At 73.1% G+C, this 56750-nt stretch carries 49 protein-coding genes, 1 tRNA gene and 2 pseudogenes (1 of these 52 running past the window's edge); 17 read left to right on the top strand and 35 right to left on the bottom strand.

Translation table 11 applies throughout. From position 1 onward, the window contains the following. The 3 genes from ACFVXJ_RS26920 to rsmI form a co-directional block, all read right to left on the bottom strand. A protein-coding gene (locus ACFVXJ_RS26920) for a TatD family hydrolase (RefSeq protein ID WP_389665492.1) crosses the window boundary here: on the bottom strand, positions 1–580 show its 5' portion. Its footprint begins 296 nt before the window's first position; the window shows 580 of its 876 coding nt (coding positions 1–580); it begins with the start codon at positions 578–580; its stop codon lies off the left edge, out of view. Positions 581–663: 83 nt separating this feature from the next. Continuing rightward, a complete protein-coding gene (locus ACFVXJ_RS26915) occupies positions 664–1050 on the bottom strand; it encodes a hypothetical protein (protein WP_389665573.1) in 387 nt (128 codons plus the stop codon). A gap of 273 nt (positions 1051–1323) precedes the next feature. After that, positions 1324–2220 carry a 16S rRNA (cytidine(1402)-2'-O)-methyltransferase gene (rsmI, locus tag ACFVXJ_RS26910; protein ID WP_389665490.1) on the bottom strand — a complete coding sequence of 299 codons (897 nt, stop codon included), beginning with the start codon at positions 2218–2220 and terminating at the stop codon, positions 1324–1326. 78 nt (positions 2221–2298) lie between these two features. On the opposite strand from rsmI, the gene ACFVXJ_RS26905 reads away from it, so the two are divergent. Continuing rightward, positions 2299–4065, top strand: coding sequence for a dolichyl-phosphate-mannose--protein mannosyltransferase (locus tag ACFVXJ_RS26905; RefSeq protein ID WP_389665488.1), 1767 nt, complete (start codon positions 2299–2301; stop codon positions 4063–4065). Between the two features lie 144 nt (positions 4066–4209). Continuing rightward, the gene (locus ACFVXJ_RS26900) at positions 4210–5841 is read left to right on the top strand and encodes a penicillin-binding transpeptidase domain-containing protein (RefSeq protein WP_389665486.1); all 1632 of its coding nucleotides are present in this window, start codon (positions 4210–4212) and stop codon (positions 5839–5841) included. Positions 5842–5914: 73 nt separating this feature from the next. Here the strand turns inward: ACFVXJ_RS26900 and ACFVXJ_RS26895 are convergent, their stop codons facing one another. From ACFVXJ_RS26895 to ACFVXJ_RS26880, 4 genes are read right to left on the bottom strand one after another with little or no spacing between them, the layout of a single operon-like run. Beyond that, complete coding sequence (locus tag ACFVXJ_RS26895) at positions 5915–7084, bottom strand: serine hydrolase domain-containing protein (RefSeq protein WP_389665485.1); 1170 nt, start codon at positions 7082–7084, stop codon at positions 5915–5917. A gap of 28 nt (positions 7085–7112) precedes the next feature. Then, complete coding sequence (locus tag ACFVXJ_RS26890) at positions 7113–7904, bottom strand: energy-coupling factor ABC transporter ATP-binding protein (RefSeq protein ID WP_389665483.1); 792 nt, start codon at positions 7902–7904, stop codon at positions 7113–7115. 2 nt (positions 7905–7906) lie between these two features. Beyond that, complete coding sequence (gene cbiQ, locus ACFVXJ_RS26885) at positions 7907–8668, bottom strand: cobalt ECF transporter T component CbiQ (RefSeq protein WP_389665482.1); 762 nt, start codon at positions 8666–8668, stop codon at positions 7907–7909. A gap of 1 nt (position 8669) precedes the next feature. Further along, positions 8670–9767: an energy-coupling factor ABC transporter permease gene (locus tag ACFVXJ_RS26880; protein ID WP_389665480.1), complete on the bottom strand. Its 1098-nt coding sequence runs from the start codon at positions 9765–9767 to the stop codon at positions 8670–8672. Positions 9768–9948: 181 nt separating this feature from the next. Here ACFVXJ_RS26880 and ACFVXJ_RS26875 point away from each other — a divergent pair, with 181 nt between their 5' ends. Next, the gene (locus ACFVXJ_RS26875) at positions 9949–10335 is read left to right on the top strand and encodes an SsgA family sporulation/cell division regulator (RefSeq protein WP_389665478.1); all 387 of its coding nucleotides are present in this window, start codon (positions 9949–9951) and stop codon (positions 10333–10335) included. A gap of 164 nt (positions 10336–10499) precedes the next feature. On the opposite strand, the gene ACFVXJ_RS26870 is transcribed toward ACFVXJ_RS26875, so the two are convergent. After that, complete coding sequence (locus ACFVXJ_RS26870; RefSeq protein WP_389665476.1) at positions 10500–12692, bottom strand: MMPL family transporter; 2193 nt, start codon at positions 12690–12692, stop codon at positions 10500–10502. A 138-nt stretch (positions 12693–12830) separates the two neighbouring features. Next, the gene (locus tag ACFVXJ_RS26865; RefSeq protein WP_389665475.1) at positions 12831–13421 is read right to left on the bottom strand and encodes a TetR/AcrR family transcriptional regulator; all 591 of its coding nucleotides are present in this window, start codon (positions 13419–13421) and stop codon (positions 12831–12833) included. 151 nt (positions 13422–13572) lie between these two features. On the opposite strand from ACFVXJ_RS26865, the gene ACFVXJ_RS26860 reads away from it, so the two are divergent. Next, positions 13573–16866 carry a S41 family peptidase gene (locus ACFVXJ_RS26860; RefSeq protein WP_389665473.1) on the top strand — a complete coding sequence of 1098 codons (3294 nt, stop codon included), beginning with the start codon at positions 13573–13575 and terminating at the stop codon, positions 16864–16866. An 81-nt stretch (positions 16867–16947) separates the two neighbouring features. Here ACFVXJ_RS26860 and ACFVXJ_RS26855 read toward each other — a convergent pair whose 3' ends face one another. The 4 genes from ACFVXJ_RS26855 to ACFVXJ_RS26840 all read right to left on the bottom strand — a co-directional run bounded on the left by ACFVXJ_RS26855 (position 16948) and on the right by ACFVXJ_RS26840 (position 20634). Beyond that, a complete protein-coding gene (locus tag ACFVXJ_RS26855; protein WP_389665471.1) occupies positions 16948–17130 on the bottom strand; it encodes a hypothetical protein in 183 nt (60 codons plus the stop codon). Positions 17131–17207: 77 nt separating this feature from the next. After that, the gene (locus ACFVXJ_RS26850) at positions 17208–18101 is read right to left on the bottom strand and encodes an SDR family oxidoreductase (protein WP_389665469.1); all 894 of its coding nucleotides are present in this window, start codon (positions 18099–18101) and stop codon (positions 17208–17210) included. Then, complete coding sequence (locus ACFVXJ_RS26845) at positions 18098–19069, bottom strand: alpha/beta fold hydrolase (RefSeq protein WP_389665467.1); 972 nt, start codon at positions 19067–19069, stop codon at positions 18098–18100. The genes ACFVXJ_RS26850 and ACFVXJ_RS26845 overlap by 4 nt, the downstream gene beginning before the upstream one ends. After that, positions 19066–20634: a flavin-containing monooxygenase gene (locus ACFVXJ_RS26840; protein WP_389665571.1), complete on the bottom strand. Its 1569-nt coding sequence runs from the start codon at positions 20632–20634 to the stop codon at positions 19066–19068. The genes ACFVXJ_RS26845 and ACFVXJ_RS26840 overlap by 4 nt, the downstream gene beginning before the upstream one ends. Before the next feature lie 161 nt (positions 20635–20795). Between ACFVXJ_RS26840 and ACFVXJ_RS26835 the strand changes: the two genes are divergently transcribed. Continuing rightward, the gene (locus ACFVXJ_RS26835; protein WP_389665465.1) at positions 20796–21485 is read left to right on the top strand and encodes a MerR family transcriptional regulator; all 690 of its coding nucleotides are present in this window, start codon (positions 20796–20798) and stop codon (positions 21483–21485) included. Here ACFVXJ_RS26835 and ACFVXJ_RS26830 read toward each other — a convergent pair. Next, positions 21452–22270: an exodeoxyribonuclease III gene (locus ACFVXJ_RS26830; protein ID WP_389665463.1), complete on the bottom strand. Its 819-nt coding sequence runs from the start codon at positions 22268–22270 to the stop codon at positions 21452–21454. The genes ACFVXJ_RS26835 and ACFVXJ_RS26830 overlap by 34 nt on opposite strands. A gap of 38 nt (positions 22271–22308) precedes the next feature. On the opposite strand from ACFVXJ_RS26830, the gene ACFVXJ_RS26825 reads away from it, so the two are divergent. Further along, entirely contained in the window at positions 22309–22803 is a 495-nt protein-coding gene (locus tag ACFVXJ_RS26825) for a GNAT family N-acetyltransferase (RefSeq protein ID WP_389665462.1), read from the top strand. Positions 22804–22991: 188 nt separating this feature from the next. Here ACFVXJ_RS26825 and ACFVXJ_RS26820 read toward each other — a convergent pair. The 7 genes from ACFVXJ_RS26820 to galU all read right to left on the bottom strand — a co-directional run bounded on the left by ACFVXJ_RS26820 (position 22992) and on the right by galU (position 28371). After that, a tRNA-Ala gene (locus ACFVXJ_RS26820) sits at positions 22992–23065 on the bottom strand. Between the two features lie 78 nt (positions 23066–23143). Further along, positions 23144–24169, bottom strand: coding sequence for a hypothetical protein (locus ACFVXJ_RS26815; RefSeq protein WP_389665460.1), 1026 nt, complete (start codon positions 24167–24169; stop codon positions 23144–23146). Between the two features lie 151 nt (positions 24170–24320). Beyond that, positions 24321–24929, bottom strand: a complete 609-nt coding sequence (locus ACFVXJ_RS26810; RefSeq protein ID WP_389665459.1) for a GNAT family N-acetyltransferase — start codon at positions 24927–24929, stop codon at positions 24321–24323. Positions 24930–24946: 17 nt separating this feature from the next. Continuing rightward, a complete protein-coding gene (locus ACFVXJ_RS26805) occupies positions 24947–25492 on the bottom strand; it encodes a molybdenum cofactor biosynthesis protein B (protein ID WP_389665569.1) in 546 nt (181 codons plus the stop codon). A 47-nt stretch (positions 25493–25539) separates the two neighbouring features. Continuing rightward, entirely contained in the window at positions 25540–26052 is a 513-nt protein-coding gene (gene moaC / locus ACFVXJ_RS26800) for a cyclic pyranopterin monophosphate synthase MoaC (protein ID WP_389665457.1), read from the bottom strand. 74 nt (positions 26053–26126) lie between these two features. Then, on the bottom strand, positions 26127–27464 hold the full coding sequence (gene glp, locus ACFVXJ_RS26795; RefSeq protein ID WP_389665455.1) for a gephyrin-like molybdotransferase Glp: 1338 nt from the start codon (positions 27462–27464) through the stop codon (positions 26127–26129). 4 nt (positions 27465–27468) lie between these two features. Further along, positions 27469–28371 carry a UTP--glucose-1-phosphate uridylyltransferase GalU gene (gene galU, locus ACFVXJ_RS26790; protein ID WP_389665453.1) on the bottom strand — a complete coding sequence of 301 codons (903 nt, stop codon included), beginning with the start codon at positions 28369–28371 and terminating at the stop codon, positions 27469–27471. Positions 28372–28466: 95 nt separating this feature from the next. Here galU and ACFVXJ_RS26785 point away from each other — a divergent pair, with 95 nt between their 5' ends. Then, positions 28467–29099 carry a 5-formyltetrahydrofolate cyclo-ligase gene (locus ACFVXJ_RS26785; protein ID WP_389665452.1) on the top strand — a complete coding sequence of 211 codons (633 nt, stop codon included), beginning with the start codon at positions 28467–28469 and terminating at the stop codon, positions 29097–29099. A gap of 18 nt (positions 29100–29117) precedes the next feature. Here ACFVXJ_RS26785 and ACFVXJ_RS26780 read toward each other — a convergent pair whose 3' ends face one another. After that, positions 29118–31991: a penicillin acylase family protein gene (locus ACFVXJ_RS26780; RefSeq protein WP_389665450.1), complete on the bottom strand. Its 2874-nt coding sequence runs from the start codon at positions 31989–31991 to the stop codon at positions 29118–29120. 186 nt (positions 31992–32177) lie between these two features. Between ACFVXJ_RS26780 and ACFVXJ_RS26775 the strand changes: the two genes are divergently transcribed. The 4 genes from ACFVXJ_RS26775 to ACFVXJ_RS26760 all read left to right on the top strand — a co-directional run bounded on the left by ACFVXJ_RS26775 (position 32178) and on the right by ACFVXJ_RS26760 (position 36818). Next, positions 32178–33731 carry a potassium/proton antiporter gene (locus ACFVXJ_RS26775; RefSeq protein ID WP_389665567.1) on the top strand — a complete coding sequence of 518 codons (1554 nt, stop codon included), beginning with the start codon at positions 32178–32180 and terminating at the stop codon, positions 33729–33731. Positions 33732–34141: 410 nt separating this feature from the next. Further along, positions 34142–35491 carry an MFS transporter gene (locus tag ACFVXJ_RS26770; protein WP_389665448.1) on the top strand — a complete coding sequence of 450 codons (1350 nt, stop codon included), beginning with the start codon at positions 34142–34144 and terminating at the stop codon, positions 35489–35491. A 108-nt stretch (positions 35492–35599) separates the two neighbouring features. Further along, positions 35600–35908 carry an FmdB family zinc ribbon protein gene (locus ACFVXJ_RS26765; protein WP_389665446.1) on the top strand — a complete coding sequence of 103 codons (309 nt, stop codon included), beginning with the start codon at positions 35600–35602 and terminating at the stop codon, positions 35906–35908. A gap of 76 nt (positions 35909–35984) precedes the next feature. Next, entirely contained in the window at positions 35985–36818 is an 834-nt protein-coding gene (locus ACFVXJ_RS26760) for an S-methyl-5'-thioadenosine phosphorylase (RefSeq protein ID WP_389665444.1), read from the top strand. Between the two features lie 127 nt (positions 36819–36945). Here the strand turns inward: ACFVXJ_RS26760 and ACFVXJ_RS26755 are convergent, their stop codons facing one another. Then, on the bottom strand, positions 36946–37281 hold the full coding sequence (locus tag ACFVXJ_RS26755) for a hypothetical protein (protein WP_389665442.1): 336 nt from the start codon (positions 37279–37281) through the stop codon (positions 36946–36948). Between ACFVXJ_RS26755 and ACFVXJ_RS26750 the strand changes: the two genes are divergently transcribed. Then, positions 37274–37519, top strand: coding sequence for a hypothetical protein (locus tag ACFVXJ_RS26750; RefSeq protein WP_389665441.1), 246 nt, complete (start codon positions 37274–37276; stop codon positions 37517–37519). The genes ACFVXJ_RS26755 and ACFVXJ_RS26750 overlap by 8 nt on opposite strands. A gap of 123 nt (positions 37520–37642) precedes the next feature. Beyond that, the gene (gene mscL / locus ACFVXJ_RS26745) at positions 37643–38188 is read left to right on the top strand and encodes a large conductance mechanosensitive channel protein MscL (RefSeq protein WP_389665439.1); all 546 of its coding nucleotides are present in this window, start codon (positions 37643–37645) and stop codon (positions 38186–38188) included. 10 nt (positions 38189–38198) lie between these two features. Here the strand turns inward: mscL and ACFVXJ_RS26740 are convergent. After that, positions 38199–38399, bottom strand: a pseudogene (locus tag ACFVXJ_RS26740) (hypothetical protein); the annotation flags it as partial. A gap of 308 nt (positions 38400–38707) precedes the next feature. Between ACFVXJ_RS26740 and ACFVXJ_RS26735 the strand changes: the two are divergent. After that, positions 38708–39862, top strand: a complete 1155-nt coding sequence (locus tag ACFVXJ_RS26735) for a low temperature requirement protein A (protein ID WP_389665437.1) — start codon at positions 38708–38710, stop codon at positions 39860–39862. Positions 39863–39922: 60 nt separating this feature from the next. Then, entirely contained in the window at positions 39923–41176 is a 1254-nt protein-coding gene (locus ACFVXJ_RS26730) for a cytochrome P450 (protein ID WP_389665436.1), read from the top strand. A gap of 135 nt (positions 41177–41311) precedes the next feature. Here the strand turns inward: ACFVXJ_RS26730 and ACFVXJ_RS26725 are convergent, their stop codons facing one another. Both ACFVXJ_RS26725 and ACFVXJ_RS26720 read right to left on the bottom strand, forming a co-directional pair. Further along, on the bottom strand, positions 41312–41806 hold the full coding sequence (locus ACFVXJ_RS26725; RefSeq protein ID WP_389665434.1) for a DUF5949 family protein: 495 nt from the start codon (positions 41804–41806) through the stop codon (positions 41312–41314). A 68-nt stretch (positions 41807–41874) separates the two neighbouring features. Next, a complete protein-coding gene (locus tag ACFVXJ_RS26720; protein ID WP_389665432.1) occupies positions 41875–42489 on the bottom strand; it encodes a hypothetical protein in 615 nt (204 codons plus the stop codon). Between the two features lie 185 nt (positions 42490–42674). On the opposite strand from ACFVXJ_RS26720, the gene ACFVXJ_RS26715 reads away from it, so the two are divergent. Further along, a complete protein-coding gene (locus ACFVXJ_RS26715) occupies positions 42675–43103 on the top strand; it encodes a DUF6299 family protein (protein ID WP_389665430.1) in 429 nt (142 codons plus the stop codon). A gap of 137 nt (positions 43104–43240) precedes the next feature. On the opposite strand, the gene ACFVXJ_RS26710 is transcribed toward ACFVXJ_RS26715, so the two are convergent. The 4 genes from ACFVXJ_RS26710 to ACFVXJ_RS26695 form a co-directional block, all read right to left on the bottom strand. Then, entirely contained in the window at positions 43241–43408 is a 168-nt protein-coding gene (locus tag ACFVXJ_RS26710) for a hypothetical protein (RefSeq protein WP_361313133.1), read from the bottom strand. Between the two features lie 97 nt (positions 43409–43505). Then, the gene (locus ACFVXJ_RS26705; RefSeq protein WP_389665428.1) at positions 43506–45605 is read right to left on the bottom strand and encodes a SpoIIE family protein phosphatase; all 2100 of its coding nucleotides are present in this window, start codon (positions 45603–45605) and stop codon (positions 43506–43508) included. Between the two features lie 332 nt (positions 45606–45937). Beyond that, positions 45938–47215 (bottom strand): NAD(P)-binding domain-containing protein, encoded by a 1278-nt coding sequence (locus ACFVXJ_RS26700; protein WP_389665427.1) that lies wholly within the window; start codon positions 47213–47215, stop codon positions 45938–45940. A 130-nt stretch (positions 47216–47345) separates the two neighbouring features. Next, complete coding sequence (locus tag ACFVXJ_RS26695) at positions 47346–48638, bottom strand: ATP-grasp domain-containing protein (RefSeq protein WP_389665425.1); 1293 nt, start codon at positions 48636–48638, stop codon at positions 47346–47348. Between the two features lie 293 nt (positions 48639–48931). Here ACFVXJ_RS26695 and ACFVXJ_RS26690 point away from each other — a divergent pair, with 293 nt between their 5' ends. Beyond that, the gene (locus ACFVXJ_RS26690; protein WP_389665423.1) at positions 48932–50551 is read left to right on the top strand and encodes a glycoside hydrolase family 26 protein; all 1620 of its coding nucleotides are present in this window, start codon (positions 48932–48934) and stop codon (positions 50549–50551) included. A 59-nt stretch (positions 50552–50610) separates the two neighbouring features. On the opposite strand, the gene ACFVXJ_RS26685 is transcribed toward ACFVXJ_RS26690, so the two are convergent. From ACFVXJ_RS26685 to murJ, 5 genes and pseudogenes are all read right to left on the bottom strand, one after another. Further along, positions 50611–51753, bottom strand: a complete 1143-nt coding sequence (locus ACFVXJ_RS26685; RefSeq protein WP_389665422.1) for a GNAT family N-acetyltransferase — start codon at positions 51751–51753, stop codon at positions 50611–50613. After that, complete coding sequence (locus tag ACFVXJ_RS26680; protein ID WP_389665420.1) at positions 51750–52457, bottom strand: lipopolysaccharide biosynthesis protein; 708 nt, start codon at positions 52455–52457, stop codon at positions 51750–51752. Before ACFVXJ_RS26680 ends, ACFVXJ_RS26685 begins: the two co-directional genes overlap by 4 nt. A 421-nt stretch (positions 52458–52878) precedes the next feature. After that, positions 52879–54003, bottom strand: a pseudogene (locus ACFVXJ_RS26675) (glycosyltransferase); the annotation flags it as partial. After that, positions 54000–54788 carry a polysaccharide deacetylase family protein gene (locus ACFVXJ_RS26670; RefSeq protein ID WP_389665418.1) on the bottom strand — a complete coding sequence of 263 codons (789 nt, stop codon included), beginning with the start codon at positions 54786–54788 and terminating at the stop codon, positions 54000–54002. The gene ACFVXJ_RS26670 and the pseudogene ACFVXJ_RS26675, both read right to left, overlap by 4 nt. Continuing rightward, positions 54778–56750 (bottom strand): murein biosynthesis integral membrane protein MurJ (murJ, locus tag ACFVXJ_RS26665; RefSeq protein ID WP_389665416.1); only part of this gene is annotated, 1973 nt, incomplete at its 5' end. The genes murJ and ACFVXJ_RS26670, both read right to left, overlap by 11 nt.

Below are 56750 nucleotides of genomic sequence, written 5' to 3'. Positions count from 1 at the left end.
CGGAGTAGCAGTGGAAGACGGTCCGCTCGGGGGCGCCCTCCTCGCGCAGGACGCGCAGCACGTCGGCGTGGGCGTCGCGGTCGTGGATGACCAGGGCCTTGCCGTGGCGCTTGGCGATCTCGATGTGGGCGCGGAAGGAACGCTCCTGCGCGGCCATGCCCTCGGGTCCGGTGCGGAAGTAGTCCAGTCCGGTCTCGCCGACCGCCTTGACGTGCGGGAGCGCGGCGAGGGCCTCGATCTCGGCCAGCGCGTCGTCGAGCGCGCCCTCGCCGCCTGCGGGCCGGGCGCCCTGCCTCGACCAGTTGTCGGCGTCACCGTGCACGATGCGGGGCGCTTCGTTGGGGTGAAGGGCGACGGCCGCGTGGACGTTCTCGTACGCGGCGGCGGTCTCGGCGGCCCAGCGGGAGCCCTTCACGTCGCAGCCGACCTGGACGACGGTGGTCACGCCCACCGAGGCGGCCTTGGCTAGGCCCTCTTCGACGGTTCCGGACTGCATGTCCAGGTGGGTGTGGGAGTCGGCGACCGCCACCCGCAGCGGTTCGGGCAGCGGGGGCGGCGCGTCGTTCGGGGTACGGCTCATGAGGCCGATCTTATGACCGGTGGGATGGGCGGACCCCGCCGATCACTGCCTGTCACCGTCAGCCGCTGCCCGTACTTTTCCGGTCACTTCCGGAAGAGCCTCCGCAGCCGGGCCAGCGGTCCGCGGCGGGCGGCGGCGTCCTCGACGGGCACGGGGCCCGGCGCGGGGTGGTCGGGGACGTTCTTGCGCTGCTTGGGCGGGCGGGGGGCGTCGTGGGTGGCCGGGACCGGTCCGGCGATGCCGGGGTGGATGGCCTGGTGGTAGAGCTGGTCGAGCATGCCGAGGACCGACTTGACCTGTCCCTCGCGCATGATGCGGACCACGTGGCCGCCGCAGTTCATGCAGGTCGGGTTGGACAGGGGGGAGGGAACCCGCTCGCTGTCGACCGTGTACACGATGAACGGCTCGCCGTGGCCGTTCACGTGGTGCTCGATCTCGTACCCCTGCTCCCAGCCGTATCCGCACTTCATGCAGGCGAACGAGTACGCCTCGTGCACGGTGTGCACGGCCGGCCTCGACGGGGCGGTGGGTATGGCGGTGGCGGCGGTCGGTGCGGGTGCCGGGGTCTCAGCGATCTCACTCATGCCAGCTCCTCTTGTTCCACTGGTGCATTGCCAGTGGACGCCTCTTCGGGCGGGAGCGCATCAGGCCCTGTCCAGTGTTGGGCGGACTTTGGGCCAGTCATGCCCAAAAAGGCCGGTACGCGGTCTGAGCTTTGCTTTTCAGCTTATCTCTTTACCGATCTACGGGACGTTTTGAGCCGCATTCTTTGCCGCGACCACCGCGTCGAAGACGTCGCGCTTGGGTACGCCGGCCTCGGCGGCGACCGCCGCGATGGCCTCCTTGCGTCGCTCCCCCGCCTCCTCGCGCACCCGCACCCTGCGCACCAGTTCCTCGTCGTCCACGTCGCCCGGCGCGGCGGCCGGCGCGCCCTCGACGACGATCGTGATCTCGCCACGCACGCCTTCGGCGGCCCAGGCCGCCAGCTCGCCGAGACCGCCGCGCTTGACCTCCTCGTACGTCTTGGTCAGCTCGCGGCACACGGCGGCCCGCCGGCCCGCGCCGAACACCTCGGCCATCGCGGCCAGGGTGTCGTCCAGCCGGTGCGGGGCCTCGAAGTAGACGAGCGTGCGCCGCTCGCCCTCGACCTCGCGCAGCCGGCCGAGGCGCTCGCCGGCCTTGCGCGGCAGGAACCCCTCGAAGCAGAACCGGTCCACGGGCAGTCCCGACAGCGCGAGCGCCGTCAGCACGGCGGAGGGCCCGGGGACGGCGGTGACCTTGATGTCCTTGGCCACGGCGGCGGCGACGAGCCGGTATCCGGGGTCGGAGACCGAGGGCATCCCGGCGTCGGTGACCAGCAGCACGCGCTTGCCGGACTCCAGCGCCTCGACCAGCTCGGGGGTGCGGGCGGACTCGTTGCCCTCGAAGTACGACAGCACGCGCCCGGTGGTGTGCACGCCGAGGCCCTGGGTCAGCCGGCGCAGCCGCCGGGTGTCCTCGGCGGCGATCACGTCGGCCCGCTCCAGCTCGGCCCCGAGGCGGGGCGGGGCGTCGGCGAGGTCGCCGATCGGGGTCCCGGCGAGCACGAGCACGCCGGCGGTGGAGGGGGCTTCGGCGGCGCGGGGCTGGTCATTCGTCACCCGCCCATCCTCTCAGCCGCCCCAGGTGACTCGCGCAGCCACTGGGGTTCCCCCAGGCGCGTTCCCTACGATGACCCGGTGACCAGTACCGCGACGCCGCCGCCCAGCCCCGCGGGGGCCCCGCCCGTCCCACCGGGCGGACCCGGCTCCGAACCCGAGCCGCCCGTCTGGCTCCGCCGCCTGCGCGGCTTCGGCTACGCCCCGCGCGCGCGGGGCGCGGACGTCCGCACCCGCCTCGTGCCCCCGTACGCGCGCCCATCCGAGCAGTTGTGGACGGCGATCGGTGTGCCCGTCGCCGCGCGCGGGCGTTGGCAGCGCGTCCTGTCGTGGGTGGGGCCGCTGTTGGTGACGCTGGTCGCGGGAGTGCTGCGGTTCGCGCACCTGGGCAGTCCGAAGGCGGTGATATTCGACGAGACGTACTACGCGAAGGACGCCTGGGCCACGATCCGGCAGGGCTACGAGGCGAGCTGGCCCAAGGACGTCGACAAGTCGATCCTCGCCGACCCGGGCGGGGTCGCGCTGCCGCTGGAGCCGGGGTACGTCGTCCACCCGCCGGTCGGAAAGTGGGTGATCGGCCTCGGCGAGTGGATGTTCGGTTTCGATCCGTTCGGCTGGCGGTTCATGACCGCCCTGTTGGGCACCCTGTCCGTTCTGATGCTGTGCCGGATCGGCCGCAGGCTGTTCCGGTCGACGTTCCTGGGCTGCCTGGCGGGCACGCTGCTGGCGGTGGACGGGCTGCACCTGGTGATGAGCCGCACCGCGCTGCTCGACCTGGTGCTGATGTTCTTCGTGCTGGCCGCTTTCGGGGCGCTGCTCATCGACCGGGACCGGACGCGGGCCCGGCTCGCGGCGGCGCTGCCGGTGGACGGCGAGGGCCGCACCCGGCCGGACCCGCTCGTCGCGCAGACGCTGCGGCTCGGGTGGCGCCCGTACCGGCTCCTGGCGGGCGTCTGTCTGGGCCTGGCGTTCGGTACCAAGTGGAACGGCCTGGTGGTGCTGGCGTTCTTCGGCGTCCTGACCGTGCTGTGGGACGCGGCGGCGCGCCGCACGGCGGGCGCGGGCGCCCCGTACGCGGCGATGCTGCGCCGGGACGCGCTGCCCGGCTTCCTGTCGACGGTGCCGGTGGCGATCGCCGTGTACCTGGCGTCCTGGGCGGGCTGGCTGCTGAGCCCCGACAACGGCAAGGGCGGCTACTTCCGCGACTGGGCCGCCAAGAACGACCGGCACAGCTCGCTGTCCTGGCTGCCGGAGTGGCTGCGGAGCCTGTGGCACTACGAGACCGAGGTGTACAAGTTCCACGTCGGCCTGACCTCGGGTCACACGTACGAGTCGAACCCGTGGAGCTGGCTGGTGCTGGGTCGGCCCGTCTCGTACTTCTACGAGTCCCCCGCGCCCGGTACGGATGGCTGCCCGGCGACCGCGACGGGCAAGTGCGCCCGCGAGGTGCTGGCCCTGGGGACGCCGCTGCTGTGGTGGGCGGGCTGCTTCGCCCTGCTGTACGTGCTGTGGCGGTGGGCCTTCCGCCGCGACTGGCGCGCCGGCGCGATCGCGTGCGCGCTGGGCGCGGGTCTGCTGCCCTGGTTCAACTACCAGGAACGGACGATCTTCTACTTCTACGCGGTGGTCTTCGTCCCGTACCTGTGCCTGGCGGTGACGATGATGATCGGCGCGTTGCTCGGCCCGGCCGGCTCGTCGGAGCGCCGCCGGGCACTGGGCGCGATCGGAGCGGGCGTCCTGGTCCTGCTGATCATTTGGAACTTCATCTATTTCTGGCCGATCTACACGGGCGGGAGCATCCCCATGGACTCCTGGCGCGGCCGGATGTGGCTGGACACGTGGGTGTAGCGGTCGATGGCGGGCGGGGGGCGGGAATCGGCCACGACGTCCCGGTCCGATAACGAGGCGTGTCTCGCTCGTGTGCACCGCATAAGGTCCACACCACAAGGTTCTTGAACACGTTCAGGGACGGTGGTCCGGGAGGGGGCGCAAGTGAACGGGGCGGCGAAGGGTGCCATCGTCGGCGGGGTGTTCCTCGCGATGGTCGGCGGTGCCGGGTACGGCGTGTACATGCTGGTCGGGGAGGACAGCGCCGGGGGCGGCGGGGCGACGGGGGTCACGGCCGCCAAGGACAGCGGGCCGCCGACCGGCAAGGAGGTCGCGCGGACGGCGAAGGACTTCCTCGCCGCCTGGGCCTCGGGCGACGAGCGCGCGGCCGCCGACCTGACGAACAACGCGCAGGAAGCCCAGGGCGCGGTCGCGGACTTCAAGTCCAAGGCGTACGTGTCCAAGGCCGTGATCACCCCCGGCACGCCGAACGGCTCCACCGTGCCGTTCAAGGTCGAGGCCGAGGTCACGTACGAGGGCATCACCAAGCCCTTCGCCTACGACTCGCAGCTGACCGTCGTACGCGGCGTCACCACCGGAAAGGCGCTGGTCGACTGGCAGCCCTCGGTCCTGCACCCGCAGCTCCAGAAGGGCGAACGGCTGCGCGCCGGGGCGCCCGCGAGCCCGCCGGTCAAGGCCGTGGACCACACCGGCGAGGAGCTCACGGCGGAGAAGTACCCCTCGCTGGGCCCGCTCCTCGCCGAGCTGCGACAGACCTACGGTGCCAAGGCGGGCGGCAAACCCGGCGCGGAACTGTGGATCGAACCGGCGGTCGCGGGCGCGCCGAAGCGGACGCTGTTGACGTTGGCGGAGGGCGAGCCCGGCACGCTCACGACGTACCTGGACGCGCGGGTGCAGGCGGCGGCGGAGAAGGCCGTCACCCGCTATCCGGAATCCTCGGTGGTCGCCGTCCAGCCCAGCACGGGGCACGTCCTGGCCGTGGCCAACAACCGCAAGGACGGCTTCAACGCGGCCATGCGGGGCGCCCGCGCCCCCGGCTCGACGATGAAGATCGTGACGGCGGCGATGCTGCTCGACCGGGGCAAGGCGGCGGCCGACCGGCCGGCGGAATGCGTCAAGGAAGCGGTCTGGGGCGGCCGCGCCTTCCACAACCTGAACGACTTCGCGCTGCCCGGCGCGACCTTCGCGACCAGCTTCGCCAAATCCTGCAACACCGCCTTCATCAAGCAGATCGACGACGTCAAGGACGACGCGGCGCTGGCGAAGGAGGCCAAGGAGGTCTTCGGCATCGGCCTGGACTGGAAGACGGGCGTCAAGTCGGTCGACGGCAAGGTCCCCGTCGCCACCGGCGCGGAGGCGGCGGCCGAGTACATCGGCCAGGGCGACATCACCATGAACCCGCTGAACGTCGCGTCCCTCACGGCCACGGCGCGCAGCGGCCGGTTCCACCAGCCGCTGCTGGTCCCGGCGGAGCTGGACGGCCGGCCGATCGCCGAGGCGGCGCGCGGGATGAAGCCGTCGGTGCGGCAGCAGTTGGTCTCGATGATGCGGTTGACCGCGTCCAGCGGGACGGCGTCGGGGGCGATGTCCTCGGTCGGCGGCGACAAGGGCGCCAAGACCGGCTCGGCGGAGGTGGACGGCGTCACCCCGGACAGCTGGTTCACCGGCTTCAGCGACGACGTGGCGGCGGCGGCCATGGTCGAATCGGGCGGCCACGGCGCGGACGCGGCCGGCCCCATCGTGGCGGCCGTACTGGGCGCTCCTTCTCGTTCCTGACGCGCCGCGCTCTTTCTTGACGCGCCCCTCGCACCGCTCGGCCCCGGCGGGCCTCCCGGACCGCCAGGGCGCGTCAAGAAGCGAGCGCCGCGCGGAGGGCGCGGACCAGGGCCTGGGCGCGGGGGTCGGCCGTGACCGATGTGGCCAGGGCGTTCGTGACGTAGCCGAAGCCGATGCCCGCCTCCGCGTCCGCGAACGCCAGCGAGCCGCCCCGCCCCGGGTGGCCGAACGACGCCGGGGACAGCAGCGGCGAGGCCGGGCCGTGCAGCATGTACCCCGGTCCGAAGCGGGTGTTCACCACCAGCACCCGGTCCGGCCCCGCCGACAGCTCGCCGGACGCCAGCGCCGTCGTCCGCGGGTCGAACAGCCGGGCGCCGTCCTCGGTGTCCCCGAGCAGCGCCGCGTAGAACCCGGCCAGCGCCCGGGCCGTCCCGATCCCGGCCGAGGCCGGCAGCTCGCCCGCCCGGTACTCGGGGGCGTTCTCGTCCGGCAGCGGGTCGATCGCCGCGAAGGCGCGCCGGGTGAGCGACTCCGGGTCGGCGTACGCCTGCGAAACGTTCCTGCGGGGCCGCGTCCGCAACCCGGCCGCCGACTCCGGCGGCTCCACCGCCGCCACCCGCCCCACCCGACCGGCCGCCGCCTCCGCTTCCGGCAGGCCGATCCAGAAGTCGAGGCCCAGCGGGCCGGTGACCTCCCGCGCCAGCCAGGCCCCGATCGACTCCCCGGTCACCCGCAGCACCAGCTCCGCCAGCAGCCAGCTGTAGGTCTGCGCGTGGTAGCCGTGCTCGGTGCCGGGTTCCCAGAACGCCCGCTGCTCCGCGACGGCCCGCGCCCCCGACACCCCGTCGACGGCCTCGGCCGGGCTCAGCGACCGGTCCAGCGCGGGCACCCCCGCGCGGTGGGCCAGCAGGTCCCGGACCAGCGCGCGGTCCTTGCCGCCCGCCTTGAACTCCGGCCAGTACGCCCCCACCGGCGCGTCCAGGTCCAGCAGCCCCCGCTGGTGCAGCAGCAGTGGCACCGCCGCCGCCACGCCCTTGGTCGCGGACCGCACCACCTGCGCGGTCTCCGCCCGCCAGGGGTCGGTCCCGTCCGCGTCCTTCGTCCCGGCCCACAGGTCGACGACCCGGCGCCCGTCCCGGTACACGGCGACGGCCGCGCCCCGGTCCCCGAGCACCTCGAAGTTGCGTACGAAAGCCTCGCGGACGGGCTCGAAGCCCTCCGCCACCTCACCCTGGATGTTCACGAGCGGTCCAACAATCGGCCGATGGTACTTATGCCACGGCCGCCGGCAGCGTCACCGACCGCGGGTCGAAGCCGAACGGCAGCTCCAGCCGGTGGGCGCGCATCAGCTCCTCGTCGCACAGCAGGTCCTGGGTGCGTCCGTCGGCCGCGATGACCCCCTCGCTGAGGACCACCGCGCGCGGGCACAGCTCCAGCGCGTACGGCAGGTCGTGCGTCACCATCAGCACCGTGACGTCCAGCGAGCGCAGGATGTCCGCCAGCTCCCGGCGCGAGGCGGGGTCGAGGTTGGAGGAGGGCTCGTCCAGGACGAGGATCTCCGGCCGCATCGCGAGTACGGTCGCCACCGCCACCCGGCGGCGCTGCCCGAACGACAGGTGGTGCGGCGGCCGGTCGGCGAAGGCGGCCATGCCGACCAGTTCCAGGGCCTCCGTCACCCGCGCCCGCAGTTCCGCGCCCCGCATCCCGGCCGCCGCCGGGCCGAAGGCCACATCCTCGCGCACGGTCGGCATGAAGAGCTGGTCGTCGGGGTCCTGGAAGACGATCCCGACGCGCCGGCGGATCTCGGCGAAGTTCCGCTTCTCCACGGGCAGCCCCGCCACCCGCACCGCGCCGACGCCACCGCCCAGGATGCCGTTGAGGTGGAGGACGAGGGTGGTCTTGCCCGCGCCGTTGGGGCCGAGCAGCGCCACCCGTTCCCCGCGCCCGACGGTCAGGTCGACGCCGAAGAGGGCCTGGTGTCCGTCGGGGTAGGCGTAGGCGAGGCCGGAGACTTCCAGCGAGGGGGCGTCGGTGGTCACGGCGTCCATCGTCACGGCGTCCATCGTCACAGCGTCCATCCCATCAGGCAGACGGCGAGCGCCGTCACCGGGAGTGCGGCCGCGTACGCCCACTGGGCGCGCGAGGCCGCGATGTCGTCGATCACCGGCATGGAGCCGGTGTAGCCGCGGCTGATCATCGCGAGGTAGACCCGCTCGCCGCGTTCGTAGGAACGGATGAAGAGCGAGCCGGCGGTCTTGGCCAGCACCCCCCAGTGCCGGACGCCGCGCGCCTCGAAGCCGCGCGAGCGCCGGGCGATGGACATCCGCCGCAGCTCGCCGGTGATCACGTCGCCGTACCGGATCATGAACGTGGCGATCTGGACCAGCAGCGGCGGCAGTTTCAGCCGCTGCATGCCGAGCAGCAGCGCCCGCAGTTCGGTCGTCGACGCGAGCAGCACGGAGGCGGCCACCCCCAGGGTGCCCTTGGCCAGTACGTTCCAGGCGCCCCACAGACCGGAGACGCTCAGCGACACGCCGAGCACCTCCACCCGCTCGCCCTCGGCCACGAAGGGCATGAGGACGGCGAAGGCGACGAACGGCACCTCGATCAGCAGCCGCCGCAGCAGGAAGCCGGCGGGGACGCGGGCCGCCGCCGCGACCGCGGCGAGGAGGACGGCGTAGAGCGCGAACGCCCACATGGACTCGCGCGGGGTGGAGACGACGACCACCACGAAGGTGAAGGCGGCGGCGAGCTTGCACTGCGGGGGCAGCGCGTGCACGGCCGAGTGCCCGTGGCGGTAGAGCTTGTGGCTGTGTCCGGCGCCCATGTCAGCCCGCGGCCGGGTCGGTCGGGACGGCGGTGGAGCCGGCCGTCAGGTCCTCCGCGCGGCGCCGGCGCACGGTCCAGAAGACGCCGGTGCCGACGACGACGGTCGCGCCGACGCCGATGACGCCCGCGAGGCCGCCGGAGAGACGGGCGTCCGTGATGTCCTTGACGCTGTAGTCGGCGAGCGGGGAGTCCGCGGCGGCGTGCTGCCCCACCTTCCGGTCGATGCCCTTGTCGGCGGCGACCTTCTCCAGGCCGTCCGGGCTGGCGGAGGCGTAGTAGGAGACGAAGCCGGCGAGCACGAGGGCGGTGATCAGGCCGGTGATCCACACGGGCTTGGTGGAGCGGGGCCCGGCGACGGGCGCGGCGGCGGCCGGGGCGTCGACCAGTTCGCCGCCGACGCGCAGCTTGAGCGGCGTGCTCAGGCCGCGGGCGCCGTAGACCAGGTCGGGGCGTACGGCGAGCACCGCGCCCACCGTCGCGGCGGTGATGACGGCCTCGCCGATGCCGATCAGGACGTGCACGCCGACCATCGCGGTGAACACCTTGCCGAGCGGTACGTCGGTGGTGCCGCCGAGGGCGTAGAGGAGGGTGAACATGCAGGCCGCGCCGGGCACGGAGAGCAGGGCGCCGGTGAACGCGGCGACGGTGATCGAGCGCCGGGTCTTGGGCAGCACCTTCACCAGGCCGCGGAAGACCGCGTAGGCGACGACCACGGTGACGACGGCCATGTTCATGATGTTGACGCCGAGGGCGGTCAGGCCGCCGTCCGCGAACAGCACGCCCTGCATGAGCAGCACGACGGAGACGCACAGCACGCCGGTGTAGGGGCCGACGAGGATGGCGGCGAGGGCGCCGCCGAGCAGGTGTCCGCTGGTGCCGGCGGCGACGGGGAAGTTCAGCATCTGCACGGCGAAGATGAAGGCGGCCACCAGTCCGGCGAGCGGCGCGGCCCGCTCCCCCGCGGCGCCCGCGTCCGCCCGGGAGTGGCCCGCGAGTTCCCGGCGGGCGCCGCGGAGACTGATCGCCACCGCTCCGGCGGCCGCTACACCCGCGGCGACGGAGACGGGGGCATCGATGAAGCCGTCGGGCACGTGCATGGGTTTCGCTCCGCTTCCTGCGGTTGACTCGTCACACTCTTTAACCGTTCAAGAATAGTGCCCAGTTGCAAACCGTTGGCAAGAGCGCTCACAGCACAACTGGAAGCAGGCGGTTTGGTGGGAATGTGCGAGGCTGGGGGGAATAAGGACCCATATGTTCCGACATGGAGGAGTCTTGGAGATGTCAGCCACCGCCGAGAATCCCCACGCGACCGCCACCAGGACCGCAGTCGAGGAACGGGTCCGTGCCCGCGTGATCACCGACGATCCGCTCTACCGCGCCGTACCGGTCGCCCTGCGCTTCGCCCCCGCCGAGCCGCTCGCCGTCCGGATCGTCTTCCCCGCGGGGGTCTCCCCCGAGGGCACCGACAACGAGTGGGTCCTGCCCCGCGCCCTGCTGGAGGCGGGCCTGCTGGCCCCGAGCGGGACCGGCGACGTACGCGTCTGGCCCTGCGGCCGGGTGCAGGTCATCGTCGAGTTCCACGCGCCCGAGGGCGTGGCCGTCGTCCAGTTCGACAGCGCCGCGCTGCGCCGCTTCCTGCGCCGTACGTTCGCCACCGGACGCTGATGCTGTGACCGGGAAGCTCCACCGGGTCGCGGCGCCCGGCACTGGACGCACACGCGACCGGCCCCGCACCACCTGGCTGTCAGGCGGTGCGGGGCCGGTCGTTCACCCGTGCGGAGCAAGGTCGGGCGGCGGGTTCGGGCACCCGGGTCGGCGGAAGCCGGCGGTCAGGCGTTGACCAGTTCCCGGTCCTTGTCGGGGCCCTGGGCGGACTCCCCGAGGTGCTTGCGCAGGCTCTCGCCCTCCACGTCCACGTTCGGGAGGATGCGGTCGAGCCACTTCGGCAGCCACCACGCCTTGTGCCCGAGCAGCGCCAGCACCGCCGGGACGATGGCCATGCGGACCACGAAGGCGTCGAAGAAGACGGCGACGGCCAGACCGAAGCCGATCATCTTGACCATCTGCTCGCTCGCGCCGATGAAGCCCGAGAACACCGCGATCATGATGACGGCGGCGGCCACCACCACCCGCGCGCTGTACTGGAAGCCGGTCACCACGGCCTGCCCCGGGCGCTCGCCGTGGACGTACGCCTCGCGCATCCGGGTGACCAGGAAGACCTCGTAGTCCATCGCCAGGCCGAAGACGACGCCCACCATGAAGATCGGCATCATCGACATGATCGGACCGGTCTGCTCCACCCCGAAGAGCGAGCCCAGCCAGCCCCACTGGAAGACCGCGACGACCGCGCCGAGGGCCGCGACGACCGACAGCAGGAAGCCGAGGGCCGCCTTGAGCGGGACCAGGACCGAGCGGAACACCAGCATCAGCAGCAGGAAGGCGAGACCGACGACGAGCGCGAGGTAGGGCACCAGCGCGTCGTTCATCTTCTGCGAGAAGTCGATGTTCATCGCGGTCGCGCCGGTGACGAGGACGTCGTCGCCGCTGCCGTCGCGGATCGTGTGGACCAGCTTCTCGGTCTCGGTGGAGGACGGACGGTCCTTCGGGATCACGTTGATGATCGCCGCGTCGCCCGCCTTGTTGGGCATCGGCGGGGTGACCACGGCCACGCCCTCCAGGCCCTTGATCCGGTCGACCGTCTTGTCCGCGAGCGCCTTGTCGCCGTCCACGACCACCATCAGCGGGCCGTTGAAGCCCGGGCCGAAGCCGTCGGACAGCAGGTCGTACGCCCGGCGCTGGGTGGTGGAGACGGGCTGGGCCCCGTCGTCCGGAAGGCCCATCTCCAGCTTGCCCGCCGGGATCGCGATCGCGCCGAGGCCGATCACACCGGCCAGCAGCACCAGGATCGGGCGGCGCAGGACGAAGCGGGCCCAGCGGGTGCCGCCGTTGGCCTTGGGCTCGGCGCCGGCCGGCTTGCCCTTGCCGAACAGCCTGCTCTTGGTGCCGGCCGGCAGGACCTTCTTGCCCGCGAAGCCGAGGATGGCGGGGACCAGGGTCAGGGCGACGAGCACCGCGATGACGACGGTGCCGGCCGCCGCGAAGCCCATCTTCGTCAGCATCGGGATGTTGACGACGGCCAGGCCCACCAGGGCGATGACCACGGTCAGGCCGGCGAACACCACGGCGGAGCCGGCGGTTCCGGCGGCCCGGCCCGCGGCCTCGTCGCGCTCGCGGCCCTCGGCGAGCTCCACGCGGTAGCGGGAGACGATGAAGAGGGCGTAGTCGATGCCGACGGCGAGGCCGATCATCATCGCCAGGGTCGAGGTGGTGGAGCCGAGGTCCAGCACGTTGGCGAGCGCCGTGATCGAGGAGACGCCGATGCCCACGCCGATCAGCGCGGTCAGCAGCGGCAGTCCGGCCGCGATCAGCGAGCCGAAGGTGACGACCAGGACGACGGCGGCGATCAGGATGCCGATGACCTCGCCGGAGCCGGTCTCGGGAGCCGTCATCAGCGCGTCACCGCCGATCTCGACGGTCAGCCCGGCGGCCTGGGCGGCCTGGCCGGACTCCTTGAGCGCGTCGCGGGTCGCGTCGGTCAGCTCCATGCCGCTGACCTTGTACTTGGCGCTGATGTAGGCGGTACGCGAGTCCTGGCTGATCGCCTTGGACTGGTACGGGTCGTCGACCGAGGCGATCTGGTCGGCGCCGGCGCCGCCCTTGAGGCCGGAGACGATCTTCTCGACCTGGGCCTTGGGAGCCGGGTCGGTGACCTTGGCGCCGTCCGGCGCCTTGATGACGATGCGGGCGGTCGCGCCGTTGGCGGTCATGCCCGGGAAGCGCTGCTCCAGCAGGTCGAAGGCCTTCTGGGCCTCCGTGCCGGGTATGGAGAACGAGCCTGAGGTGGGGGCGGACGCCGACGCCGCGCCGAAGCCGGCGGCGAACAGCAGTGCCACCCAGACGAGGGCGACGAAGCGACGGCGCCGGAAGGCGCCCCTGCCGAGTCGGTAGAGGAAGGTGGCCACGTCGGTGGTTCTCCCGTTCGGGTCGTGGAATGGGTGGGGGCGCCGTCAGGCACCCCCCGAGGGCATGGAGAGCCGGCCCGACGACGAGAGCGGCGTGTCAGGAGCAGCGGACCCGCCCCGGGGAGGGCGGGGGGAGGATCAGACGCCGAGGGCGGGGAACACCACGGCGTCGATGAAGCAGGCGAGGAAAGCCCGGTCGACCGAGCGGTCCTCGATCAGCGGGAGCGCGATGAACGCCCCGATGAGCATGTGCGGTACGAAGTCGAGGGCCGGACAGTCCGGTTCGATCTCCCCGCGGTCCACCGCGCGCCGCAGCATCACCTGCAGGCCGTTGATCTCGGGGTCCACCAGCAGGTCCCGCAGCGCCTTGTGGAGCTCGGGGCTCTCGTGGACGGCGTGGGCCAGGCCCCGCATCAGGGCGGTGTCCTTGGCCATCTGCGCGTCGTCGGAGTGCTCGACCATGAGGGCCAGGTCCCCGCGCAGGCTGCCGGTGTCGATCTCCCGGAGGGAGACCGGCTGGGTGCACCGCAGGGCCTTCGCGACCAGTTCGGGCTTGCTCCCCCACTGGCGGTAGAGGGTCGCCTTGCTGGACTTCGTACGGGCGGCGACCGCGTCCATGGTCAACGCCTCGTAGCCGACCTCGCGCAGGAGGTCGAGGACCGCCCCGTGGAGTTCGGCTTCCCGTTCGGGGCTGATCCGGGTGCGTCGTGACGAACCCTCTTCGGTCATCTCCACGCCTCCCATCCGAACGAAACCGTTTCGTACTCCTCAGACCATACCCCCGCCGCCATCGAAACGAAACCGTTCCGTTTCGATGCCGGCGTGGCATGGATCACCTGTACGAGTTGCCAGGGCCCCTCCGCGCGGAAAGCATTGGGGGGTGAGTCACGACGGCGCGTACCTCCGATACCCGCACCTACACGACGACCTCCTGTGCTTCGCCACCGAAGACGACCTCTGGGTGGCGCCCCTCGTGCCGCCCGGCGCCGACGCCGGACGGGCCTGGCGCATCACCGTCGACCGGACGCGGGTCGGGCACCCGCGCTTCTCCCCCGACGGACGTCACATCGCCTTCACCACCTGGCGCAGCCTCGACCCCGAGATCCACCTCGCCCCCGTCGCCGGCGGCCCCGCCCGCAGACTGAGCTACTGGGGCTCCACCGACACCCGGGTCTGCGGCTGGGCCCCGCCGGACAAGGACGGCCGCAGCGACATCCTGGCCGTCTCCTCGCACGGCCAGCCCTTCTCCTACTACTCCTGGGCCTACTGCCTGCCCACCGACGGCAGCCCCGGCCGCCGGCTTCCCTGGGGCCCGGTCTCCGACATCGCCGTCCACGACGTCCCGAACGGCAACGGCTCCCCCGAGCGGCGCACCCTCCTGCTCACCGGCAAGCCGCCGCACGAGCCGGCGGCCTGGAAGCGCTACCGGGGCGGCGCCACCGGCCGGCTCTGGCTGCACGGCACCCGGCTGCTGGAGGACATCGAGGGCCACCTCGACTCCCCCATGTTCGTGGACGGCCGGATCGCCTTCCTCTCCGACCACGAGGGGATCGGCAACCTCTACTCCTGCCTGCCCGACGGCACCGACCTGCGGCGCCACACCGACCACGAGGAGTTCTACGCCCGGCACGCCTCCAGCGACGGCGCCCGGGTCGTCTACCAGTGCGCGGGCGACCTCTGGCTCGTCGACTCCCTGGCCGCCGACGCCTCCCCCCGCAAGCTCGACGTCCGCCTCGGCGGCCCGCGCGCCGGCCGGCGCACGTACCAGGTCCCGGCCGCCAGCCACGTCGACTCGCTCTCCGTCGACACGACCGGGCGGGCCAGCGCCGTCGTCGTACGCGGCAGCCTGTACTGGCTCACCCACCGCGACGGCCCGGCCCGCACCATCGCCGACACCCCGGGCGTACGGGTGCGGCTGCCCGAGATGCTCGGCGGCGCCGGGCAGGTCGCGTACGTGACGGACGCCGAGGGCGAGGACGCCATCGAGATCGGCTACCTGCCCCGCGCCTCCGGGCCCCGGCAACCGCGCCGGCTGGCCTCCGGGAAGCTCGGCCGCGTCCTGGAACTGCTGTCCGACCCGGACGGCGAGCGCCTCGCCATCGCCTCCAACGACGGACGGCTGCTCCTCATCGACGCCACCGAGGAGTCCGACGGGGAGGTCACCGAGCTGATCCGGTCCGCCAACGGGCCCGTCAACGACCTGGCGTTCTCCCCCGACGGCTGCTGGCTGACCTGGTCGCACCCCGGCATCGGGCGTTCGCTGCGCCAGATCAAGATGGCGCGGATCTCCGGCCCCGGCCCGCACACGGTCGTCGACGTCACCAACGGCCGCTTCGAGGACGAGAACCCGGTCTTCACCCGGGACGGCCGCTACCTCGCCTTCCTGTCCTGGCGCGGCTTCGACCCGGTGTACGACGTGCACACCGGCGACCTGTCCTTCCCGCTGGGCTGCCGCCCGTACCTGGTCCCGCTGTCCTCGGCCACCCCCTCGCCGTTCGCGTTCACCCCCGACGGCCGGCCCGCCGCCGGTGGACTGGACCCGGTGGAGGGCGAGTCCGGCGAGGGCGACGGCGCGGTGATCGTGGAGGTCGAGGGGCTGGAGAGCCGGGTGACGCCCTTCCCGGTGTCGGCGTCGAAGTACTCCGCCCTCTTCCCGGTGCACGGCGGCGGGCTGGTCTGGCTGCGCTGGCCGATCTCCGGCGCGCTCGGCGAGACCTTCGCGAACCCGGCGGACATGACGGGCAAACCGACGCTGGAATACTTCGACATCACCAAGGCGCGCAAGACCGAACTGGCCTCCGGACTGGACTGGTTCGCGGTCAGCGGCGACGGCACCCGGCTGGTCGTCAACGACGACGGCGACCTGCGGGCGGTCCCGGCGACCGAGTCGGGCGACAGCGACTCCACCGTCTACCTGGACCTGCGGCGCATCCTGCACGAGGTCGACCCGGCCGCCGAATGGCGCCAGGCCTTCGAGGAGGCGGGCCGGCTGATCCGCGCCTACTTCTGGGAGCCGGACATGTGCGGCATCGACTGGGACGGGGTGCTGCGCCAGTACCGCCCCCTGGTCGAACGGGTCGCCTCCCCCGACGAGTTCGCGGACCTGATGCGCGAGGTGCTCGGCGAACTCGGCACCTCGCACGCGTACGTGTCCCCCGCCCGCCGCAACGAGGGGCCCCCGCACTACCAGCGGGCCATCGGCCTGCTCGGCGCCAACCTCGTCCCGCGCGACGGGGCCTGGACCGTCTCGCGCATCCTGCCCGGCGAGTCGTCGGACTCCAAGGCCCGCTCCCCGCTCGCCGGCACCGGCATCCGCGAGGGCGCGGTCCTCACCCACGTCGACGGCCGCCCGGTCGATCCGGTGGCGGGGCCGTACCCGCTGCTGTCCGCGGCGGGCGGCACCACGGTGGAGCTGACCTTCGAACCGGCCGAGGGCGAGGGCCCCGCCCGCCGGGTCGCGGTCGTCCCGCTCATCGACGAACGGCCGCTGCGCTACCAGGACTGGGTGTCCAAGCGGCGGGCGGTGGTCCGGGAGCTCAGCGGCGGCAAGTGCGGCTACCTGCACATCCCCGACATGGGCGGCTCGGGCTGGGCCCAGTTCAACCGCGACCTGCGGATGGAGATGTCACGGCCCGCGCTGATCGTGGACGTCCGCGGCAACGCGGGCGGGCACATCAGCGAGCTGGTGGTGGAGAAGCTGACCCGCTCCATCCTCGGCTGGGACCTCACCCGGAACGCGGAGCCGGTGTCGTACGCCTCCAACGCGCCGCGGGGGCCGATCGTGGCACTGGCCGACGAGGCGACCTCCTCGGACGGCGACATGATCACGGCGGCCTTCAAGCTGCTGGGGCTGGGGCCGGTCGTCGGCCAGCGCACCTGGGGCGGGGTGGTCGGGATGACCGGCCGGCACACCCTGGGCGACGGGACGGTGATCACCGTGCCGATGAACGCGGCGTGGTTCCCGGAGTACGGCTGGTCGGTGGAGAACCACGGCGTGGAGCCGGACCTGGCGATCCTGCGCACCCCGCTCGACTGGGCGGAGGGGCGGTACGCGCAGTTGGACGACGCCGTCGAACTGGCGCTGGAGCTGCTGGAGCAGGACCCGGCGGCGGTCCCGCCCGGTTACGAGGACGTCCCGGACCTGCGCCGGCCGAAGCTCCCGCCGAGGCCGTAGGCGTCCGCGCGGACGCGAGGGGCGCGACCCGTCGAAACGGGCCGCGCCCCTCGCTGCGCCTCGAAGGCGTCCCGCCAGGACCTAGTCCCAGTCGTCGTCGAACTCGCCGCGGACGCCGTCCGTCCGGCGCCGCCCGCGGCCCTTCTCGGCCCGGGCCGGCCCGTCCTGGGCGGGGCCGCCGCGCCGCGCCGCCTCGTCCCGCTCCGGCTGCCGGGCCTCGTCGGGTTCGTCCGTCCCGTCCCGGGACCGGTCCTTGATACCCATGCTGTCCACTCCGTGCGGGGTCTCGGTGGTCGGGCATCGACCACACTCGCACGGGCGGACGCAGGCCGCATGTCGAATCAGCTGCGCGGGGTGCCCGCCGTCCGCTCCTGCTCGTCGGCGGCTCCGCCGGCGCCGACCAGTCCACGGGACACACCGGCCAGCCGCGGCTCGAAGCGCCGCATCTCCCGCTGCCCGCCGGCCGCTATGACCGCCGGCAGGTAGCCCCGTACGCCCTGCATGCCGCGCAGCCACCACTGCGCGTACACGTGCGGCGAGCGCCGCTCGATACCGGCCACGATCCGGTCGACGGCCGGGCCCAGCGGGTACGTGCGGTTCGCCGGCCACGGCAGCCGCCCGCGCAACTCCCGCATGACCTCGTCCCGGTCGGCGCCGCGCACCATGTCGGTGTCGGTCCAGGAGAGGTAACCGACGCCCACCTTGACGCCCTTGTAGCCGACCTCGGCGCGCAGGCAGTGCGCGAACGCCTCGACCCCCGACTTGGAGGCGCAGTACGCCGTCATCATCGGCGCCGGGGTGATCGCCGCGAGGGAGGCGATCTGGAGGAAGTAGCCGCGACTCTCCGTCAGTACGGGCAGGAACGCGCGGGCGGTCACGGCCCCGCCGATCAGGTTCACCTCGATCACCCGGCGCCAGGCGTCCGGGTCGGAGTCGACGAACGGCCCGCCGGCGGCCACGCCCGCGTTGGCGACGACGACGTCCACCTTGCCGAAGCGCTGCTTGACCTCCTGCGCGACCCGGGCCATGGCCTCGTGGTCGGTGACATCGGCGTGCCAGTGGGCGCTGTCGGTGTGCAGCCGTTCGGAGACCTCCTTGAGGGCCTCCGGCTCCAGCCCGACCAGGGCGACCTTCGCCCCCCGCGCGGACAGCTTCCGGGCCAGCAGCTCACCGACCCCGCGGGCGGCGCCGGTGACGACGGCGACCTGGCCTTCCAGACTCCTGCGAGCGCTCACGGCGTCTTCTCCTTCGGGGTGGTGTCGAGCGGGGCGGTGGCGAGGGGGGCGCCGGCGGGTCGGTGGGGCGCCGGGAGCCGGGCGGTCAGTTCGCGGATCACCCGGGCGACGGCTTCCGGCGCCTCGATCGGGGTCATGTGGCCCGCACCGGGCAGCTCGGTGAGACCGGCGCAGTCGGGCAGCGCGGCGGCGAGGGCGCGTGCGTGCGACATCGGGGTCAGGCGGTCGGCGGTGCCGCCGACGACGGCGGTGGGCACGGTCAGCGCGGCCAGGTTCGCCTCCAGGTCCAGCCCGGCGAGCACCTGCGACCAGGCGTGCCGGACGGCGGTGGGGCAACCGTGGACGATGCGGGCACACGCCTCGATCTGGTCGGCCGTGGCACGGGGACCCATGGTGGCGTACCTCAGGACCCGCTTGCCCAGGGGCGTGACGGGCCCGAGGGGGGCGCGGGATCCGAGGATCGCGCCGGTGATACGGGTCCGCGCGCGCCCGGCGCGCACCGGCAGGACCAGCGCCTCCGCGACCAGCCGTGCGCTGCCGGTGCTGCACAGCAGGGCGGCCGCGACGTGCTCGGTGAACCCGGGCCGCCCGGCGGCGGCCATGATCGTCATGCCGCCCATGGAGTGGCCCGCGACGACCGCCCGTTCACCGGGGGCGAGGGTGGCCTCCAGGACCGCGACGAGGTCGTCGGCGAGCGCGCCGGTGGTGTACCACCGGCCGGCGGGGCTGCGGCCGTGCCCGCGCTGGTCGTAGGCGATGACCCGGTGGTCCTCGGCCAGGTCCCGTACCTGCGCGGCCCAGAACGCGGTGGAGCAGGTCCAGCCGTGGGACAGCACCACGGGCGGGGCGTCCTCGTCGCCGTGGACCTCGACGTGCAGCCGGGCCCCGTCGGCGGAGACCGCGACCAGCTCGCGCCGGGCCGCCGGGGGCGCGTACCGGCCGGAGGTGACGTACGCGGGGCGCCTCATGCCGCGCCCTCCTCGACGGTGGCGGGCGCGGCGGCCGGCGGCGCCGCGGGCGCGGGGACGGCCGCCTCGGCGGCGACGCGCTCCCGCTCCCGGCGCCGCACGCGTACGACCTCGTACTCCGCGAGGTCGACCGAGCGCGTCTCGCGCCGGAACTCGCCGGTGGTGCCCGGCCAGACCGTCGTGTTGCGGCCGTTGGCGTCCAGGTACCAACTGGTGCAGCCGCCGGTGTTCCACACCGTGCGCTTCATCCGCTCCTGGACGTGTCGGTTCCAGGCGCCCACCGCCGAGGGCCGGGCGGCGAGGGCGACCCGGCCTCCGAGCACGTCCAACTGGCGCAGGTAGTCCGCCATGTAGTTGAGCTGCGACTCGATCATCAAGATCATGGAGCTGTTGCCGAGCCCGGTGTTGGGACCGATGATCGTCATCCAGTTGGGGAAGCCCGCCGCCGTCGCCCCGCGCAGCGCCTGCATCCCGTCCTTCCACGCGTCCGCGAGCGTCTCGCCGCCCGCGCCCACCACCCGGTCGGCGATCGGCATGTCCGTGACGTGGAAGCCGGTGCCGAAGACGATCGCGTCGACCTCGGTCTCGGTCCCGTCCGCCGCGATCAGCGTGTTCCCGCGGATCTCCGTCAGCCCGGAGGCGACCAGGTCCACATTCGGCCGGGCGAGCGCCGGGTAGTACTCGCTGGAGAGCAGGATCCGCTTGCAGCCGATCCGGTACGAGGGGGTCAGCTTGGCCCGTAGCTCCGGGTCCTTGATCGAGCGCGCCATGTTGGCCTTCGCCAGGGACTCGATCAGCCCGAGTTGGTTGGGCCGCTTGGTGAAGGCGCTGACCTGGAGTTCGCGGATGCCCCACAGCAGTCCGCGCCGGGCGGCGCGGGTGAAGGGCAGTTGCCGGTGCAGCCGGCGCTCGACGGCGGAGATCGCCCGGTCCGTGCGCGGCATCACCCACGGCGGGGTGCGCTGGAACAGCGTGAGGCGCTCCACGTCGGGGGCGATGGCGGGGACGATCTGGATGGCCGAGGCACCGGTGCCGATCATCGCGACGCGCTTGCCGCGCAGGTCGTAGTCGTGGTCCCAGCGGGCGGAGTGGAAGACCTTGCCGGGGAACTCGGCCAGCCCCGGGATCTCCGGCGTCTTCGGGTCGGACAGCGGCCCGGTCGCCGACACCACCACGTCGGCGGTCAGGTCGCCGGCGGAGGTCTCGATCTCCCAGCGCAGCTCGTCGGCGTCCCAGCGCATCATCCGCACCTCGGAGTTCAGCCGGATGTGCGGGCGCAGCCCGAAGGTGTCGGCGACGTGCTCCAGGTACGCGCGGATCGCCGGCTGCCGGGAGAAGGTCCGGGGCCAGTCCGGATTCGGCGCGAAGGAGAACGAGTAGAGGTGCGAGGGAACGTCGCACGCGCACCCGGGATAGCTGTTGTCGCGCCACGTCCCGCCGACGGAGTCGGCCCGTTCCAGTACGACGAAGTCGGTGATCCCCTCGCGCCGCAACCGTACCGCCGCGCCCAACCCGCCGAACCCGGAGCCGATCACCGCCACCCGCACGTGTTCGCGCCCGTCCATGCCGCCCATGCCCGCCCGCCTTCCGCTTCCACTGTCCCAGCCGCACCGTCACCGAACACTGCCAGCAATCACTGGCACAATCGGGAGGGTAGAGCAGCCCCGTACCCATGGGTAGGGGTCGCGGCGGGAAAGTTACCCCGGGTACGCCCTACGCTGCGCATGTGGCGGAAGAAAAGACACGCGAATACCGTACGGAGGAGCTGGCCGAGGCGGCCGGCATCCCGGTGCGCACCCTGCGCTTCTACCGTGAGCGCAAGCTCCTGCCGCCACCCCGCCGCGATGGTCGGATCGCCTGGTACGACGAGCACCACCTCGCCCGGCTGCGCACCATCGCCGCCCTCTTGGAACGCGGCCACACCCTCGGCGGGATCGCCGAGCTGACGGCCGCCTTCGAGAACGGCCGCGACGTCGGCCAACTCGGCGAACTGCTGGGCATCGGCTGGTCCGAGGAGACCCCCGTACGCCTGACGCCGGAGGCGCTGGCCGACTACTTCGAGGGGGAGGTCACCCCGGAGAACCTGGCGGCCGCCCTGGACCTCGGCTACCTCGCCGTCGACGGCGACGAGATCGTGCACGTCAGCCGCCGCCTGCTGGAGGTCTCCTCGGCGTTGGTCCGCGAGGGCGTCCCGCTGGCGGCGGTGTTGGAGACGGGGCGCCGGGTGCGCGAGCACGCCGACGCCCTCGCGGCCCTCTTCACGGAGCTGATCTCCACGCACCTGGCGGACGAGGACGCGCTGCCCCGGCTGCGGCCGCTCGCGAAGAGCGTGGTCGAGGCGGAGCTCACCATGGCGATGGACCGCTCGCCGGCCTCCGGCGGTCAGGAGCGCGGGGGTCGGGAACCCGAGGCGTAGACGACCGTCACCGGGGCGTGGTCGGACCACCGCTCGGGGTGCGTCTCGGCCCGCTCCACCCACGCCTTCACGGCCCGCTCCGCGAGCCCGGGGGTGGCGACCTGGAGGTCGATGCGCCAGCCGGCGTCGTTGTCGAAGGCCCGGCCGCGGTAGGACCACCAGGAGTAGGGCCCGTCGGTGTCCGGGTGCAACACCCGCACCACGTCGACGTAGCCGGCTTCGCGGTAGACCTTGCCGAGCCACTCCCGCTCCTCGGGCAGGAACCCGGCGTTCTTGCGGTTGGTCTTCCAGTTCTTGAGGTCGGCTTCCTGGTGGCAGATGTTCCAGTCACCGCAGACCACCACCTCGCGCCCGTCGGCGGCGGCCCGCACCTTCAGCTCGGCGAGGTGGTCCAGGAACTCCTTCATGAACCGGTACTTCTCGTCCTGCTTCGCGGTCCCGGCCTCCCCGGACGGCAGGTACAGGCTCGCCACGGTCACCCCCGGCAGGTCCACCTCGACGTACCGGCCGGAGTCGTCGAACTCGGCGCTCCCGAAGCCGATCCGCACCCGCTCGGGCGCCCGGCGCGTGTAGAGCGCGACCCCGGCCCGCCCCTTGACGGCGGCCGGCGCGAACACGGTGTGCCAGCCCTCGGGCTCGCGTGCCTCCACCGGAATCTGCGCCTCCTCGGCCCGTACCTCCTGGAGGCACACGACGTCGGCGTCGGATCCGGCGAGCCACTCGACGAAGCCCTTCTTCGCGGCGGCGCGGATCCCATTCACATTCACGGTGGTCACGGTGAGCATCCCCGCACGATAGCGGGAGCGTTCCGTACGATGTTCCGATGTCTCACGGGATAACCCTCCGCGCCGTGCCGTACGACCACCCGGACGCGGTCAAGCTCAACGACCAGGTCCAGCTCGAATACCAGGCCCGCTACGAGGGCGAGGGCGACGCCACCGTCCTCGACCCGGCGATGTTCGCCCCGCCCGGCGGCCTGTACCTCGTGGCGTACGACACATCGGACGCCCCGGTCGCGAGCGGCGGCTGGCGCGCCCGGGACGCGAGCCCGGAGGGCTACCTCGACGGCGACGCGGAACTCAAGCGCATGTACGTCGTCCCGGAGGCCCGTGGCCTGGGCCTGGCCCGCCGCATCCTCGCCCTCCTCGAAGCCGACGCCCGCACGGCCGGCCGCCGCCGCATGGTCCTCGAAACCGGCGACCAACAGCCGGAGGCGATAGCCCTCTACGGCTCCTCGGGCTACGCGAACTGCCCCAAGTTCGGCTACTACCGCGCCTACGCGTCCAGCATCTGCATGTCCAAGCCGCTGACCCGCTGACCCGCTGCCCCTCGTCCGCGGCGCGCTGGACCGGGTCCCCGACGAGGAACTCGACGGGCCGATCGCGTGCTCGCCGAGGGCGGTCGGTCGGGGGACGACCCGGTCCGCAACGCAGAAGATCCCGCCCGGTCTTGCGACCGGGCGGGATCTCATGACGTTCTCGGGAGCTACCCGGGAACTGTCGTTTGTGGACCTGTGGGGATTTGAACCCCAGACCCCCTCGATGCGAACGAGGTGCGCTACCAGACTGCGCCACAGGCCCTTGCGACGTGTGAAACATTAGCATCCCCGCGCGGGTGCTCCAAAACCGGTTGTCGGGAGCGTCCGCGCAGGTCACCGATCACTCGTTCGCGGCGCGCGGGCGGGACTCGCCCTCGTACTGGTCGAAGAGCGGGGTCCGGCCGCGGTCCCGGCCGCGGGGGCGGGGGGTGGCCGGCTGCTTCGGTTCCGCCGCGGCCTTCGGGGGGCCCGGCTGGGCCCGCAGGCGGGGTTCCGTCGGCTCGGCGGTGCTGGAGCGGGTCGCGCTCCAGGCGTCGGGGGCCGCCGGGCCGGTGGCTCGGGGGGCGACCGGGGCCGTCACGTAGGTCGGCAGCGGGACCGGGACCGGCTCCCAGCTGTCACCCCGCGCCGGACCCCGCTCGCGTTCGCGCTGCTGGTCCACCCACTCGGCGTGGTCGGTCTGCTCCACCACCGCGCGCCGCCCCGCCTCCTGCGGGGACACCGGGGGCGCGGGGTCCGGTTCGGCGCCGGCCTCCGCCTCGGACTCCCGGCGGCGCGAGTGGTGTTCGCGCAGCCGCCGGGCGGCCGCCTCCGCGCGCCGGCGGTCCATGGTGAACTCGTAGCGACGCCGCTCCTGGACCCGCAGGTGCACGATGTACGCGCTCAGCAGCAGCGCGGGAACGGCCGGCACCCACAGGAAGCGCAGGCCGCCGACCGCGGCGACCACCGCCCCCAGGGTGAAGATCAGGAAGAGCAGCGCGGTGGTGCGCCTGCGCCGGGCGAGGACCTGGAGGCGCTGCTCGCGCCGGGCCCGCTCCGCCCGCTGCGCGCCGGCCGACCTCGGTTCCGCCCTGGTCGGGGGCACGACGAAAGCCCGGGCGTCGGCGTCCACGGAATTCACCGTTTCCGTCGCCGCGTCCGGGTCCGCGTGGGGCTGGACTTCCACCTCTTCGGCACCGCGCTCACGCAGTCCCTTGGCGTAACGGCGCTCCATTCCCGCCCGGCCGGAAAGCAGCCGGATGGCAGTGGAGAAGCGTTCCGTCGGACGGGCCTCGTTCAGCTCGTCCTGCCTCCGGAGCCACATGGGCACCAAGTAGGCGGCCCAGGCCCCGACAATGACTGCGTAGATGAGGCCGCTGCTGCTCACACTCCACACCGTAGAGGGGCGCGGCCGCGGGTATCGGCCAATTGAGCCGGCGTGTCGCGCGATCTCGCTGATATCACGGACTTTTTTTGTGATTCTTCGGATCAGGTTATGGACGAATCGGCCACGAATTCGAACGCCTTTGCGATTTTCGCTATTTCGGAAGCCCCTGGCTGCCCTGCGAACGGCGCCAGCGGCGCAACAGCCCCTCCGGCACCTCCTCCGCCGTGAGCGCGAACACGAGGTGGTCCCGCCAGGCCCCGTCGATGTGCAGGTAGCGCGGCCGCAGCCCCTCCTCGCGGAACCCGAGCTTCTCCACCACCCGGCGGCTCGGGCCGTTCTCCGGCCGGATGCACACCTCGATCCGGTGCAGCCCGACCTTCGCGAAGCAGTGGTCCACCGCGAGCGCGACGGCCGTCGGCATCACCCCGCGGCCCGCGACGTCCCGGTCCACCCAATAGCCCACGTGTGCCGCGCACATCGACCCCCAGGTGATCCCGGCGACCGTCAACTGGCCGACCAACCGCCCCTGGTACTCGATGACGAACGGCAGCATCCGCCCCGCGTTCGCCTCCGCCCGCAGGTGCCGCACCATCTGACGGTACGTCGGCCGGTGGATCACCGGCCCCCACGGCGCGGGCGGCGGGATCGTGGCCTCCCACGGCCGCAGCCAGTCGCGGTTGCGGCGGTTGACCTCGCGCCACGCCCGCTGGTCGCGCAGCTTTATCGGACGGAGGGTGACATCGCCGTCCGTCAGTACCACGGGCCAGGACGGGCCGTTCAGCTCGCGCTCCCGGACGGTCTGGGGTGATCGCCGCCCCGGATCTGATCGACGGCGTGCGCCAGGATGCGCTCCAGCACCGCGAGTCCGTCGCGCACGCCGCCCGTCGAACCGGGCAGGTTCACGATCAGGGTGTGGCCCGTCACGCCCGCCAGGCCCCGCGACAGCGCGGCCGTCGCCACCTTCGTCAGGCCCTCGGCGCGGATGGCCTGCGGGATGCCGGGAACCTCGTAGTCCAGTACCCGCGCGGTGGCCTCGGGAGTGCGGTCGGTCGGCGAGAGGCCGGTGCCGCCGGTGGTCAGGATGACGTCGTACCCGGCGGCCACGCCCTCGCGCAGCGCCTCCTCGACGGGATCTCCGTCCGGCACCACGCGCGGCCCGTCCACGGCGAATCCGAGCCGGCCGAGCCCGTCGGCGAGCAGCGGGCCGCCCTTGTCGGCGTAGACGCCCGCCGAGGCGCGGTTCGAGGCGGTGACCACCAGCGCGCGCAGCTCGCGTACGGGCTCGCCGGCGCCCGGTTCGGCCGTCCACGCCTCGCCCGACACCGGCGGGACGTGGCTGTGGCTGAACGCCTCGCCGCCGCGCGGGGCGTTCACGTCCGGCTCCAGTCGCCGGACTTGCCGCCGGTCTTCTCCTCCACCCGGACGTCCGTGATGACGGCGCCCTTGTCGACGGCCTTGACCATGTCGATGACGGTGAGCCCGGCGACGGCGACCGCGGTCAGCGCCTCCATCTCCACGCCGGTGCGGTCGGTCGTCTTGACGGTGGCCAGGATCTCCACGGCGTCGTCGGCGACCGACAGGTCGACCTTCACCCCGGAGACGGCCAGCGGGTGGCAGAGCGGGATCAGGTCGGGGGTCTTCTTCGCCCCCATGATCCCGGCGATCCGCGCGGTGGCGAGGGCGTCGCCCTTCGGTACGCCCTCGCCCCGCAGCAGCTCGATCACCCGGGGGGAGACGAGGACGCGCCCACTGGCGCGGGCGGTCCGGGTGGTGACGTCCTTCGCCGAGACGTCGACCATCCGGGCCGCCCCGGCCTCGTCGATGTGCGTCAGCCTGCTGTGCTGAGGGGGTCGGGGGGACTCCCCCCGGGAAAACGCTGCCATAGGTTCGTGCCGCTCCCGCTCCGGGCCCCGCAAGGGCCTGTGTGGTGCAACACGCTACCCGCACCCGGCGGTCCTCAGCCGAGCAGGACCACTTCGAGCTCGGCCCCCGGCTCCACCGCGGTCACGTCCTCCGGTACGACGATCAGCGAGTCGGCGTGCGCCAGGGCCGCGATCAGGTGGGACCCCGTACCGCCGACCGGGCTGACCGTCCCGGTCTCCGCGTCGTACGCGCCGCGCAGGAACTGGCGGCGCCCGGCCGGGGAGCCGATCGCCCGGTCCGCCTTCAGCACCGCCCGAACGGCCGGACGGCTGACGTCGGGCAGGCCCATCAGCGCCCGGATGGCGGGGCGCACGAACAGCTCGAAGGAGACATAGGACGACACCGGGTTGCCGGGCAGCGCCAGCAGCGGGGTGTGGTCGGGGCCGATGGTGCCGAAGCCCTGCGGCTTGCCCGGCTGCATGGCCAGCTTGCGGAAGTCGATCCCGCCGCCGGCCACCTCGTCGGAGCCGGTGGAGACGGCCGTCAGCGCCTCCTTGACCACGTCGTACGCGCCGACGCTGACCCCGCCCGTGGTGACCAGCAGGTCGGCCCGGACGAGCTGGTCCTCGATGGTGGCGCGCAGCGTGTCCGCGTCGTCGGCGACGGCGCCGACCCGGTAGGCGATGGCCCCGGCGTCCCGCGCGGCGGCCGCGAGGGCGAAGCTGTTGGAGTCGTAGATGGCCCCGGCGGTGAGCGGCTCCCCCGGCTGGACGAGTTCGCTGCCGGTGGACAGGACGACCACCCGGGGCCGCGGCCGGACCCGGACGCTGCCCCGCCCGATGGCGGCCAGCAGCGCGATCTGCGGCGGGCCGAGCACCGTGCCGGCGGCCAGCGCCAGGTCCCCGGCCTGTACGTCGCTGCCGCGCGAGCGGACGTGCGCCCGGGCCTCGGCGGCGCGGTGCACCCGTACCTCACCGCCCGCGCCCTCGGGCGCCGCGCTGGCCGGGGTCATCCCCGAGGCGGCGCCGCCCCCCGTGCCGCCGTCGGTCCACTCGACCGGCACGACGGCCTCCGCGCCGGGCGGCAGCGGGGCGCCGGTCATGATGCGGGCGGCCTGGCCGGGGCCGACGGTGGGCAGCTCACCGCTGCCCGCCGCGACGTCACCGATCACCGTCAGCACCGCGGGGAACTCCTCGCTCGCCCCCTGGACGTCGGCCACCCGGACGGCGTAACCGTCCATGGAGCTGTTGTCGAAGGGCGGCAGGGCGACGGGCACGGTGACGTCCTCGACCAGGACACAGCCCTGGGCGTCGAGCAGCTGGAGTTCGATGGGCTCCAGCGGCCGGACGGCGGCGAGGACGTCCGCGAGGTGCTCGTCCACCGACCACAGCCGGTGCGGGCCGGTGTCCTGCGGTGCGTCGGGGCTGCTCAAGGTGCTACATCTCCTCCGTGACGTAACGGTGAAGCCAGGTACGGAACTCGGGGCCGAGGTCCTCCCGCTCGCAGGCGAGTCGGACGATGGCCCGCAGGTAGTCACCGCGGTCCCCGGTGTCGTAGCGGCGGCCCCGGAAGACCACGCCGTGCACCGGGCCGCCCACGCTCTCGTCGGCGGCAAGCTTCTGCAGGGCGTCGGTCAGTTGGATCTCGTTGCCGCGGCCCGGCTCGGTCTCCCGCAGTATGCCGAAGATCGCGGGGTTGAGGACATAGCGTCCGATGACCGCGTAGTTGCTGGGGGCGTCCGCCGGCTCCGGCTTCTCGACGAGTCCGGTGATCCGCACGACGTCCGCCTGGTCGGTCGGCTCGATGGCGGCGCAACCGTAGAGGTGCACGTTGGCCGGGTCGACCTCCATCAGGGCGATGACGGTGCCGCCGGTGCGGCCGTGGACATCGACCATCTGGCGCAGCAGCGGGTCGCGGGGGTCGATCAGGTCGTCGCCGAGCAGGACCGCGAAGGGCTCGTCGCCGACGTGCGGCTCGGCGCACAGCACGGCGTGGCCGAGGCCGCGCGGGTCGCCCTGGCGGACGTAGTGCATGGTGGCCAGGTCGCTGGATTCCTGGACCTTCTTGAGCCGGTCGTCGTCGCCCTTGGCGATGAGGGCGGACTCCAGCTCGTAGTTGCGGTCGAAGTGGTCTTCGAGGGCGCGCTTGTTACGTCCTGTGATCATGAGTACGTCGTCGAGTCCCGCCGAGACGGCCTCTTCGACCACGTATTGGATGGCGGGCTTGTCCACGACCGGAAGCATTTCCTTCGGGGTTGCCTTGGTCGCCGGAAGGAAGCGAGTGCCGAGGCCCGCGGCCGGGATGACGGCCTTCTTGATCACGGGGTGCAACTGATTCATGCGCAGAACGATAGTGGGTTACGCGGACACGCCAGGTCAGATTCCGGGGAGAAGCTCCCGGTCTGCGGCGATTCGGAAGGAAATCTGATTCAGCTGTGGTAGACAACCGGTCGGACCCGTCCGACGACAGGCCGGCCCGCGTGGCCGAGAAGGCGGCCTTGCGCCGCGAGCTGCTCGCCGCCCGCCGGGCCCGGTCCCCCGAGTCGCGCCGTACGGCGGCCCGCGCGCTGGCCCGCTCGGCCCTCGCGCTGCCCGAACTGGCCGGAGCGGCAACGGTGGCGGCGTACGTCTCCGTCGGCACGGAACCCGGCACCCGCGACCTGCTGGACGCGCTGCGGACCGCCGGGAAACGGGTGCTGCTGCCGCGGCTGCTGCCCGACAACGACCTCGACTGGGCCGAGTACGAGGGCCCGAGGCGTCTCACCGAGACCGCGCACGTCGGGAAGATGGCGCTGCTGGAGCCCGCCGGACCGGCCCTCGGCCCGGACGCGGTGACCGGGGCGGACGCCGTCCTGCTGCCGGGCCTCGCGGTCGACGCGCGCGGGATGCGGCTCGGCCGCGGCGGGGGCTCGTACGACAGGGTGCTGGAGCGACTGGAACGGGCCGGGGCGCACCCCGCCCTGGTGGTGCTCCTCTACGACGAAGAGGTGGTCGCGCGGGTCCCGGAGGAACCGCACGACCACCCCGTCCGGGCGGTGGCCACCCCGTCGGGGGTGATCCGCTTCTGAGCGCCCGCCGCTACGGCGCTACGGCTTGAGCGTCAGGGTGTCGACCGTGGCCTTGTCCACGGCCGCCTTCCCGAACGGCCAGTCCAGCAGCTCGCCCTTGGCCCAGAGCGTGGTCTGGTCCGTGTAGTGGGCGTTGTACGCGTGCCCCGAGGCACCCGTCAGGTTGATCCAGCGGGACTTGTCGAGGTCGTTGAGGTTGACGACCATCCGCATCGACGGCACCCAGGTGACCCCGTAGCCGCTGGATGCGTTCCAGCCGGTGGCGTTGACGGTGGCCTCGCCGCCGCCCAGGTTCCACGGACCGCGGTTCAACAGCCACCGCATGAAGCCGGGGCCCTCGGTGCCGATCGTCTGGTTCTTGAGCGTCAGCTGGTGCAGTCGGCCCCAGCTCCAGGTGGACTGGTCCTTGCCGAGCTTGGCGGTCAGCTCCCATCGGGCGTCCTTCATGGCCCGCGCGAACAGCTCGTCGCGGGTCGTGGTCGCCTTCTCCCGCACGGTGCCGGGCGACGTCCACCACGGCGACTTCTCGTCCTTGACCAGCCGGCGGACCACCTCGAACCAGCGGTCTCCACCGTCCGGCTGCGCCGAGTCGGCGCCGCGGGTGCCGCATTCGCGGACGACGTCGGCGAGGTCGTCGGCAGGCCCGTTGCCGCTGTCCTGGACGTTCATGCAGCTGCTCGTGACGCGCAGCTCCTTCGGCATCTTGTCGCCGAACGCCCGCTTGAGGATGTTGCGCCACACCGCGTTGAAGTAGGCGGCCGCCGCCGAGTCGGGCTCCTGGGTGTAGTTCCAGTCCTCCAGCAGCTTCTGCGCCGAGCGCACGTCCGGGTCGGAGACCGGGATCTTGGCCAGCATCGGGGTCAGCAGCGCGGCGATCTCGCTGCTGTTGTCCATCTGCATGGTGCGCATGTCGTCGGTGGAGATCTTGCCGTTGTCCTTGGTCTTCGCCTCGATGAGGTCGTTGATCCGCTGGCTCCGGGCGCCGTAACCCCAGTCGGTGGTCAGCACGTACGGGTACTTGCCCGCGGCGGTGCCGCTCTCGGTCACGGCCTGGTTGGCCGTCACTATGTAGCCGCGCGCGGGGTTGAGGTCGTACGGCATCTCGTCCTGGGGGACGTAGCCGGTCGTGCCGTCCTTGCCGCCCTTCCAGGCGTACTTCGGGTCCCAGCCGGGCGCCGGCATGCGGCCGTCGCCGGCGCCGCGGATCGGGATGCGGCCCGGGGCCTGGTAGCCGATGTTGCCGTTGAGGCCCTTGTTGTCGGCGTAGATCAGGTTCTGGGACGGCACCTCGAAGTCGCGCGCGGCGGCGCGGAAGGCGGCGAAGTCCTTGGCGCGGTCGAGCTTGAAGACCGCGTCCATCGACTTGCCCGGGTCCAGCGCCGTCCAGCGCAGGGCCACGCCGTAGCCGTCGCCGCGGTCGGGTGCGGAGCCGGAGACCGGGGCGCGGGAGCCGACGGTGGCGAGTTCGTCGCTGCGGTCGGAGATCAGCGGGCCGTTGTTGGTGGTGCGGACCGTGATGCGCTTGCTCTTGCCGCCCGCGACCTTGATCTCCTCCTCACGGGTCGTGAAGGGGACCACCTTGTTGTCGTAGACGTAGCCGTCGGGCTTGATCTGCTCCAGGTAGAGGTCGGTGACGTCGGCGCCGAGGTTGGTCATGCCCCAGGCGATGTCGGCGTTGTGGCCGATGACCACGCCCGGCATGCCGGAGAAGGTGAAGCCGGCGACGTCGTACTGGCACCGGGGCGAGGCCGCACGGCAGTGCAGGCCCATCTGGTACCAGACGGAGGGCAGCTGCGGCGAGAGGTGCGGGTCGTTCGCGAGCAGCGGCTTGCCGGTGGTCGTGTACTTGCCCGCGACGACCCAGGAGTTGGAGCCGATTCCGCTGCCGTTGGGGCCGAGGATGGCGGGGATCTCGTCCAGGGTCTTGGCGAGGGAGGACAGCTGGGTACGCAGGCCGACGCTCGCGCCCTGGGCGGAGGCGTTGTCGGCGAGGCCGGTGGTGATGCCGCCGTTCGGGGTGGCCTGAGAGCCGGTGGTCGTACCCGTGCCCGTGCCCGTCCCGCCCGTCGAGCCCGTACCGGTGCCGGTGCCGGTGGCGCCCGTGCCGGTGGCGCCCGCGGCCGCCGTGCCCTGGGGCGTGTACTTGCCGCCCGCGACGGAGCCGCCCTCGACGATCGGCTTGTTCCGGTCGAAGGGGTACGGCGGGTAGAGGTCGTCGATCTGCTGCGGCGTGAGCTTGCCGGCCATCAGCGATCGGTCGATCTCGTCCTGCATGTTGCCGCGCAGGTCCCAGGCCATCGCCTTGAGCCAGGCCACCGAGTCCACCGGCGTCCACGGCTCCGGCGTGTAGTCGCCGGTCAGCTTGAGGGCCGCGTGCTCCACGGAGAGGTCCTTGCCGGACTTCCCCTTGAGGTAGGCGTTGACCCCGTCGGCGTACGCCTGGAGGTACTTCTTCGTCTCCGGTGAGAGCTTGGTGTCGTACTCGGCCTGCGCGACCTGGCGCCAGCCCAGCGTGCGCAGGAAGGCGTCGGTCTCGACCTGGCCGGAGCCGAACATCTCGGAGAGCCGCCCGGAGGTCATGTGGCGGCGGACGTCCATCTCCCAGAAGCGGTCCTGCGCGTGGACGAAGCCCTGCGCGCGGAACAGGTCCTCGTCGTTGTCGGCGTAGAGCTGCGGAATCCCGTGCTCGTCGCGTTTGACGTCGACGGTCCCGGTCAGGCCGGGCAGCTTGAGGGAGCCGGTGGTCTGGGGATAGGAGGCACGGACGCCGTCGACGCTCCAGTACGCCCCGTAGCCGAGTCCCGCCAAGAGCGCCAGGACCATGACGAGCACGATCAGACGTGCGCGTCGTCCCTTCTTCTTGACGGAAGGGCCGGATGAGTTGGCGGGCATCGCTGTCCTTAGAGGGGCAGGGTGGTCCTGGGATTGCTGGAAGCAACCATAGGCGCAGGACCACCCCCGGTGATCCGCCAGGGGTAGCGGTCCTGAGGACAGGGGCGGAGCGGCGTTTCACAATGTGGTTGTCGAGTAAAGACTCCGTCAAAGATTAGGTAAGGTAACGAAAGTTGCTTGTCGCACGTGCCTCCGGAGGAACGTTCCGTCAGGGCACATGAGGGAAAGGGCCGCCCGCTGACCGTCCACCTGCTCAATGAGCTCCTGCTGGTCTGCTCGCTCGTGCTGCTCGTCGCGGTAGCGGCGGTACGCGTCTCCTCGCGCAGCGGTCTTCCCAGCCTGCTCATCTACCTCGGCATAGGCATAGCGATAGGCCAGGACGGCATAGGCAATGTCGTGTTCGACAACGCCGAGCTGACCCAGGTCATCGGCTACGCCGCGCTCGTCGTGATCCTCGCCGAGGGTGGTCTGGGCACCAAGTGGAAAGAGATCAAGCCGGCCCTGCCGGCGGCGAGCGTCCTGTCCCTGGTCGGGGTCGCGGTCAGCGTGGGGGTAACGGCGGCGGGGGCGCACTACCTGGTCGGGCTGGAGTGGCGCCAGGCCCTGCTGATCGGCGCGGTCGTCTCCTCGACCGACGCGGCGGCCGTCTTCTCGGTGCTGCGCAAGGTGCCGCTCCCCTCCCGGGTGACGGGTGTGCTGGAAGCGGAGTCCGGCTTCAACGACGCCCCGGTGGTCATCCTGGTGGTGTCCTTCGCGACCGTCGGGCCGGTGGACGAGTGGTACGTCCTGATCGGCAAGATCGCGCTGGAGCTGGCCATCGGCATCGCCATCGGCCTGACGGTGGGCTTCCTCGGCGCGTACGGCCTGCGGCACGTGGCACTGCCCGCCTCCGGCCTCTACCCGATCGCGGTGATGGCCATCGCCATCACGGCGTACGCGGCCGGCGCGCTGGCGCACGGCTCCGGCTTCCTCGCGGTGTACCTGGCGGCGATGGTCCTCGGCAACGCGAAGCTGCCGCACTGGCCCGCCACCAGGGGGTTCGCGGACGGGCTCGGCTGGATCGCCCAGATCGGCATGTTCGTCCTGCTCGGCCTGCTGGTGACCCCGCACGAGCTGGCGGGCGACTTCTGGCCGGCGGTGATCATCGGGCTGGTGCTGACGATGGTGGCGCGGCCGCTGTCGGTCTTCCTCAGCCTGCTGCCGTTCCGCAATCCCTGGCAGGAGCAGGCCCTGATGTCGTGGGCGGGCCTGCGCGGCGCCGTGCCCATCATCTTGGCCACGATCCCGATGGTGACCGGGATCGAGGGCAGCGACCGGGTCTTCAACATCGTCTTCGTGCTCGTCGTCGTCTACACGCTGGTCCAGGGGCCGACCCTGCCGTGGCTGGCGCGCAAGCTCGAACTCGGCGACACCGACGAGGCCGCGGCGGACCTGGGCATCGAGTCCGCCCCGTTGGAGAAGCTGCGCGGGCACCTGCTGTCGTTCGCCATACCGCCGGCCTCGCGGATGCACGGGGTGGAGGTCGGCGAGCTGCGGCTGCCGGCCGGGGCGTCGGTGACGCTGGTGGTCCGGGACGCGAAGAGCTTCGTACCGGCGCCGTCCACGGTGCTGCGCCGGGGGGACGAGCTGCTGGTGGTGGCCACGGACCAGGTACGGGACGCGGCGGAGGCGCGGCTGCGGGCGGTCGCCCGGGGCGGCAAGCTCGCCGGATGGCTGGGCACGGGGCCCGACGGCGCGTGAACGGCGGCCCGGACGGGCCGGGGCAGGCCGGAACGGAGCGTTAGAGCGACGTTCTAAATCTGTGATTTCGCGGTTCGGTGGGGGACTCTGCCCTGTTTTGGGGGCACGTGGAATGCGAACTTCCAGTTAATCGCAGGTGAAGACATCCCTTGTCGCCGGAATCACAGGGCGTCGAAGGCGGTCTGCCTGTACGATAAAGGCACACCACATCGAACCAACTCTGCCTGACGCAGAGCTGGCGCGACCGCAAAGCGGCCGTGGCTCCCTCCCGCAGTGGGCGCCCAGGTATCACTCGGTTCTGCGCAAGAGGACAGCTCTCGGGGCTCCCACATGTACGGGTGCGACTCGCTCACAAGGCGATGCACCGTCCGCAGACGGGGAGTTCTACCAGGCAGCGGAAAGGCAAGGCCGTGACATCCGCGGTCACGACCGACACGTCCGCCCGCCCCGGCTACGGGCAGCTCCTGCGCACGCCCGGCGCCCTCGGCTTCCTGCTCCCGGGATTCGCCGCCCGACTGCCCTTCGGCATGCTGACCATCAGCATCCTGCTGCTCGTCCAGCACACCACCGGCTCCTACGCGAACGCCGGCATCGTCGCCGCCGTCACCGGCATCTCCATGGCGCTGTGCGCCCCCGTGATGGGCAACCTCACCGACAAGCACGGCCAGAGCGCCGTCCTGCTGCCGGTCGTCCTCGTCCACGCCACCGCCGTGAGCGCCCTGGCCGCGCTCGCCCTGCTCGGCGCGCCCGTCCTGGCCCTCGCCGCCGCCGCGATCCCCGCCGGCGCCTCGGTGCCGCAGGTCGGCCCGATGGTCCGGGCCCGCTGGGCCGCCACGCTCGGCGGGAACGCCGCCCAGGCCGAGGGCTCCCGGGGAAGCTCGCCGCTGCTGGCGACCGCCGCCGCGTTCGAGTCCGTCACCGACGAGTTCACCTTCGTCGTCGGCCCGGTCCTCGCGACCGCGCTGTGCACCGGCCTGCACCCCTCGGCCGGCCTCATCACCGAGGCCGCCCTGTCGCTGATCGGCGGCCTGTTGTTCGCCGCCCGGCGTGCCGGCCAGCCCAAGGCGCACGCGCAGACCGCCACCGGCACCAAGCGCGCCGCGGCCCTGTCCTTCCCCGGTCTGCGCGTCCTGATCGTCGCCTTCCTCGGGATCGGCGCCGTCTTCGGCGGCATGCAGGTCTCGATGGCCGCCTTCTCCAACGAGATGGGCGACCCGGGTGCGAACGGCCTGCTGTACGGGGTCTTCGCGGCGGGCAACATGATCGCCGGCATCGTCTGCGGCGCCGTCGCCTGGAAGATCGGTCCGCGCCGCCGGCTGCTGCTGGGCTACATCGGGCTGACCGCCGCAGCGTCGCTGCTGTGGACCGCCGACTCGATGGTCCTGCTGGCCGGGCTGGGGCTGCTCGTCGGCCTGTGCATCGCCCCGGCCCTGATCACCGGCTACACGATGATCGAGTCGCTGATCCCGGCGAACGCCCGCACCGAGGCGTTCACCTGGCTGACCGGCGCGGTCGCCTTCGGGCAGGCCATCGCCGTGATCGTGGCCGGCCGGCTGACGGACGCGCACGGATCCGCGTACGGGTTCCTCGTGCCGGCCGCCGCCACGGCGCTGGCGCTGGTCACGCTGCTGTCGCTGCGGGCCAAGCTCGCGCCGAAGGCGGCGAGCCGGGTCGTCGGCTCGTCGGGCGTCCCGGAGAACCGGGAGGCCCGCGAGAGCCACGAGAACCGGGTGCAGCAGCGGGACCTCAGCACGGTCTGAGGGTGGTATCGGTCACCGCACGGCCGAGATCGGTGGACTGTTCCGCCGGAATACGTCACCATGGAGCGTCGTTAGCACTCATTGAGTGAGAGTGCCAGGAGGAAATTCGTGCCGACCTACCAGTACCAGTGCACCGAGTGCGGTGAGGGCCTTGAGGCCGTGCAGAAGTTCACCGATGACGCGCTGACCGTGTGCCCGAACTGCGACGGACGCCTGAAGAAGGTGTTCTCCGCGGTCGGCATCGTCTTCAAGGGCTCCGGTTTCTACCGGAACGACAGCCGTGGCGCGTCGTCGAGCAGCACGCCGGCGACGAAGCCCGCCGCGGCGTCCACCGCCGCCCCGGCCGCCGCCCCGGCCTCCTCGTCGTCGTCGACTTCGAGCGCGAGCACGAGCAGCAGTTCCAGCTCGGCCGCCTGACGCCGTCCGATTTCCGTAAGGCCCCGCCGCCCTCCTGGGCGGCGGGGCCTTGCGCGTGCCCGGCTAATGTGACCGTATGGCGAACGCAGAGATCGGTGTCATCGGCGGCTCGGGCTTCTACTCCTTCCTGGAGGACGTCTCCGAAATCCGGGTGAAGACCCCTTACGGGCCCCCGAGCGACTCGCTGTACCTGGGCGAGCTGGCCGGCCGGTCGGTGGCGTTCCTGCCGCGGCACGGGCGCGGCCACACCGTGCCGCCCCACAAGATCAACTACCGCGCCAACCTGTGGGCGCTCCGCTCGGTCGGCGTGCGTCAGGTGCTGGGTCCCTGCGCGGTGGGCGGACTGCGGGCCGAGTACGGTCCGGGCACGCTGCTGGTGCCGGACCAACTGGTGGACCGTACCAAGTCCCGCGTGCAGACCTTCTTCGACGGGGAACCGCTGCCCGACGGGTCGGTGCCCAACGTCGTGCACACGACCTTCGCCGACCCGTACTGCCCGGTGGGCCGGGCGGCGGCGATGGGCGCGGCGCGCGGCAGGGGTTGGGAGCCGGTGGACGGCGGCACGATGGTCGTGGTGGAGGGCCCCCGGTTCTCGACGCGCGCCGAGTCGCTCTTCCACGCGGCCATGGGCTGGTCCGTGGTCGGCATGACGGGGCACCCGGAGGCCGTCCTCGCGCGCGAGCTCGGGCTCTGCTACACCTCGATGGCCCTGGTCACGGACCTGGACGCGGGCGCCGAGACGGGCGAGGGCGTCTCCCACACGGAGGTGCTGAAGGTGTTCGGCGAGAACGTCGGGCGGCTGCGGGAGGTCCTGTTCGACGCGGTCGCGGCCCTGCCGCGGACGGAGTCCCGGGACTGCCTGTGCACGCACGCGCACGACGGCTGGGACCTGGGCATCGCGCTGCCGTAGCGACGCGCCCCCACCCCTCGGGGTGACGGGGTTTTCCACAACCTGGGGACCGTCCACAGGCGCGAGCGGGATACGCCGCCGGGGCGGATCGTGAGGGGTGTCCGGACGCCGGGTCCGGACACCGAACTCACAGCCAGGCGGTGTTCAGCATGTCCGGGTACCTCTCCGCGTCCCCTTCGGCGCCTTCGTCCCCTTCTTCCACGTCTTCCACGTCTTCTGCGTCTTCCACGTCCGCGCCCGCGCGGCCCGTGCCGCCCTTCCCGCCGCTGCGGGTGGGGCGGGGCGGGGACCGGCTCAGGCGCGCCTTGCGACGCCGGCGGCGGGCCGGGGCGGCCGGGCTGGCCGTGGTGGCGGCTGCGCTGGTGGTGGGCGGGACGGAGGCGCGGGCCTCGCGGGGCGCCGGACCGCCGGAGGCGAAACCGCCACCGGCGGTGGTGCGGATGGTGTCGGCGCCCGTGCGCATCGCCGACGGGGCCACCGTGCGGCTGCTGCGACCCGGTGACCGGGTGGACGTGGTGGCGGCGGAGCGGGCGGGACCGCCCCGGGTGGTGGCGGTCGGTGCTCGGGTCGCCGGGGTGCCGGAGCCGGAGAAGGCGTCGGGCGACGGCGGGGCCCTGGTGGTCCTGTCCGTGCCCCGGGAGACCGCGCGGGCCCTCGTGGGCGCGGGCAGTGTGGCACGGCTGGCGGTGACGTTGTGCTGAATCGGACAAGCGCGCGGTCGGGCCGCCTCGGGGCGGGCATCGATTGGACACGCGGGGGCCCGACTGCCGTAGTTTTCGGAACCGTCGGCTCCGTGTTCCGTAGATGCGAGATGAGGCTCAGTCGTGAGCAAGAAGAACGAGAGCGTCCTGGCGGGCTTCAAGGCCTTCCTGATGCGCGGCAACGTCGTCGACCTGGCGGTGGCCGTGGTCATCGGCGCCGCGTTCACCAACATCGTGAACTCGGTGGTGAAGGGGATCATCAGTCCGGTGGTCGGCGCGGTCGGCACGCAGAGCCTGGAGGGCTACTCGTCCTGCCTGAAGGCACCGTGCGGCGTCGACGCGAAGGGGGAGCCGACCGGCGTCAACATCATGTGGGGTTCGGTGCTGAACGCCACGCTGACCTTCCTGATCACCGCGGCGGTCGTCTACTTCCTGATGGTGCTGCCGATGGCCAAGTACCTGGCCCGGATGGAGGACCGGCGCAAGGCGCGCGAAGGCGTGCAGGAAACCATGGAGGTCACCGAGTTGGAGGTCCTCAAGGAGATCCGCGACAACCTGGTCGCGCAGCGCACCGGCTCCGGTCCGGCCGGTGGCCACGTCCAGCACGTCCAGGCGCAGGGGCACGGCCAGGCACCGGGCTACGGCCAGGGGCGCGACGGCTCGATCTGAGCCCGCGCGGTCAGACGTGGTGCGGGGGCTTCTCGTCGAGGAAACGGGCCAGGTCGGCGGCGCTCCCGCCGGCCGGCGCCCGCTCGCCCCAGCCGCGGTCCGTGTCGTCCGAGGACTGCTGGTCCAGCGGGTCGCCGAAGTCGAGCTTCGGCTTGGGCTTCGGGGCGGGCTTCGGCTCGGGCCTCGCCGCCGGGTCCGGTGCGGTGGTGGCGGCCTCGGGGCCGGTCGGGGAGCCCGACGGGTCCGCGGGGTCCCGGCGGTCGGAGGAGGGGGCGGCGCTCATGCCTCCAGGGTACGGCCGCTCCCGCCGGCGGTCGGTCGGTCGGTCGGGGGCGGCCGTACCCCCGCGGGCGTAGCACCGCCGGCGCACGGCAGACAGGAGGCGTACAAGGACCCTGAGGGCGTCGTCGATACGCCGTCGGGGTGAGGTGGTACGGGACCACGGGGCGGGCCGGTTTTCGCCGCCGGGGTCCGCGCGCCTCGGCTCTCGGCCGCCGTACGGCTGCTGTCCTGAGCGCCATGATCTACGTACAGATGACCGCCCGGCGGCCGGACGAGGCGCACCGGACCGCGACGCCGCTTGAACTGTTCTTCGACCTCTGCTTCGTCGTCGCCGTCGCGCAGGCCGGCGCCCGGCTGGTCCACGCACTCGCCGCGGGCCACGTCGGCGCCGGCATCACCGGCTACCTCTTCGTCTTCTTCGGGGTCTTCTGGGCCTGGATCAACTTCTCCTGGTTCGCCTCCGCCTACGACTGCGACGACATCCCGTACCGGCTGGCGACCCTCGTCCAGATCTCCGGTGTGCTGATCTACGCGGCCGGGGTGCCGCGCGCCTTCGACCGCCAGGACTGGACCGTCGCGATCCTCGGCTACGTGGTGATGCGCGTCGCGCTCACCGCGCAGTGGCTGCGCGCCGCCGCCGGTGAGAGCGGCGCGGCCCGCCGTTCGGCGCTGCTCTACGCCGCCGGCCTGGTGGTGTGCCAGGCCGGGTGGATCGCGCTGCTCGCGGCCCCCGCAGGAGCGCGGCGTTGGCTGTTCCTGGTACTGGTCCTGGCCGAGATCTCGGTCCCGGTGATCGCGGAGCGGAACCACCAGACGTCCTGGCACCCGCACCACATCGTGGAGCGGTACGGCCTGTTCACGCTGATCGTCCTCGGCGAGACGGTCTCCGCCAGCACCGTCGCCGTGCAGTCCGCCCTCGACGAGCACGAGGCGCTGGGCGTGCTGCTGCCGATCGCGGCCGGCGGCCTGCTGATCGTGTTCGCCGCCTGGTGGATCTACTTCGCGGTCCCCGCGCACGAACGGCTGGCCACCAACCGGCAGGCGATCCCGTGGGGGTACGGGCACTACGTGATCCTCGGCTCGGCGGCGGCCATCGGCGCGGGGATGGAAGTGTCCGTCGAGCACGCGGTGGGCACGGCGCACATCTCGCAGTTGGCGGCCGACCTGGCGGTCACCGTGCCCACCGCCCTCTACCTGGCGGCCGTCTGGTTCCTGCACGCCCGCCACTTCAAGCGCACCACGGCCCAACAACTGCTGCTGCCGCTCTCCGCCCTGGCGATCCTCGCCTGCGCCTGGACCGGGGAGTACGCGGTGCTGTGGGCCGGGCTGCTCATGGCGGCCTCGGTCGCGGTGGGCGTGACCTTGACCGAGCGGACGCGTTCTGGTGCGTGAGTAGAGACGGTCGGGGGCGGTACGGCGACTGCGCCGACGACGAGGAAGTAGGTGCGGGCCATGACAGTCCCGACACAGCGGTACGCGGACCGACCCGGGCAGGAGCTGGCCGATCCGGCCTTCTGGCAGCTGCCCCCCGGGGAGCGGCTGGCCGCCTTCGCCCGGCTGCGGGCGCTCGACGCCCCGGTGTTCGTGCCCGAGGGCCGCGGGCGCGGCCACTGGGCGCTCGTACGGCACGCGGACGTACAGGAGGCGAGCCGGCTGCCGAAGGTGTTCGCCAGCGCGCCCGGGGTCACGACCCCCGAACCGGCCCGCTGGGTGCGGGCGCTGTTCGGCGACTCCATGGTGAACCTGGACGGGGCCGACCACGCGCAGTTGCGCAAGATCGTGCAGCGCGCCTTCACGCCCCGGCTGCTGGCGGCGGCCGAGGCCGACATCCACGCGGTGGCGGCCGGGATCGTGGACGACGTACTGGCGCACCGGCCCGACGAGTTCGTCTCGGCGGTGGCTTCGCGACTGCCGCTGGAGGTCATCTGCAACATGATGGGCATCCCGGAGCGCTACCGGGCGGAGATCGCCGACCGGGTCAACCACGCCTCCGAGAACATCGGGGTCGAGCGCGGCCTGGCGGCGCGGTTGCGGATGCCCGGTCGGGGGCTGCGGGCGCTGGCCCGGATGCAGCGGATGGTCGCCGGCATCGGGCGCGAGCGGCGCCGGAACCCGCAGGACGACCTGATCTCCGCGCTGGTCCGGGCGAACGTGGACGGTCAGGCGCTCGGCGCCCGCCAGTTGGGGGCGTTCTTCTCGCTGCTGATGGTGGCGGGGGTGGAGACCACCCGCAACGCGATCACCCACGGTCTGACGCTGCTGACCGACTTTCCCGACCAACGTGACCTGCTGCTCGGCGACTTCGAGACGTACGCCGACGGTGCGGTGGACGAGATGATCCGCCACTCGACGCCGATCATCCAGTTCCGCCGGACGGTGACCGTCGAACACGAGCTGCGCGGCCATGCGTTCGGACCGGGCGACAAGGTCGTGCTGTACTACGCCTCCGCCAACCGCGACGAGGCGGTCTTCCCCGACCCCGACGCCTTCGACATCACCCGCTCGCCCAACCCGCACCTGGGGTTCGGGGGCGGCGGCCCGCACTTCTGCCTGGGCGCGCACCTGGCCCGGGTGGAGATGAAGGCGCTGTTCCGGGAACTGCTGACCCGGCCGGTGGGGTTGCGGGCGGTGGGCCTGCCCGACCTGGCGGGCTCCAACTTCGACAACCGGGTCCGCTCGCTCCGGTTCGCCTTCGACCGCCCCTGACAGGGGCCACGACAGAGCCACGGCGGGGCGACGACAAGGCGACGACAAGGCGGCGGCCATGCGGCGGGCGGGCCGGGCCGGGGGGCCGGCCACCGGGCAGGCTGGGGGCCCGGCGGCCGGGGAGGGGGCCCGCCGCTACTGGCGCAGGCTCTGCACCGTGATGACGCAGTGGGCGCTGCCCGTGAGCACCGCCTCGTCGCCCGCGAACGCCTGGAGGACCTCCGGGCTGACCGGCCGGCCGGGGACGGCCTCGGGCCAGGCGGTGGTGGCGAAGAGGAAGTACGCCTGCCCGCTCTCGTCGGCCGCCGCCACCCACTCGTCGGGGGCGGTGCAGGTGGCGTTCAGGCCGGGCAGGGTGAGCGCGACCTGGTTGCCCGCCAGCAGGATCTGCACCGCGAAGGTGGAGGGGTTGCGGGTGCCGTCCATGACCACGTCGCCGATGGGCAGCCCGATCTCCTCCAGCAGTCCGCGGGCCGCCGCCTCACCGGCCTCCTTGCCCTTCGGGCCGTCGCCGAGGGTGTAGGCGAGGAGGTACGGGATGTCGTGGCCTTCGGAGGGGTCGCCGATCCAGGCGAGCACCGAGAGGGTGCCGAGGTCGGACCGGTCGATTTCGGCTTGGGTTGAAGTCATGCGCCGCACCTTAGTGCTCTCTCCCGCGAGCCTTTCACGGCCTTTCACCCGGGCGGGCTACGGCGCCGCTACACCGCCCAGAATCCCCCGCCGGAATTCGCCTGGATGTTCGCGTCCTGGTACTGGAGCCGCACCACGCGCACCTTTTCCGGGATTTCGAACACCACCCAGCCTTCGGCCCGCTCCCCGACCTCCAGGGAATCGAAGACGAGCGGTTTGCCCGTGGTCAGCTCACCCGTGGGCACCACCGCGTGCCGCCCGCCGGTGCTGTCGTACGCCCACATGCGCCCGAGCGCCCCGTACGAAGCACCGCCCACGTTGACGAACGACATCGAGGCGGCGGCCCAGCGCGTCCCGGCGGCCGGCGCGAAGTTCTTGTCGACGCTGACGGCCGGGTCCACGAACGCGTTCAGCACCACCTGGAGGTGGCGCCCCACCTGGCGCCCCCGCACCCGTACGGACTCACCCACATGAGCGTCCTTCGCGGCGCCGGGCGCGGCCTGCGCGCCGGGCCCGGCCGGGTCCTCGCCGGCGCCGGGCGCCCCGTCGTCCACCGGGGCGGCGGGCGCGCCCGCCGGGGCCGGGGAGTCCCCCGCGGGCGCGGTCTGGCAGGCGGTGGCACCGAACAGCAGGCAGGGCAGGAGGGCGGCGACGACGAGGGCGGAAGCGGAGTGGCTGCGCATACGGGATCCCTTCGGGGATCTTCGGGGATGTATTCCGGCCAGTTTCACGCGCCCGGCCCGGAAATTGCACACACCGACACGAGCCCGCGCGACGCGTCGGCGCCCAACTGCCAGCACAATGCGTTCCGGCGGAATTCCGTCACCCACATCCACCTGGAGGAATGATGGCCCCCACCGGTCCCCGAATGGCCCTGACCGCGCTCTCCGCATTGGCCGCCGCGGCGGTATTCACCGCCCCCGCCGCCGCCACCTCTTACCACAATTCTATTTCCGTACAGCCGTACGCCCACATCACTCCGGAGGGCACGATCACCCTTTCCGGGACGTACGTCTGCGCCGACCCGTCGCCCGCCGGGGCGGTTCAGCTGATGGCCGTGGTCGTCCAGGACTCCGTCCGCCTCGGCGCCAACGCGGACGAGGAGCCCGTCTGCGACGGCGCGGTGCACGAGTGGCAGAGCCACGCCAAGCTCGCCTGGACCCCGGACCTGCACGCCGGTGACGCGGATGTCGAGGCACGGCTCCAGCGGGTCAACCGGGCCGGCGGCATCATGCCGAAGTCGGTCGACACGCTCGCCGAGGACGTCCACGGCGCCGAGGTCGTCGACCACCGGTGACCGGGAGCGCATCCGCGGGAGGCATAGCGCCGGCCGGTCCGGTGGCCGCCGCTACCGGACGGGGCCGCCGCCGGCCCTTCCGCGACGCGCCGCGCGCCGCCCGGGAGGTGGCGCCGCCGCGCCTTGCGCGACGGCCGTCAGCGGCAGTGGGGTGCGACACCCGTCATCGACATGAACGCCACCGTCTGGCAGCCGGGGTCGGCGTGCGGGAGGCCGGTCGTCCAGTCCACGACCGCCGGAATCCCGGCCACCAGCAGGAGCAGGGCCAAAAAGGCGGTGGCGACGCGCCCGTTCAGGCGGCGCACGTCACGATCCCCACGTCACACGTCGGTTCCATGGCCGCATCATCACCCCGAACCCCACTCACCACAACCCGTGACCGTTCGATCACAGCGCGCACGATCACCCCGCGCCGCGCGGGACGCCCGTCGCCTCGAACTCGCACCAGACGGCCTTCCCCTCGCCCCGCGACTCCACCCCCCAGTGCGAGGCCAGGGCGTCCACCAGGAGCAGCCCGCGCCCGGTGGTGGCCGACTCCCCCGGCGTACGTCGGCGCGGCCACACGCTGGAGCGGTCCTTGACCCACAGCCGGATCCGGCGGATCGGCTCGGGCAGCACCTCCATCGTCAGCACCGCACCGCCGTCGGTGTGCAGCAGGGCGTTGACCAGCAGCTCCCCCGCGGCCAGCTCCACGTCGTCGGCGAGCTCGGGCATGCCCCAGTCGCGCAGCGCCTGCCGCAGGGCGTAGCGGGCCTCCGAGAGGCCCTCCGGGTCGGCCTGGTGGATGTACTGGTGGATCCGGGGTGCGCGGTGCGTGCCCGGGTCGGGGGCCCGGCGCAGCACCAGCAGGGCCACGTCGTCCCCGGAGCCCCAGCGTTCCCACAGCCGGTCCGAGAGGTGGTCGGCGAGGGCGCCGGCGTCCTCGGGGCCGCTGCGCACCGCGTGGGCGAGCGCCTCCATGCCCTGGGTGATCGCGGTCCCGGGCTCCTCCACGAGTCCGTCGGTGCACAGCACGAGCGTCTCCCCGGGCACCAGGTCGAGGCGGGTCTCGGGGAAGTCCTCCTGCTCGAACACCGAAGCCAATCCGAGTGGCAGGCCGCCCCGTACGTTCGGCCAGCCGGTACGGCCGTCCGTGTGCCGGATCAGCGGCCCGAGGTGGCCCGCGCGGACCGCCCGTACGCCTCCCGTCTCCAGGTCCACCTGCGCGTACATGCAGGTCGCGAAGCGTTCGGTGTCGAGTTCGGCGAGGAAGCGGGAGGCCCTGGCCAAGACGGTGGAGGGCGGGTGCCCCTCGCCCGCGTAGGCCCGCAGCGCGATCCGCAACTGGCCCATGATCGCCGCCGCGTGCGTGTCGTGGCCCTGTACGTCGCCCACGACGATGCCGACCCGGTCCCGGGGCAGCGCGATCACGTCGTACCAGTCCCCGCCGACCTCGCGCCCGCTCCAGGCCGAGTGGTAGCGCACGGCGATCTCCCCGCCGCTGATCTCGGGGATCCGGCGCGGCAGCATGGCGGCCTGGAGGCCGGTGGCGAACTCGCGCTCCTGGTCGAAGAGCAGGGCCCGTTGCAGCGACTGGGCCACGATGCCGGCCAGGCCCAGGCACAGGTTGCGTTCCTCGGGGCTGAACTCGCTGCGCCGGCGGTAGAACAGCATCAGCCCGCCGATCGCCTTGGCCTGCGCGATCAGCGGCAGGTAGGCGGCGGCGCCGTACGGGATCCGGTCCAGGTAGTCCGCGAGGAGCGGGAACTCGGCCGCCACCTCGGCCAGCGAGGTCGCGAACCGTGCCTGGCGGGTGACCACCGCGTGCGAGAGCGGCAGCGAACCGTCCAGCCGGGTGAACTGCCGTTCGCTGAGGATCTCCAGGCTCTCCCCGCTCAGCGCGATGATCTTGATGGCGTCGTTCTCGACCAGCCCCAGCGCCAGCCCGTCCGCACCGAGCCGCTCCAGCGCGCCCGCGCCGGTCAGGCTGGCCGTCACGTCGTCGACGGTCACCGCCCGCGACAGGGCCTCCGTGGTGCGCTGCACGATGGTCGCCTGGTGGGCGCGGGCCGTCTCCAGCTTCCGCAGCACGGTCAGGTGGGCGAGTTCGGCCGTCGCGTCCCGGACGATCCCGATGATCCGCAGGGGCCTGCCGCCCGGATCGCGCAGGACCCGCCCCTGGGTGTGGGTCCACTGGTCGCGCCCGTCGCGCCGGCGGACGGTGAAGTACGCGCCGTACGTCTCGTCCCCGCCGTCCAGGACGCCCTGCACGGTGTCCGCCAGGCGGGCGCTGTCATCGGCCGGGATCCGCAGCCCGAGGCCTTCGGGGGTGTCGTCGAACTCCTCCCGCTCCAGGTCGAAGACGGTCAGGCCGGGGTCGTCCAGCACCAGCACCCCGGTGCCCAGGTTCCAGTCGAAGCTGCCCATGCCGTTCAGGGCGAGCCGTTCCCCGGGGCCGGTCAGGGGCTCCCGTGCTTCCGGACCGTCCGGCCCGGGTCCGTCGGATCGCTCCGCCGCTGCCAAGAGACACACACCACCTAACGGCCTGGCCAGCACGGCTGGGAGATGAGCCGCTCCCACTCCTCGTCAGGATGCCCCGGAAGGGTCCGCCCGGCCTCTCGCCAACGCGAGAGGAGGGACAGGTAGATCGTGTACGGCTCGCCCGCGCCGGCTCCGGGCCCGGGGCCCGGTCCCGAGACCGAGCCGGCCGCCGGCCCCTTGACCGCGGACCTCCCGGCCGGTGGCTGTTCCCCGCGGCTCGCCGGAATGCGTACCCAGCCACGGCCGCCGCCCTGTGCTCGCTCCGCGCCCATCACGACCCCTTCTCAGCGCCCGACGTCGCTGCCCGACGTCGCTCACCGCAGATACGTCTTGGGATACCCCGCGGCCGCCCGGTCGACCCGGGTACCGCCGGAGGAGCCCGGCAACGGTCGCCGGCCGGCGAGGCGCCCCAGGACTCCCTTGACCAGTCTCCCCGCCGTGAAGCCGGCACCGTGCACGAATCGCATGGAAGGGCCGAACGAGGGAGCGGTCAGCAGCCCGGCGAAGAACAGGCCCGGCCACGACGACTCGAAGCGGGGGCCCAGCTCCGGCGTGCCGCCCTCGCCCACGGTCGCCAGCGCGGCCCGCAACCCCGCGTCGAGCAGCTCCAGCCGGCGCAGCTCCGGGGTGAAGCCGGTCGCGGCGATCACGTGCGCGACGTCCATGACGACGGACTCCCCGGCCGCCGTGGTCAGCCCCAGCCTCGTCCGCTCGCCGACCGCGACCGCCCGGTGCAGGTGGTGCCCGAGCAGTACGGGGACCCGTTGCTCGAAGCGGTCCCTCAGCCACCAGGCTCCGGCCGGCCCCAGCGCCGTGGCGGCGATCCGTTCCCGGGTCGCGGCCGGCAGCCTCCGTACCGCCCACGGCAACTCCGACCACACCCAGCTGCGCCAGCCGGTGCCCAGCCCGCTGTGCGGGTCGCGCAGCGCCCGGGTCAGGGGCCGCTCCAGGGGCTGCGGGGCGGTGTTCCAGTTCAGCCGCGACCGCCGGGCCACCAGACACGGCCGGGCCCCCGCCTCGGCCAGCAGCGCGGCCGTCTCCAGGGCCGCCTGCCCGGCGCCGAGGACAGCCACCTCACGACCGGCGAACCGGCTCAGGTCGCGGTGGCCGCTGCTGTGCGAGTAGTGGCCCGGCGGGAGGTCGCGCAGCGCCGGAGGGAAGTTCACGAACGGCATCACGCCGACGGCGAGCGCGACCGTCCGGGTCAGCCGCGGCGGCCCCTCCGCCGTCCTCACCACGAACCCGTCACCGCGCGGGGCCACCTCGGTGACGGTGACCTCCTCCACCTCGGGGCCGCCGGCGTGCCGGGCGAACCACAGCCCGTACTCGCTGAACGTGCCGATCGGCAGCGGACTGCCGTGCTCGGCGGGCCGCCCGCGGGTGGCGCAGTAGTCGGCCAGGGTGTGCCGCCCCCCGGGCGCCGAGAGGTTGGACGACCAGGGCTCGGACTTCAAGTACATGCCCTGCGGCATGTGGTCCCGCCACGACGCCATGGGCCGCCCCAGGACCCGTACCCCGAGCCCGGCGGCCGCCGCGTGTGCGGCGATCGACAGCCCGTACGGTCCCGCGCCGACCACCACGAGATCGTCCATCCGCGTCATCGCTGTCCTTCCAGTCCCATGGATACCCGGCCGCGCCTCGTGCGGGCGGGCCCCTCGCCCCGGCCCCGGAACGCCCCGCCGCGGCACGCCGGGCGGGGCGGGGACCGGACGGCTCACCGGGTCACCGGGTCACCAGCTCATCCGGTTCCGCCGGGGCCTCCGGCGGCGGGGCGGGGTGGGTGGCCGGGCCGGCCGGGCCGCCCGGCACGGCCGGCGGCTGCTGCTGCCGGCCGCGCTGGCGGGGGGCCCGGACCACGGCGCGGGCGGTGCGCCGACCCCGCGCCGGGACCGCGCGCAGCAGCCCCGCCCCCTTGTCCGCGCCCCGCCCGAGGAACGCGGCCAGCATCGCCAGGAACGGTCGCAGGTCGTCCGCGGCGAACCAGGCCGCCTCCACCCGGCCCCGCCCCGGACCCCGGCCCCGCGGTGGCACCCCGGGGGCGGCCGGGCAGCCGGCCGCCGCGTCCCGGGCCCCGCCCGGGGCGAACGGCAGGCGGCGCCCCCGTACCGCCGCCAGCAGCGCGTAGTTCTCGGCGAGGAAGACCCGGCCGGGGCCGCCGGACGGCTCCGGTACCCGTTGCCCCGTCAGGTCCATGTACATCGCCTGGACCACGTCCAGTCCGCTCGCGTCCGTGAACAGCCGGAACTGCGCCCCCGGGCGCGGGTTGAAGTCCACCAGCCGGAAGCAGCCCCGCTCGTCGCGCCGGAAGTCGAGGTCGAGGATGCCCTGGTAGCCCAGCCGTTCGGCGAGCCGCAGCCCCGCCTCCTCCACCGCCGGATCCGGCAGCCACCGCCCGACCGCCGTCAGTCCCGTCCGGACCGGCCAGGACAGTTCCTTGCGGCCCGAACCGACCAGCAGCGGGCGGCCGCCCCGGGTGAAGGCCCCGTGGAAGAACCAGTCAGTGTCCGTACCGGCGGGCAGGAACCGCTGGAGCAGCAGCCGGCTCCCCGCCTCCGTCGAGCGCTCGTACAGCCCCCGCGCCTCGGCGGCGCCGTGCACCAGGGTGGTGCTCCGCAGTCCGGCGCCCGTCGGCAGCAGCCAGGGCCGGCTCCACTTCGCCACCACCGGCAGGCCCAGCCGCCAGGCGGCCTCCGCCGCCTCGGCCCCGCTCGCCGGGATCACCGTCTCCGGGTGCGGGATGTCCCAGCGTGCGCACAGCCGGGACAGCTCCGCCTTGTCGGCCACCCGGGCGGGCAGGCCGTCGGGCTGATGGGGGATCCGGTAACGGTCCTTCAGCATCGGTGCGAGCCGGGCGACCACGATGGCGCTCAGGTCGTCCATCGCGACCAGTACCGCCGGCCGCCCGATCCGCTCGGACACCCCGACGAGACACTCCAGCAACGCCTCCGGCGCCTCCGGGTCCAGCCCGCCCTCGGGCCCAGGGTGCGCGGCACGCAGGTACCGCGAACGCCCCATGGGACCTCCCCCGGCCTCGACGACGGCATGGACCTCCACGCCCCTGCGGCCAAGGGATCTGACGGCGCCGAGGGTTCCGTGGTGGAACGGATTGCGATCGAGTCTGAGCAGAACAGCGGGCACATGGTTGGCGAACGCGTGCATGGCAGCGGTGTCTTTCACCTAGTCGGACCAAGCGGGAAGGGTACGCACCTGCGAATGGACTACTGATGGGTCATCGGACAGGCCATTCGTCGGATGTGATGTCTAACGTCGTTGGAGACCACACCGGTTCAGGAAGCTCGGGAGACGCCATGCGCAGACCACACCGCCGATTGGCGAGCACCTGCATCGGTACGGTCACGGCCGGGCTCCTCGCGTCCGGCGCCGCGCTGGCGGCGCCGGAACCGGGGCCGCCGGCCGGTTCCGGTTCCGGCTCCGACATCGCCATGGGCGCCTACCTCGACTACGGGCCGCCGGGGGTCGCCCGGATCCCGTACCTGTCGCGCTGGCTGGGCGGCAAGGAGATCCGCGTCGGGCACACCTATCTGCCCGGCGACCGGTGGACCGGGATCGAAGGGTCCGTCGACTTCCTGGAGGACTGGGCCGAGTGGCGCCAGGCCCGGGACGACCGGATGTTCGTCCTCAACGTGCCCATGCAGGCGCACAACGAGGACCGGGTGTCCGACTGGCAGGTGGCCCGGCTGATCAGGGCGGGCGCGCGGGGCGACTACGACGGGCACTTCCGCAAGCTCGCCGAGCGGCTGGTGGAGCTGGGCGTTCCGGACACCGTCGTGGTGCTCGGATGGGAGATGAACGGCTCCACCTACACCCACCGCTGCGGTCCCGACCCGGAGAACTGGAAGGTGTACTGGAAGCGCGTCGTCAACGCGATGCGCGCCGTCCCCGGACAGAAGTTCAAGTTCGATTTCGCCCCGAACCGGGGTGCGGACGCGATCGGCTGGACCCACTGCTACCCCGGTGACGACGTGGTCGACATCATCGGGATGGATTCGTACGACCAGTCCCCCGGCCGGACGTTCGACGACCAGGTCACCCAGCCGTACGGGCTCCAGCAACACGTCGACTTCGCGAAAGCACACGGCAAGCCCATCTCGTACCCGGAGTGGGGACTGTTCCGGCGCGGGGACAACCCCGAGTACGTACGGCGCATGCTCGCGTGGATCGAGCAGCACAAGCCGCTCTACCACACCATCACGGACTACTGTCCGCACGGCGTCTGGCAATGCAAGGCGAACCCACGGTCGGCCAAGGCGTTCCGCACCGCGCTGACCCCGCGCAAGCCGGACCCGGTCACCCCCACGCCGGTCGTCCCGACGCCCGTGGTCCCGACGCCCCCGGTCGTCCCCACGCCGCCCGTCGTGCCCACCCCGCCGGTCGTCCCCACGCCGCCCGCCGTCCCGACGCCGCCGGTGGTGCCGAGCCCCGCCGTCCCGGCGCCCGACGCGACCACGCCGAAGCCGCCGAGCCCACAGGTGCCCTCGCCGACCCCCACGCCCACCCCGACGCCCACACCCACGCCCAGTCCCGTCGTCCCCGCTCCGGACGTCACTCCGGTCGTCCCGGCACCCGAGCCGTCGGCGTCCGAGATCCCGGTCCCGCTGCCGAGCACACCGGATGCCACCCCGGCGAACCCCTCGGTCCCGCCGGTCGTCCCGTCCGACCCCGTCCCCGTCCCCTCGCCCACGCCCACGCCCACGCCCTCGCCCTCCGGCGTCGTGCCGAGCCCGGCGGCCCCCGTGCTGCCGGTGCTGCCGGTCGTGCCCGTGGCGCCCCAACCGAATCCGCCCGCCACCAACACCACCCAGTGGTGCGTGCCGATCAACTTCGGCGAGTGGCTCTCCAAACTGGTCGGCCACCAGGCCGTCTGCATCAAGATCGACTGGAGCAGGAACTCGCTCTGGCCGTTCTAGCCGCCCGCCCCGGCTCCGGCCGGGGCGCCGCGGGTACGGGCACGGGGGCGTACCTCGTGTCATCGCACCCGCAGTTCGTTCAGTCGCGCCCGCCAGTCCCTGGCGGCCGGCAGCGCCTCGCGCAACGCGTCCACCGCCCGCTCGCGCCCCGTCACCTGCGACTCGTGCAGCCGCAGCAGGGGCGCGAGCGCGTTGGTGGACAGCAGGAGCCGCCGGTTGACGACCGTCTCGGGCCGCCAGTGGTTCTTGTACGGCTCGTTCCCGCGCAGGAAGCTGACCACCGGACGGCCCTCGGCCAGGGCGCGGCCCGTCTCGTAGCGCAACAGCAGGGTGGCGATGTCCACCTTCCGGTCGCGCAGGTCGGGGTCGGCCCCGTACAGGTAGCCGCCGCTGAGCGCCGCGGACAGCAGCGTGACGTTGGCGGCGACCACCTTCCCGTCCAGCCGGAACTCGGTCAGCCGACCCTCGCCCGCCCGGACCATCCGCCGGGTCGCCCGCGTGAGGTGCTCGGCGAAGCGCGGCTTGAGGTGTTCGGGGGTGACCCCGCGCCCGCGCCACTGCTTCTCGTGCAGCCGCAGCAGCGTCCGTACGGCCCCCGGCACCTCCTGTTCGGTGACCTCGTGCTCCTCGATCCCGGCGGCGTCGGTCTTGCGGAGCTTGGCCCGGACCCGCTGGGCACCGGACGCGGGCATGCGCTTGACGAGCTCGTCGAAGGGCAGCGTCGGCAACTCCATGCAGGTGGAGTCGGTCAGCTCGGCGCGGGCCCCGGTCCACGCCTCGAAGACGGCCTCGGCCGAAGCGCCGGGCCTGACCTCGCGCAGGTCCACCACGGCGCCGCGCGCGGCCCGGTGCAGGCCGTGGGCGAGCGCCGGGACGACCTGATCGGCGTGCTCCGGGTGCACGAGCACGTCGAAGTAGTCGGTGATCCCGCCGCCGAGCGGCACCAGCAACGGCAGCGGCCGGTGGACGAGGGTCAGCGCGGCCGCCCCGACCAGTTCCTCCCCGCGTCGTACGAGGAGCAGCCGCAGTCGCCCCTCGCGGCCGTACGAGAGCCACCAGGAGTGCAGCCACGCGTGGCTCTGGAAGGGGGTGGCGGTGGGGCAGACGCGCAGGAGCCGGTTCCACTGCTCCTCCAGCGCGGCGAACTGCCGGGGATCGCGGCACAGCGTCACCACCAGGGCCCCGGTGGAGCCCGAGGTCATCGCACGGACTCCTTCTCCTTGACCGGGGCGGGCTCGCCCTGCGCGGGCAGCGAGGCGTACTCCTCCACGACGGTCTCGGTGGTGGTCTCGGCAGCCTCGGCGGCGGGCGTCGCACGGCGCCGCCGAGCGGGCTTGGCCAGCAGCCACAGCCCGCCGAGCAGCCCGCCGGCGCACATCCCGACGGCGCCGCTGACGGGCGCGGACGGCGAGGCGGGGTCGGCCGGGGCGACGGCCTGGTTGAACAGGATCAGTTGGACGCCGGTGTTCTTGGCGGCCTGATTGCTGCTCAGGGAGAGGGCGTCGGCGACGGCGTTGGCGATGTCGGCGGCCTCGGCGGGGCTCTTGGAGGTGCCGGTGATGGCGATCATCGGCGAGTCGGGCGAGGTCTCCGCGCGCACCTGCGTGCGCAGTTGCCGGGCGCCGATGCCGGCGCGGGGCTGGGCGTAGGCCAGGGTGGAGCTGCTGGTGGCGATGCGGGCGTACGCCTGCGCGAAGCCGAGTGCGGTGGCGGGCTCGGTGGTCTCGTTGGGCACGGCGACGACGTAGCCGGTGGCGGCGTACTCGGGTGCCTTCAGCACCCCGTACGCCCCGCCCACGGCCAGCCCCAGCAGCGCGCAGGCGGGCAACGGCCACCACGCGGGCGGGCGCGGGACCCGGACCCGGCGGCGGTGGTCGGACTTCTTCTGGTCGGCGGTGTCGGCCATGTGCGTGCTCGCTTCCTGAGTGGAGGGACTTCCTTCGGCCCCCGGACGGGGACCCTTGCGGGAGGGCTGTTCACCCGACGTGGCCGCCGGCCCGGTCGCCCGGGCCGGGCGCGGGACGGGATGCGGCTCCGCCGCCCTGGCCCGGGGTGGTGCGGCTGCTTAGAGGTCCGAGGGCAGGACCACCGGTCCCGTCCGGGGCCACCACGACCACAGCCCCGCCGGCCCGGCCGGAGCCGCCGCGGTCGCCCTGGCCGGGCGCGGGAAGCGGGGGCCGCGTGGGGGGTGCTCCCGGGTCCGGGCCCCCGGCCGCCTGGGGGCCGGGCGGCTCCGGCGCGCCCACGGGGTCCGTCGCCGCACGCGGCACCGCCGGCCCGGCCGGCGACTCCGGCGCCGTGGGCGTCCCCGGCCCGCGGGCCGGGGCGGGGCCGCGGGGGGACAGGGCCGTCGCGTAGACGGCCATGAGTTGTTCGGCGCTGCGCGCGATGTCGTACCGCCGCACCACCGGAGGTACCGGCAGTCGGCGTGCCCCCGCCTCCATGTGCCCCCGCAGCGCCGCGACCAGTTCCTCCGTGCCCGTCCCGATCCGCCGCGCCCCCGGCGCCTGCGCGGCCGGGAGGTCGTCGATCGCCGGGCAGGTGACGTGCAGCACCGGCAGCCCCGCCGCCAGCGCCTCGACCACGGCCAGCCCGAACGCCTCCTCCCGCGACGGGGACACGAACACGTCCATCGCCGCCAGCAGCGCCGCGACCCCCGGGGTGCCCCCTGCCGAGCCGTCCCCCAGCGGATCGCGCTCGCCCAGCAGGTGGATCCGGCCCTGTGCCCCGAGTTCCCCGGCCAGCCGCCGCAGCGCGGGCCGCTCCGGACCGTCCCCGGCCAGCACCAGGTGCGCCCCGGGCAGCGCCGCCACGGCCCGCACCAGTACGTCGAACCGCTTCCCCGGCACCAGCCGCCCGACCCCGCCCACCACGAACGCCCGCTCCGGCAGCCCGGTCCGGGCCCGCGTGGAGCGCCGTACGCCCTCGTCGAAGCGGAACCGGGCGGCCTCGATCCCGTTCGGTACGACGTGCACCCGCGCGGCCGGCACCCCCCAGCTCTCCAGCCGGGCCGCCACCGTCTCCGAGACGGCCACCGTCGCCGCGCCGAGCCGTTCACCGGCCAGGTACAGCGCCCGCACGCCGCCCGACAGCGGCCGGCCCTCGATCTCGGCCGCGCCCAGGGAGTGTTCGGTGGCCACGACCGCCCGGACGCCCGCGAGCCGGGCCGCGAGCCGCCCGTACAGGCAGGCCCGGTACAGGTGCGTGTGCACGAGGTCGTACCGGCCGCGCCGGATGAACCGGACCAGCTTCGGCAGCGCGGCCAGGTCCCGGTTGCCCTTCATGGCGAGGTGCACGACCCGCACCCCGTCGGCCCGCAGCCCCTCGGCCACCGAACCCGGGTTGGTCAGCGTCAACACGTCGCACCGCATCGGCAGGTGCCGCAGCAGCAGCCGCAGTTGCTGCTCGGCGCCGCCCACGCCCAGTCCCGTGATGATGTGCAGCGCCTTCACCAGCGCACCCCGCGGACCAGTTGCCGGCCCTGGTGACGCAGTTGCTTGACGCGCAGTCGGGCCCCGCCGTCGGCCTGGCTGACGTGGGTGCGCGGCATGGCGTGCCGGCCCGCGAGCCGGCCGGGGTCGATGGCGCACGCGTACCCGTACCCGGCGGCCTCCGTCGCCGCCACGACCCGGGCGTCGAGGTGCCCGTACGGGTAGCAGAACCCCTCGGGCAGGGTCCCGGTCAGCTCCCGGATCAGCTCCCGGCTGCCGCGCAGTTCCTGCTGGAGCACGTCGTCGGACGTGACGGTGAGGTCCTGGTGCAGCAGCCCGTGGGAGCCGATCTCCTGTCCGGACGCGGCGACCTCGCGGATGCCCTCGGCGGTGAGCAGCGGCTTGCGCGGTCCGACCGGGTCCCACACGTTGTCGACACCGAGCCGCCCGGGGAGCACGAACAGGGTGGAGGTGCAGTCGTGGCGGCGCAACAGGGGCAGCGCCCGGGTGAGGAAGTCGGTGTACCCGTCGTCGAAGGTGAGCCCGACGAGCCCGGCGTCGCGCCCGGCGTCGCGGGCCCGGAGCAGCTCGCCGACGGACACCCCGCGCAGGCCGCGGGAGCGCAGCCAGCGCAGTTGGGCCTCCAGGGCGCGCGGCGTGACGGTGATCCCGTACGGGTCCTCGGCGGGGTCGGTGAACTCGGCGACGGAGTGGTACATGAGGACCCACGGCGATGCGGTCCGGCGGGTGGGTACCACCGAGGCGAGGGGCGCGGTGTCGGTGTCGGTGTCGGTGTCAGCGGGCATGACGGAACCTCTGGGTGAGCTGGGAGGTGAGCTGGCTGATCTGTTCGGGCAGGGCGGTGATCTCCAGGGCCCGCATGGCCATCCCGGTGGCCCCGAACATGGCGGGGACGAGCAGGCAGCCGAGCGCGGCGCTGAGCAGCGGGTCGGGGATCATCGGTCCGGCGATCCACCCGGTGCCGCAGGCCGCGAAGGCGGCGACGGCGAGCCGGCCGATGCTGACGGCGACCCGGCGGACCTGGATGGGGACGATCCGGGAGCCGAGTCCGGTGAGGAGGAGTGCGGCGGTGGCGGTGATGCCGGCGGCGTTGGCGGCGGCGATGCCGTAGGTGCCCCACCAGCCGACGGCGAAGGCACCGGCCACGATGTTGACGAGGAGCCCGGCGCCCATCGCGAGCGCGGGGAACCAGGTGGGCCGGTCGGTCGAGAAGAAGGGCCTGCTCAGCGCCCCGACGAGGCAGTGGCCCAGCAACCCGAGGCCGTAGACGCGCATCACGGAGGCGGTGGCCTGGGTGTCGTGGTGGGTGAACGCCCCGCGCTCGAAGAGGACCTGGATGATCTGGGGCGCGTATCCGATGACGAGGGCGGTGCCCAGGAGGACGGCGAGCGAGGCGAGCGCCAGGTCCTGTTCCACCCGCCGGCGGGCCTTCTCGCGCTCGCCGCCGGCCATGGCCTGGGCGACGACGGGGAAGGTGACGGTACAGATCATCAGGGAGAGCACCATCGGCATCTGCGCGACCTTCTGCGCGTAGTTGAGGTGCGAGATGGCGCCGGACGGCAGGGAGGCGGCGAGGAAGCGTTCGACGAGTACCTGGGACTGGCGGAACACGGCGAAGAAGATGACCGGGGCGATCAGCCCGAAGGCGATCAGCGTCGGCCGGTCCCGGTCGCGTTGGTCGCGGGTGGCCGGCTTGGCGCGGGCCGGCGCTCCGCCGCGGCCGGCCGCTTTGCCGCGGTGCGGGCCGAAGCCCACGTTGCGGATGAAGGCGGGGAGTTGCACCAGGACCATCAGCGCACCGCCGACGGCGACTCCGGCCGCCGCCGCGCGCACCCCCCAGACGGCGTGCAGCAGCACCATCGTGCCGATGATGCCGACGTTGTACGAGACGTAGATCGCGGCGGGTGGCAGGAACGAGCGGTGCGCGCGGAGCGCGGCGCTGAAGTACCCGGCGACACCGAAGGTCAGCACCGTGAGGGCGGTCATCCGGGTGCACTGAACGGCGAGTTCGGGGTCCGGCAGACCGGGTGCGAGCACGCCCACGACGAGCGGCGCGGCGAGGACGAGTACGGAGGCCACGGCGGCCAGGAACACGGCGAGGCGGGGCAGGGTGGCTCCGACGAGCAGCCGTACGGGGTCCTGGCTGCGGGCCTCCTTGCGGGTGAGCCCGGCCCGGCTGGCGGCGCGCCGGGCCAGTGCGTGGCTGAACGCGGGCACCATCAGCAGCGCCATGGCGTCCTCGATGAGCAGCGTGGAGGCCATCTCGGGGACGGTCCAGGCGATGAGGAAGGCGTCGCTGTCGTGGCCGGCGCCGAAGAGGTGCGCGATGGTCTGGTCGCGTACGAGGCCGAACACCGCGCCCGCCGCGGTGAGCCCGGCGGTGACGGCGGCGGCCTTGGCCAGGAACCGACCCAGCGGGGCCGGTCCGTTCCGGCCGCGCCGCGCTTCCCGGTCGTCGTCCCCCGTCCCCGCCGGTCCCGTCGGACGGTTCCGGTCCGCGCCTGCCGCCGCCGCGTCGGGCCTCTCCGCGTCGGGTGCCGCCCCGTCCGGTGCCGCCCCGTCCGGGCCGGCCCCCGCCGCCGGCCCGGGAGCCGTCTCGTCGGGCGCCGTCCGCTCGGCAGGCGCCGGTTCGGGCCTGCCGGCGCGGGGCGGCCGGACGCGCTCCCCGGGCGGCCCGGCGGGGGACGGGGCCGCCGGGGGGGTCGGCTTCGGCGGACGGCCCGCGGCCGCGGCGAGGTCGGTCGCCG

Origin of the sequence: Streptomyces sp. NPDC058279 (genome assembly GCF_042881255.1) — a bacterium.
Taxonomy (GTDB): Bacteria; Actinomycetota; Actinomycetes; order Streptomycetales; family Streptomycetaceae; genus Streptomyces.
The sequence above is the reverse complement of the archived record's forward strand: the minus strand, read 5'-3'. Positions and strand labels throughout refer to the sequence as shown.

What these genes read in the sequence shown, in the direction of transcription:
- ACFVXJ_RS26915 (WP_389665573.1), bottom strand. Translation starts at nt 1,050, where the DNA reads ATGAAGTGCGGATACGGCTGGGAGCAGGGGTACGAGATCGAGCACCAC.
- ACFVXJ_RS26890 (WP_389665483.1), bottom strand. Translation starts at nt 7,904, where the DNA reads ATGGACGCCGTGACGATGGACGCCGTGACCACCGACGCCCCCTCGCTG.
- cbiQ (WP_389665482.1), bottom strand. Translation starts at nt 8,668, where the DNA reads ATGGGCGCCGGACACAGCCACAAGCTCTACCGCCACGGGCACTCGGCC.
- ACFVXJ_RS26880 (WP_389665480.1), bottom strand. Translation starts at nt 9,767, where the DNA reads ATGCACGTGCCCGACGGCTTCATCGATGCCCCCGTCTCCGTCGCCGCG.
- ACFVXJ_RS26875 (WP_389665478.1), top strand. Translation starts at nt 9,949, where the DNA reads ATGTCAGCCACCGCCGAGAATCCCCACGCGACCGCCACCAGGACCGCA.
- ACFVXJ_RS26865 (WP_389665475.1), bottom strand. Translation starts at nt 13,421, where the DNA reads ATGACCGAAGAGGGTTCGTCACGACGCACCCGGATCAGCCCCGAACGG.
- ACFVXJ_RS26855 (WP_389665471.1), bottom strand. Translation starts at nt 17,130, where the DNA reads ATGGGTATCAAGGACCGGTCCCGGGACGGGACGGACGAACCCGACGAG.
- ACFVXJ_RS26845 (WP_389665467.1), bottom strand. Translation starts at nt 19,069, where the DNA reads ATGAGGCGCCCCGCGTACGTCACCTCCGGCCGGTACGCGCCCCCGGCG.
- ACFVXJ_RS26840 (WP_389665571.1), bottom strand. Translation starts at nt 20,634, where the DNA reads ATGGACGGGCGCGAACACGTGCGGGTGGCGGTGATCGGCTCCGGGTTC.
- ACFVXJ_RS26830 (WP_389665463.1), bottom strand. Translation starts at nt 22,270, where the DNA reads ATGCTCACCGTGACCACCGTGAATGTGAATGGGATCCGCGCCGCCGCG.
- ACFVXJ_RS26825 (WP_389665462.1), top strand. Translation starts at nt 22,309, where the DNA reads ATGTCTCACGGGATAACCCTCCGCGCCGTGCCGTACGACCACCCGGAC.
- moaC (WP_389665457.1), bottom strand. Translation starts at nt 26,052, where the DNA reads ATGGCAGCGTTTTCCCGGGGGGAGTCCCCCCGACCCCCTCAGCACAGC.
- galU (WP_389665453.1), bottom strand. Translation starts at nt 28,371, where the DNA reads ATGAATCAGTTGCACCCCGTGATCAAGAAGGCCGTCATCCCGGCCGCG.
- ACFVXJ_RS26780 (WP_389665450.1), bottom strand. Translation starts at nt 31,991, where the DNA reads ATGCCCGCCAACTCATCCGGCCCTTCCGTCAAGAAGAAGGGACGACGC.
- ACFVXJ_RS26760 (WP_389665444.1), top strand. Translation starts at nt 35,985, where the DNA reads ATGGCGAACGCAGAGATCGGTGTCATCGGCGGCTCGGGCTTCTACTCC.
- ACFVXJ_RS26755 (WP_389665442.1), bottom strand. Translation starts at nt 37,281, where the DNA reads ATGCGCACGGGCGCCGACACCATCCGCACCACCGCCGGTGGCGGTTTC.
- ACFVXJ_RS26735 (WP_389665437.1), top strand. Translation starts at nt 38,708, where the DNA reads ATGATCTACGTACAGATGACCGCCCGGCGGCCGGACGAGGCGCACCGG.
- ACFVXJ_RS26730 (WP_389665436.1), top strand. Translation starts at nt 39,923, where the DNA reads ATGACAGTCCCGACACAGCGGTACGCGGACCGACCCGGGCAGGAGCTG.
- ACFVXJ_RS26725 (WP_389665434.1), bottom strand. Translation starts at nt 41,806, where the DNA reads ATGACTTCAACCCAAGCCGAAATCGACCGGTCCGACCTCGGCACCCTC.
- ACFVXJ_RS26720 (WP_389665432.1), bottom strand. Translation starts at nt 42,489, where the DNA reads ATGCGCAGCCACTCCGCTTCCGCCCTCGTCGTCGCCGCCCTCCTGCCC.
- ACFVXJ_RS26715 (WP_389665430.1), top strand. Translation starts at nt 42,675, where the DNA reads ATGGCCCTGACCGCGCTCTCCGCATTGGCCGCCGCGGCGGTATTCACC.
- ACFVXJ_RS26700 (WP_389665427.1), bottom strand. Translation starts at nt 47,215, where the DNA reads ATGGACGATCTCGTGGTGGTCGGCGCGGGACCGTACGGGCTGTCGATC.
- ACFVXJ_RS26695 (WP_389665425.1), bottom strand. Translation starts at nt 48,638, where the DNA reads ATGGGGCGTTCGCGGTACCTGCGTGCCGCGCACCCTGGGCCCGAGGGC.
- ACFVXJ_RS26690 (WP_389665423.1), top strand. Translation starts at nt 48,932, where the DNA reads ATGCGCAGACCACACCGCCGATTGGCGAGCACCTGCATCGGTACGGTC.
- ACFVXJ_RS26685 (WP_389665422.1), bottom strand. Translation starts at nt 51,753, where the DNA reads ATGACCTCGGGCTCCACCGGGGCCCTGGTGGTGACGCTGTGCCGCGAT.
- ACFVXJ_RS26680 (WP_389665420.1), bottom strand. Translation starts at nt 52,457, where the DNA reads ATGGCCGACACCGCCGACCAGAAGAAGTCCGACCACCGCCGCCGGGTC.
- ACFVXJ_RS26670 (WP_389665418.1), bottom strand. Translation starts at nt 54,788, where the DNA reads ATGCCCGCTGACACCGACACCGACACCGACACCGCGCCCCTCGCCTCG.